The organism is Halomonas sp. MCCC 1A13316, from assembly GCF_014931605.1.
Taxonomy (GTDB): Bacteria; Pseudomonadota; Gammaproteobacteria; order Pseudomonadales; family Halomonadaceae; genus Halomonas.
This window is the reverse complement of record NZ_CP053382.1, coordinates 1414997-1472667: the sequence shown is the minus strand read 5'-3', so window position 1 is coordinate 1472667 and position 57671 is coordinate 1414997. Positions and strand designations below refer to the sequence as shown.

Annotated in this window: 49 protein-coding genes and 2 tRNA genes (2 of these 51 running past the window's edge); 18 read left to right on the top strand and 33 right to left on the bottom strand. The window is 63.6% G+C overall.

Annotated features, from left to right (window positions below; all coding sequences use genetic code 11):
* A protein-coding gene (locus HNO52_RS06895; protein ID WP_197568430.1) for an outer membrane lipoprotein crosses the window boundary here: on the top strand, positions 1–228 show its 3' end. It extends 240 nt beyond the left edge of the window; 228 of the gene's 468 nt are visible here — the last part of the coding sequence; its start codon lies off the left edge, out of view; the stop codon is at positions 226–228.
* Between the two features lie 116 nt (positions 229–344).
* Here the strand turns inward: HNO52_RS06895 and HNO52_RS06890 are convergent, their stop codons facing one another.
* Positions 345–629: a hypothetical protein gene (locus HNO52_RS06890; protein WP_197568429.1), complete on the bottom strand. Its 285-nt coding sequence runs from the start codon at positions 627–629 to the stop codon at positions 345–347.
* A gap of 211 nt (positions 630–840) precedes the next feature.
* Here HNO52_RS06890 and HNO52_RS06885 point away from each other — a divergent pair, with 211 nt between their 5' ends.
* Positions 841–1323, top strand: coding sequence for an FKBP-type peptidyl-prolyl cis-trans isomerase (locus HNO52_RS06885; protein WP_197568428.1), 483 nt, complete (start codon positions 841–843; stop codon positions 1321–1323).
* 63 nt (positions 1324–1386) lie between these two features.
* On the opposite strand, the gene HNO52_RS06880 is transcribed toward HNO52_RS06885, so the two are convergent.
* Positions 1387–2013, bottom strand: coding sequence for a CDP-alcohol phosphatidyltransferase family protein (locus HNO52_RS06880; RefSeq protein ID WP_197568427.1), 627 nt, complete (start codon positions 2011–2013; stop codon positions 1387–1389).
* A complete protein-coding gene (locus HNO52_RS06875; RefSeq protein WP_197568426.1) occupies positions 2006–4231 on the bottom strand; it encodes a dihydrolipoyl dehydrogenase family protein in 2226 nt (741 codons plus the stop codon). Before HNO52_RS06875 ends, HNO52_RS06880 begins: the two co-directional genes overlap by 8 nt.
* Positions 4232–4342: 111 nt before the next feature.
* On the opposite strand from HNO52_RS06875, the gene msrA reads away from it, so the two are divergent.
* Positions 4343–4945, top strand: coding sequence for a peptide-methionine (S)-S-oxide reductase MsrA (gene msrA / locus HNO52_RS06870; RefSeq protein WP_197568425.1), 603 nt, complete (start codon positions 4343–4345; stop codon positions 4943–4945).
* Here the strand turns inward: msrA and HNO52_RS06865 are convergent.
* Positions 4942–6144 carry an MFS transporter gene (locus HNO52_RS06865; protein WP_197568424.1) on the bottom strand — a complete coding sequence of 401 codons (1203 nt, stop codon included), beginning with the start codon at positions 6142–6144 and terminating at the stop codon, positions 4942–4944. The two genes, msrA and HNO52_RS06865, sit on opposite strands and share 4 nt — an antisense overlap.
* 107 nt (positions 6145–6251) lie before the next feature.
* On the opposite strand from HNO52_RS06865, the gene HNO52_RS06860 reads away from it, so the two are divergent.
* Positions 6252–7139, top strand: coding sequence for a LysR family transcriptional regulator (locus HNO52_RS06860; protein ID WP_197568423.1), 888 nt, complete (start codon positions 6252–6254; stop codon positions 7137–7139).
* 72 nt (positions 7140–7211) lie between these two features.
* Here the strand turns inward: HNO52_RS06860 and HNO52_RS06855 are convergent, their stop codons facing one another.
* A complete protein-coding gene (locus HNO52_RS06855; RefSeq protein WP_442907132.1) occupies positions 7212–7703 on the bottom strand; it encodes a C40 family peptidase in 492 nt (163 codons plus the stop codon).
* A 364-nt stretch (positions 7704–8067) separates the two neighbouring features.
* On the bottom strand, positions 8068–10533 hold the full coding sequence (locus HNO52_RS06850; RefSeq protein ID WP_197568421.1) for a DUF1266 domain-containing protein: 2466 nt from the start codon (positions 10531–10533) through the stop codon (positions 8068–8070).
* Positions 10534–10738: 205 nt separating this feature from the next.
* Here HNO52_RS06850 and HNO52_RS06845 point away from each other — a divergent pair, with 205 nt between their 5' ends.
* Both HNO52_RS06845 and gabT read left to right on the top strand, forming a co-directional pair.
* On the top strand, positions 10739–12184 hold the full coding sequence (locus tag HNO52_RS06845; RefSeq protein WP_197568420.1) for an NAD-dependent succinate-semialdehyde dehydrogenase: 1446 nt from the start codon (positions 10739–10741) through the stop codon (positions 12182–12184).
* 33 nt (positions 12185–12217) lie between these two features.
* Positions 12218–13510, top strand: a complete 1293-nt coding sequence (gene gabT / locus HNO52_RS06840; RefSeq protein WP_197568419.1) for a 4-aminobutyrate--2-oxoglutarate transaminase — start codon at positions 12218–12220, stop codon at positions 13508–13510.
* A 204-nt stretch (positions 13511–13714) separates the two neighbouring features.
* Here gabT and katE read toward each other — a convergent pair whose 3' ends face one another.
* A complete protein-coding gene (gene katE / locus HNO52_RS06835; RefSeq protein WP_197568418.1) occupies positions 13715–15865 on the bottom strand; it encodes a catalase HPII in 2151 nt (716 codons plus the stop codon).
* 239 nt (positions 15866–16104) lie between these two features.
* Here katE and HNO52_RS06830 point away from each other — a divergent pair, with 239 nt between their 5' ends.
* Positions 16105–16776 (top strand): hypothetical protein, encoded by a 672-nt coding sequence (locus tag HNO52_RS06830; RefSeq protein ID WP_232090626.1) that lies wholly within the window; start codon positions 16105–16107, stop codon positions 16774–16776.
* A 67-nt stretch (positions 16777–16843) separates the two neighbouring features.
* On the opposite strand, the gene HNO52_RS06825 is transcribed toward HNO52_RS06830, so the two are convergent.
* Both HNO52_RS06825 and HNO52_RS06820 read right to left on the bottom strand, forming a co-directional pair.
* Positions 16844–17086: a GlsB/YeaQ/YmgE family stress response membrane protein gene (locus tag HNO52_RS06825; protein WP_197568417.1), complete on the bottom strand. Its 243-nt coding sequence runs from the start codon at positions 17084–17086 to the stop codon at positions 16844–16846.
* Between the two features lie 85 nt (positions 17087–17171).
* On the bottom strand, positions 17172–17726 hold the full coding sequence (locus tag HNO52_RS06820) for a DUF924 family protein (protein WP_197568416.1): 555 nt from the start codon (positions 17724–17726) through the stop codon (positions 17172–17174).
* 82 nt (positions 17727–17808) lie between these two features.
* On the opposite strand from HNO52_RS06820, the gene HNO52_RS06815 reads away from it, so the two are divergent.
* From HNO52_RS06815 to HNO52_RS06790, 6 genes are all read left to right on the top strand, one after another.
* Positions 17809–18000, top strand: coding sequence for a hypothetical protein (locus HNO52_RS06815; protein WP_197568415.1), 192 nt, complete (start codon positions 17809–17811; stop codon positions 17998–18000).
* Positions 18001–18097: 97 nt separating this feature from the next.
* Positions 18098–19099 (top strand): GlxA family transcriptional regulator, encoded by a 1002-nt coding sequence (locus tag HNO52_RS06810; protein ID WP_197568414.1) that lies wholly within the window; start codon positions 18098–18100, stop codon positions 19097–19099.
* Positions 19100–19124: 25 nt separating this feature from the next.
* On the top strand, positions 19125–20303 hold the full coding sequence (locus tag HNO52_RS06805; RefSeq protein WP_197568413.1) for an MFS transporter: 1179 nt from the start codon (positions 19125–19127) through the stop codon (positions 20301–20303).
* Positions 20304–20329: 26 nt separating this feature from the next.
* The gene (locus HNO52_RS06800; protein WP_197568412.1) at positions 20330–21721 is read left to right on the top strand and encodes a YcjX family GTP-binding protein; all 1392 of its coding nucleotides are present in this window, start codon (positions 20330–20332) and stop codon (positions 21719–21721) included.
* Entirely contained in the window at positions 21718–22764 is a 1047-nt protein-coding gene (locus HNO52_RS06795) for a YcjF family protein (RefSeq protein ID WP_197568411.1), read from the top strand. Before HNO52_RS06800 ends, HNO52_RS06795 begins: the two co-directional genes overlap by 4 nt.
* A gap of 106 nt (positions 22765–22870) precedes the next feature.
* Entirely contained in the window at positions 22871–23329 is a 459-nt protein-coding gene (locus HNO52_RS06790) for a universal stress protein (RefSeq protein ID WP_197568410.1), read from the top strand.
* A gap of 53 nt (positions 23330–23382) precedes the next feature.
* On the opposite strand, the gene HNO52_RS06785 is transcribed toward HNO52_RS06790, so the two are convergent.
* The 7 genes from HNO52_RS06785 to HNO52_RS06755 form a co-directional block, all read right to left on the bottom strand.
* Positions 23383–24504 (bottom strand): ABC transporter ATP-binding protein, encoded by a 1122-nt coding sequence (locus HNO52_RS06785; RefSeq protein ID WP_197568409.1) that lies wholly within the window; start codon positions 24502–24504, stop codon positions 23383–23385.
* A gap of 38 nt (positions 24505–24542) precedes the next feature.
* Positions 24543–25421 (bottom strand): carbohydrate ABC transporter permease, encoded by an 879-nt coding sequence (locus tag HNO52_RS06780; RefSeq protein ID WP_197568408.1) that lies wholly within the window; start codon positions 25419–25421, stop codon positions 24543–24545.
* The gene (locus HNO52_RS06775) at positions 25414–26346 is read right to left on the bottom strand and encodes a carbohydrate ABC transporter permease (RefSeq protein WP_197568407.1); all 933 of its coding nucleotides are present in this window, start codon (positions 26344–26346) and stop codon (positions 25414–25416) included. The genes HNO52_RS06780 and HNO52_RS06775 overlap by 8 nt, the downstream gene beginning before the upstream one ends.
* Before the next feature lie 81 nt (positions 26347–26427).
* On the bottom strand, positions 26428–27699 hold the full coding sequence (locus HNO52_RS06770) for an ABC transporter substrate-binding protein (RefSeq protein WP_197568406.1): 1272 nt from the start codon (positions 27697–27699) through the stop codon (positions 26428–26430).
* Positions 27700–27811: 112 nt separating this feature from the next.
* The gene (locus tag HNO52_RS06765) at positions 27812–29296 is read right to left on the bottom strand and encodes an ATP-binding protein (RefSeq protein ID WP_197569127.1); all 1485 of its coding nucleotides are present in this window, start codon (positions 29294–29296) and stop codon (positions 27812–27814) included.
* Positions 29296–30021, bottom strand: a complete 726-nt coding sequence (locus tag HNO52_RS06760) for a response regulator (RefSeq protein ID WP_197568405.1) — start codon at positions 30019–30021, stop codon at positions 29296–29298. The genes HNO52_RS06765 and HNO52_RS06760 overlap by 1 nt, the downstream gene beginning before the upstream one ends.
* 124 nt (positions 30022–30145) lie before the next feature.
* Positions 30146–30943 carry a Cof-type HAD-IIB family hydrolase gene (locus HNO52_RS06755; RefSeq protein WP_197569126.1) on the bottom strand — a complete coding sequence of 266 codons (798 nt, stop codon included), beginning with the start codon at positions 30941–30943 and terminating at the stop codon, positions 30146–30148.
* Positions 30944–31136: 193 nt separating this feature from the next.
* Between HNO52_RS06755 and HNO52_RS06750 the strand changes: the two genes are divergently transcribed.
* Positions 31137–33077 (top strand): exoribonuclease II, encoded by a 1941-nt coding sequence (locus HNO52_RS06750; RefSeq protein WP_197569125.1) that lies wholly within the window; start codon positions 31137–31139, stop codon positions 33075–33077.
* A gap of 54 nt (positions 33078–33131) precedes the next feature.
* Here the strand turns inward: HNO52_RS06750 and HNO52_RS06745 are convergent, their stop codons facing one another.
* From HNO52_RS06745 to HNO52_RS06735, 3 genes are all read right to left on the bottom strand, one after another.
* A complete protein-coding gene (locus HNO52_RS06745) occupies positions 33132–34010 on the bottom strand; it encodes an urea carboxylase-associated family protein (RefSeq protein WP_197568404.1) in 879 nt (292 codons plus the stop codon).
* An 87-nt stretch (positions 34011–34097) separates the two neighbouring features.
* Positions 34098–35411, bottom strand: coding sequence for an HlyD family type I secretion periplasmic adaptor subunit (locus HNO52_RS06740; RefSeq protein ID WP_197568403.1), 1314 nt, complete (start codon positions 35409–35411; stop codon positions 34098–34100).
* The gene (locus HNO52_RS06735; RefSeq protein ID WP_197568402.1) at positions 35408–37165 is read right to left on the bottom strand and encodes a type I secretion system permease/ATPase; all 1758 of its coding nucleotides are present in this window, start codon (positions 37163–37165) and stop codon (positions 35408–35410) included. The genes HNO52_RS06740 and HNO52_RS06735 overlap by 4 nt, the downstream gene beginning before the upstream one ends.
* Positions 37166–37557: 392 nt before the next feature.
* Here HNO52_RS06735 and HNO52_RS06730 point away from each other — a divergent pair, with 392 nt between their 5' ends.
* The gene (locus HNO52_RS06730) at positions 37558–39417 is read left to right on the top strand and encodes a cellulose binding domain-containing protein (RefSeq protein ID WP_197568401.1); all 1860 of its coding nucleotides are present in this window, start codon (positions 37558–37560) and stop codon (positions 39415–39417) included.
* A 63-nt stretch (positions 39418–39480) separates the two neighbouring features.
* Here HNO52_RS06730 and sucD read toward each other — a convergent pair whose 3' ends face one another.
* The 9 genes from sucD to sdhC all read right to left on the bottom strand — a co-directional run bounded on the left by sucD (position 39481) and on the right by sdhC (position 51103).
* Positions 39481–40353, bottom strand: a complete 873-nt coding sequence (gene sucD, locus HNO52_RS06725) for a succinate--CoA ligase subunit alpha (protein ID WP_197568400.1) — start codon at positions 40351–40353, stop codon at positions 39481–39483.
* A complete protein-coding gene (gene sucC / locus HNO52_RS06720) occupies positions 40353–41519 on the bottom strand; it encodes an ADP-forming succinate--CoA ligase subunit beta (protein ID WP_197568399.1) in 1167 nt (388 codons plus the stop codon). The genes sucD and sucC overlap by 1 nt, the downstream gene beginning before the upstream one ends.
* Before the next feature lie 155 nt (positions 41520–41674).
* A complete protein-coding gene (lpdA, locus tag HNO52_RS06715) occupies positions 41675–43114 on the bottom strand; it encodes a dihydrolipoyl dehydrogenase (protein WP_197568398.1) in 1440 nt (479 codons plus the stop codon).
* A gap of 51 nt (positions 43115–43165) precedes the next feature.
* Positions 43166–44758, bottom strand: coding sequence for a 2-oxoglutarate dehydrogenase complex dihydrolipoyllysine-residue succinyltransferase (gene odhB, locus HNO52_RS06710; protein ID WP_197568397.1), 1593 nt, complete (start codon positions 44756–44758; stop codon positions 43166–43168).
* A 42-nt stretch (positions 44759–44800) separates the two neighbouring features.
* On the bottom strand, positions 44801–47635 hold the full coding sequence (locus HNO52_RS06705) for a 2-oxoglutarate dehydrogenase E1 component (protein ID WP_197568396.1): 2835 nt from the start codon (positions 47633–47635) through the stop codon (positions 44801–44803).
* A gap of 254 nt (positions 47636–47889) precedes the next feature.
* Complete coding sequence (locus HNO52_RS06700; protein ID WP_167120260.1) at positions 47890–48594, bottom strand: succinate dehydrogenase iron-sulfur subunit; 705 nt, start codon at positions 48592–48594, stop codon at positions 47890–47892.
* A 14-nt stretch (positions 48595–48608) separates the two neighbouring features.
* Entirely contained in the window at positions 48609–50381 is a 1773-nt protein-coding gene (sdhA, locus tag HNO52_RS06695) for a succinate dehydrogenase flavoprotein subunit (RefSeq protein ID WP_197568395.1), read from the bottom strand.
* A 3-nt stretch (positions 50382–50384) separates the two neighbouring features.
* Complete coding sequence (gene sdhD / locus HNO52_RS06690; RefSeq protein WP_197568394.1) at positions 50385–50732, bottom strand: succinate dehydrogenase, hydrophobic membrane anchor protein; 348 nt, start codon at positions 50730–50732, stop codon at positions 50385–50387.
* A complete protein-coding gene (sdhC, locus tag HNO52_RS06685; RefSeq protein ID WP_197568393.1) occupies positions 50726–51103 on the bottom strand; it encodes a succinate dehydrogenase, cytochrome b556 subunit in 378 nt (125 codons plus the stop codon). The genes sdhD and sdhC overlap by 7 nt, the downstream gene beginning before the upstream one ends.
* Before the next feature lie 462 nt (positions 51104–51565).
* Between sdhC and gltA the strand changes: the two genes are divergently transcribed.
* Both gltA and HNO52_RS06675 read left to right on the top strand, forming a co-directional pair.
* A complete protein-coding gene (gene gltA / locus HNO52_RS06680; protein WP_197568392.1) occupies positions 51566–52849 on the top strand; it encodes a citrate synthase in 1284 nt (427 codons plus the stop codon).
* Positions 52850–52968: 119 nt separating this feature from the next.
* The gene (locus HNO52_RS06675) at positions 52969–53859 is read left to right on the top strand and encodes an NAD(P)-dependent oxidoreductase (protein ID WP_197568391.1); all 891 of its coding nucleotides are present in this window, start codon (positions 52969–52971) and stop codon (positions 53857–53859) included.
* A gap of 477 nt (positions 53860–54336) precedes the next feature.
* Here the strand turns inward: HNO52_RS06675 and HNO52_RS06670 are convergent.
* From HNO52_RS06670 to gltX, 3 genes are all read right to left on the bottom strand, one after another.
* Positions 54337–54412 (bottom strand) — tRNA-Glu (locus HNO52_RS06670).
* A gap of 30 nt (positions 54413–54442) precedes the next feature.
* A tRNA-Ala gene (locus HNO52_RS06665) sits at positions 54443–54518 on the bottom strand.
* A gap of 67 nt (positions 54519–54585) precedes the next feature.
* A complete protein-coding gene (gene gltX, locus HNO52_RS06660; RefSeq protein WP_197568390.1) occupies positions 54586–56067 on the bottom strand; it encodes a glutamate--tRNA ligase in 1482 nt (493 codons plus the stop codon).
* Between the two features lie 247 nt (positions 56068–56314).
* Here gltX and HNO52_RS21005 point away from each other — a divergent pair, with 247 nt between their 5' ends.
* Positions 56315–56911 (top strand): helix-turn-helix domain-containing protein, encoded by a 597-nt coding sequence (locus HNO52_RS21005; protein WP_232090623.1) that lies wholly within the window; start codon positions 56315–56317, stop codon positions 56909–56911.
* A gap of 12 nt (positions 56912–56923) precedes the next feature.
* Here HNO52_RS21005 and HNO52_RS06650 read toward each other — a convergent pair whose 3' ends face one another.
* A complete protein-coding gene (locus tag HNO52_RS06650) occupies positions 56924–57505 on the bottom strand; it encodes an LptM family lipoprotein (protein WP_197568389.1) in 582 nt (193 codons plus the stop codon).
* A gap of 71 nt (positions 57506–57576) precedes the next feature.
* On the bottom strand, positions 57577–57671 hold the end of the coding sequence (locus HNO52_RS06645; protein ID WP_197568388.1) for a TraR/DksA family transcriptional regulator. 238 nt of this gene lie beyond the right edge of the window; only the last 95 of its 333 coding nucleotides appear in the window; its start codon lies off the right edge, out of view; it ends in the stop codon at positions 57577–57579.

The window sequence follows — 57671 nt, the reverse complement described above, 5'->3', positions numbered from 1 at the left end:
GGCGGCTCCGGCCGGCAGTTGGCGACAGCCGCAGGCGTCATCGGCGGCGCCTTGGCGGGTAGTGCCGCCGAGGATACGGCCAACCGTGTACGCGCCTGGGAAATGGAGATCCGCCGTGACGATGGTCAGAACGTGGTCATCGTGCAGAAGGCCGATCGGCCCTATCAGGTCGGCCAGCGCGTGCGCATGATCGGCAGCGGCGCCAACGTCAGTGTGGCGCCTTACTGAGCCAACCTGTTGCGTTGGCCGCAGCGGCTAGCGAAGCGCGACATACGAAGGGCCGTGGCGTATGCCACGGCCCTTTGACGTATCGAGTGCCGCCTGCTCAGTCGGCACGTGCCGCTTCAGTGGAAGTTAGCCCGATCCATCGCCCAGCCGGCCACTTTCTTGATGATCAGCCCCAGGATGGCGATGACGATGGCGGTCAGCAGCATGTCGATGGGACGCACCAGTGTCGTGGCGCCCAAGATGGCAAGTGCGAGGCTCCAGACCCACCGGTTGCCGTCGTCACTCTTGATAGCACGCGGCACCACCTTGTTCAGACCGGCACTGACGGAGGATTCCCACATTCTGAGGCTGAAAAACAGGATGAGGGCGAAGGCAATCAGCCAGATCACGGTTACGGTCATGGGCTTGCTCCAGGCAAGAGGTTGGCTCGGATTGGACAATAAATGGGATCACGCTAGGGTAGCCGTGGGGCACTGGGGGCGCAACCACGCCATAAGGCGTGAATGTCGCTCAGGACCAGCCTCGATAAGCTGAAAAAACCGCATCCCCCCTGACAGCCCTGGTATCGCGCGTTACCATGGTGTCTACATGTACTCACCGAAAGGTTCATCAATGCAGATTGCGCAAAATTCCGTTGTCGCGTTCCACTACACCCTGACCAATGATACAGGTGAGGTGCTGGACAGCTCGGAAGGCCGCCAGCCGCTGACGTATCTCCACGGCGCCGGTAATATCATTCCCGGGCTGGAGAAACAGCTCGAAGGCCGCGAAGCCGGCGAGAAGCTCAATGTGGCCGTCTCTCCGGAAGAGGGTTACGGCGAGGTGCAGCCTCAACTCGTACAGGAAGTACCGCGCGATGCCTTTCAGGGCGTCGAGGCCGTCGAGCCGGGCATGCAGTTCCAGGCCCAGACCCAGGGTGGTCCGCTGATGGTCACCGTGACCCAGGTGGAAGGCGACACCGTTACCGTCGATGGCAACCACCCGCTGGCCGGCCAGAAGCTCAACTTCGACGTCGAGATCGCCGAAGTGCGCGAAGCCAGCCAGGAAGAGATCGAGCACGGCCACGTGCATGGTGAAGGCGGCGTCGAGCACTGATTCAGCACGTCATGCTCTACAGGCTTACTGAAGAGGGCAGCTCCAGGCTGCCCTTTTTGTGTTTCATGCCCTGGCATCGAGGCCACGCAACGTCCAGTAGCCTCCCCACAGGCGCGTGGTGGTGGTAATCAGGCAGGCCACGGCAAAGAGTGTCGCCAGCAGAGGGAAGTCGCTCGGCAGCAGGCAGAAGAGCACAAAGGCCAGGATGGTCTCGGTCCCTTCGGTCAAACCATGCAGATAATAGAATGCCTTCTTCTGAAACCGCGGCCGTTCGAGCCCGTGCCGGGTGGTCATAATGGCAAAGGCCAGAAACGAAGTGCCGGTACCGATGAAGGCAAACAGCAGGAAGGCTGCCGGCAGCGCATTGGCGGCCGGGTCGGACAGCGCGAAGCCCAGTACCACCGCGGCATAGAAGACGAAGTCCAGGCCGATATCGAGAAAGCCTCCCGCATCGCTCGACGTGCCAGATAACCGGGCCAGGGTACCGTCCAGGCCGTCGCCCAGGCGGTTGAGCAGGATCGCCACCAGGGCGACCGCATACCACTCCATGGCCAACAGCGGCAGGCTGAGCATGCCGATGACGAAGGCCAGCAATGTGATCTTGTCGGGACGGACTCCCCGGGACATGAGCCGCCTGGCAATGAATTCCAATGGCGCCTGTGTCAGGGGCATGGTCCAACGATCAAGCATTCTTCCTCCTCGTCTCACTCTGCGCCTCGGTCGAAGCTGCCTGGTGAGCCCCTCGGCGCCAGGCAAAGTAACGGGCCAGCCAGCCCAGCAGGCGCTCGGGCTTGTGCGCATTTTTCCAGACGCCCGCTGTTGCCTTGGCCGCCTCCGACCAGGTGGGATAAGGGTGAACGGTACCCAGCAGCTTGTTGAGGCCGATGCCGTGGGTCATCGCCAGGGTGAACTCGGCCAGCAGCTCGCCTGCGCCCTGCCCCACAACGCTCGCCCCGAGGATCCGATCCTTCCCGGGCACAGTGAGCACCTTGACGAAGCCTTCGGTCAGGCCCTCGGCAATGGCCCGGTCCAGCTCGGCAAGCTCGTAGCGCGTCACCTCGAAGTCGATACCGCGGGCCCGCGCTTCACGCTCGCTGTGTCCCACACGCGCTACTTCCGGCTCGGTGTAGGTCACGGCAGGCAGTGCCCGGTAGCTGACTCGGAAACGCTTGAACTCGCCGAATAGGGCGTTCACCGTGGCATGCCACGCCTGATGGGCACTGGCATGGGTCAACTGGAAAGGGCCAGCCACGTCGCCGCAGGCCCAGACGTTGGGCAGCACGCTCTGCAGGCTTTCGTCCACCGCCAGGGTGCCATCCGGTCGCGTTTCCACCCCCAGCGCCTCGAGGCCCATGCCGGCCACGTTGGCCTGACGACCCACTGCCACCAGCAGGCGGTCGAAGGGCAGTCGATGCGTCTCGACCTGGCCCGAGGCCAGGCAGCGCTCTACCTCCAACAAGTGGCCACCATCAGGCGCCTCGCCCGGCACGACGCGAACGGCGCGAGTGTCGAGCCAGAGCGACACCCCTTCCCTCTCGAGGCGCACTCGCAGCGCATCGGCGGCGTCGAGGTCCTCGCGGGGTAACAGCTGCGGCCCCATCTCGACCAGGCTGACGCGACTTCCCAGACGCGCGAAACTTTGCCCCAGCTCACAACCGATGGGGCCGCCACCCAGTACCACCAGCCGCCCGGGCAGGGTCGTTAGCTGCCACAGATTATCCGACGTAAGTACCTTGATGGCCTCGAGTCCGGGTAGCGGCGGTACCTTCGGCCTCGCCCCGCTGGCGATGATCACATGCCGGGTAGTAAGCACGCGTTCTCCCCCATCGCCCATTACGCGAACCCGCCACGGATCCTGCAGACAGGCCTCACCCGCAAACACTTCGACGCCGAGCCCCTCGTAGCGCTCACGACTGTCGTGCGGCTCCACTTGGTGAATGGCGCGCTGCACATGGGCCATGACCGCGGCGAAGTCGATGCGCGGCTCGCCGGCATGGATGCCATAGCGCCCGGCGCGGCGAACCTCCTCCGCCAGCCGTGCCGCTCGAATCAGCGCCTTCGACGGCACGCAGCCGGTATTCAGACAGTCGCCACCCAGCTTGGCGCGCTCCACCAGCATCACCCTGGCCTTCACCGCCGCAGCGATATAGCTCGCCACCAGACCCGCCGAGCCGCCGCCGATCACCACGATGTCATAGTCGAATCGCGATGGGCGATGAAAGCGCTGCGCCAGCCGACGGCGCTTGGCAATAGCCACCAGGGCGCGCGCCAGCCAGGGAAACAGCCCGATCAGCACGAACGAGCCGATCAGTCCGGGAGAAAGGATACCGGACAGCGATTGCAGGCTGCCGAGCTCGCGGCCGGCATTCACGTACAGTGCCGTGCCCGCCAGCATGCCCAACTGGCTGACCCAGTAGAAAGTCCACAGCCGCATGCGGGTTAGCCCCATCACCAGATTGATGACGAAGAAGGGGAACAGCGGAATCAGCCGCAGGGTGAACAGGTAGAAGGCGCCCTCACGGTGAATGCCGGCATTGATGCGTTCGAGCTGCGGCGCGAAGCGCTTCTCCAACGGGCTTCTCAACAGGGTGCGGGCGATCAGCGCGGCCAGGGTTGCCCCCAAGGTGCTGGCGAAGGAGATGATCACCAACCCCCAGCCGAGCCCGAACAGCGCGCCCCCCAGCACCGTCAGCAGCGCGGCGCCGGGCAGCGACAGCGCCGCCATGATCACGTAGAAAAGAAAGAAGCCGCCCGCTACCGTAAGGGGGTCATCGGCAAGCCAGGCCTGGAAGCGCGCCTGCTCGGCCTGCAGATTGGTCAGTGTCAGCGCCTCGTCGGCACCGCTGAGAAAATAGGCCGCCACAAGGAAGACCAGCACCAGCACGAGGATAAGACGACGACGCGTCACGGGCGACTCCCGAGTTGGAGGTACACTTTAAACAGAGGTTATACGGAACCTGTGTCGCGTAACAGCTTCCAACCTTACAGACTGCAACTCAGTGAAACGAGGAAACCCGTCATGCTCAGGATCCGAAATGTCTTGCTGTGTGGGCTGATACTGGCGTCGCCCTTCGGCATGGCCGTGGCCAGCGAGGAAACGGCCAGCGCCGTCTTTGGTGGCGGCTGCTTCTGGTGTGTCGAGGAGGCTTTCGACAAGGTGGAAGGTGTCGTCTCGACCACCTCGGGGTACAGCGGCGGCCACGTCGAGAACCCCAGCTACGAACAGGTCGTCGATGGCGGAACCGGACATGTCGAAGTAGTGCAAGTGGAGTACGATCCCGCGGCGGTCGACTACGCCACGCTGTTGCATGTGTTCTGGCGCAACGTCGACCCCTTCGCCGTCGATCGCCAGTTTTGCGACGAGGGCGAGAGTTACCGCAGCGTGATCTACACCGCCAGCGCAGAAGAGCGCGAGCTGGCCGAAGCCACACGTGACGAGCTCAGCGAGCGCTTCGACAGGGAGATCGCCACCGAGATCAGCGATTTCGAGGCGTTCTACCCCGCCGAGGGCTATCACCAGGACTACTATCGCAAGAACCCGGTGCGCTACAACTTCTACAAGTCGGCCTGCGGTCGCCAGGAGCGCCTCGAGGAGGTGTGGGGGAATGAAGCGGGGGGCTAGGGAGCCAGTGACGCCTGTCCGGCGTAGCGTTCACCGCGCCACAGCCACAGTGCAATCGAGAGAGTGGCGCCAAGCAGCAGCCAGGAACCGATGGCAACACCGAGCCAACCGCCTCGCTGCCAGAACGGCTCCAGCCAGATGCTGCCGAGGCTGGCGCCCAGATAATAGAAGACCAGGTAGAGCGCCGAGGCGCTGCCCCGTGCTCGCTGTGCCTGGCGGCTGACCCAGCTCGAGGCCATCGAGTGAGCCAGGAAGAAGCCTACCGCGTTGATGGTCAGCCCGGTGATGATCCAGGCCAGGGAATCCGCCAGCGTGACGAAGGTGCCGCACATGAGAATGAGCACGCCCAGCGCCATGCAGGCCGGTTGGCTGAGGTAGCGCGTCAGTCGGCCGGAGAGCGCTGAGCTCAGGGTACCGCCCAGGTAGGTCAGAAAGATCATGCCCAGCCAGCGTGCGCCCAACCCGAACGGCTCTTCGGCCAGGCGGAAGGTGATGTAGCTGTACTGGTTGATGAAGATCAAAAAGTTGATGCCGCCGAGCAGGTAGGCAGCCAGCAGCAGCGGATGGCGCAGGTGGCCGCCCAGGTCCGCCAGCGCACCACGCAGCTCGAAGCGACGCGGCGTAAATTGACGCGGCGGAGGCAGCAACCTCCAGAACAGCGCCACGCCGATCAGTGTTACCAGACCCACCGCCAGGAAACCGGCGCTGGCCCCACCGATCTCGCCGATGCCGCCACCGATAAGCCGACCACCAATGCCGCCCAAGGTATTGGCCCCAATGTAGAGCCCCACGGCCGCCATCAGCGCCGGGCGTTCGAACTCGTCGCCCATCCAGGCGATAGCCACCGCGGGCAGCCCGCCGAGCAGGAAGCCTTGTACCAGACGCAGCGCCAGCAGCGTCTCGAAGGTGGGGGCGTAGGCCAGCGCCAGCGAACAGAGCCCGACCAGCAACAACGTAACGCGCATGATGCCACCTCGGCCTATGGCGTCCGATAGCGGGCCGAAAACCAGCAGCGCTCCGGCAAGCGACAGGGTAGCCACCGACATGACCAGGCTGATGCCCAGCGTCGAAACGCCGTAAGCCTGACGCAGGTCGGGTAACAGCGGCTGCGGCGCATAGAGATTGATAAATACCAGGATAGAGCCGAGACAGAGCGCCAGTGTGGCACGCCACCAGGCAGGAGAACGAGCGACAATCATGGGTATACCTGCGCGGAAAAGCTGTCAGCCATGATCGGCCATGCAGTACGATAAGCCAAACAGCATAAAAAGATGATCTCCATCTACTTGGCTTATGGATATTTCACATGGCCCTGCCCTTCGATCTGCGCACCCTGCGTGTCTTCGTCACGGTGGCCGACCGGGCCGGCTTCAGTGCCGCCGCCCGCGAGCTCCATGTGGCCCAGTCCGCCGTCAGCCAGACCATCGCCAATCTCGAGCGCCATCTGGAGTTGACCCTGTTTCATCGTCACGAGAGGCGTATCGCCCTGACGCCGGAGGGCCAAGCGCTCCATGCTCACGCGCGGGAGCTGCTCGAGCGCGCCGAGGCCACCCACTTGGCCATGCGCGAGCTTCACGGACTGGTCAAAGGCGAGGTACGCATCGGCATCCCCTCGATGCTCGGTTCCTACTATTTCCCGCCACTGTTGATGGGTTTCAAGGCACAGCACCCGGGAATTCGCTTGACCGTGGTCGAGGCCGGCGCGCGGCGGCTGCAGGCCATGATTGCCGGCGGCGAGCTGGATCTCGGCGTGGTGATCAATGACGAGCAGAGTCGCCACATGGAACGGCGGCACCTGACCCGTGAAGAGATGGTGGTTTGCGTGCCGCGCTCACACTCCTTCGCGCAGCGAAGCCGCGTGAGCGCTTCGGAGTTCTTTCAGGAGCCGCTGGTGCTGTTCCAGGAGGGTTACTTCCATCGTGAATTCGTCGACGCGCTCTCGCGCCGAACCGGCCTTGCCGCCGACATCGCCTTCCAGTCGAACCTGATACCGCTGACCAAGGCCATCGTCCGCCAAGGCTTCGGCATTACCACCTTCCTGCGCCGAGTGGTGGACGAGCCGGAACTGGTCGGCGTCTCCTTCGATACCCCGGCCTGGCTCGACCTGTCGCTGGCCTGGGTCCAGGGCGCCTATCTGTCGCGAGCGGAGAGCGCCTTCGTGGAGTATGCCATCGCGCATCGTGACGTCTTGTGAGAATCAAGCGCCGGCTTTCGTGCGGAAGCCTGTCTGGGCTCTGGCAGCCTGTCCGGTCGGGCCGGCTTGGCCTCAGCCTTCGGGGTTGACGACTCGCTGCGCCAGGGTCGTCGGCTCCAGGGTCCGGCGGGCCTGCCAGTAGTGGCGCTGCCAATAGATGTTGTCGAGCTCGGAGAGCATCACGCCCTGGGAGGTAGAGGCGTGAAGAAAATAACCGTCGCCGACATAGATGCCGACATGGTCGTAGCGACCCGGCGGGCGGAAGAAAACCAGATCGCCCACCTGCAGCTCGTCGCGGGAGATCGGCGTGCCCTGCTGGACCTGCTCGCTGGTGGAGCGCGGTAGTTCGAGACGGAAGGTCTCACTGAATACGTTCTGCACCAGCGCCGAGCAGTCGATCCCGCCTCGGCCGGTACCGCCGAGCCGATAGGGCGTCCCGGCCCAGCGCTCGTGCTGAGCCAACAGCGCTTCACGGACCAGCTCGGGCGGTGGATTGTGCAGGCTGTTCACGCTCAAGATGGGATTGTCCACCGGGGACATCTGCGGGCTGTAGGAAGACGACATGCCAGGCAGCTGCCGTGCAAAGTAGTCGTCCGGAGCTTCCAACGTCGAATTCGGTGATCCAGCACACCCGGACAGCGACGCCAGCGACACAACAAGCATAGCAATACGACTCGATCCCGTGGCCACCATACTTGCGAAGTCCTCATTCCCTGAGCCGCACGCATGCCCCGGTCGAGCAAACAAGCCCTACCTGACACACCCGAGAGGATCGCTGTGGCAGTGGTGCCTGGCCTTTCCTTTGCCCGTACCACTGCCAGAGCGGCCTTGCGCCGGCTCACGTTCATTTCTGCACGAAGGCCCCACATTGGGAGCCATGCCATTAAACCAGCTGACTATAAACCACCCTTCCAGACCAGGGCGAGTCCTAATGTAGCGTTTTCATGTCGCCCGGTAGCGTGTCGATATGCATAGGCGCCCAATGACGCGGTCTGGCCCCGGGGAAATCCAGGCTCGCCCAGGAGCCGGCCAGCGGCGGCGCCCCGGACAGCCATGCGACCAGTGCCTGGCGAAACCCGCCGAGGAAGCCCTCGCGCTCGGGCGTCTCGCCCATAAAGAAGGAGAACCCCGCAAAGAGGCCCCGGGCGTACTCCTCCCAACTTCCGTAATGTTCGGCTGCCAGCGCATGGGCGCGTTCCAGCATGGCGCTGAAGGCAGCGCCATCCAGCCAGCCAAGCTGACGACCGGCGATGGCAAGGTCTACCGCCTGGGCGACATCCCATGCGGTCATGTCCAACTCGTTGCAGCCATCGGTATTGTCTCGCACGCGCTGCAAGCGCAACAGATGGGTGCGATCCTCCTCACTGCACTCACCGGTTTCCAACATGGCGATTTCCGAGGCCAGTCGCTGAGCATTGAGCGTATAGGGCGCGTAGTTGATCTGGTACTCCTGCCGGTCGCCCGCTTCGAGCAGAAAATCGAGAAATTCGCTGAGCTCGGCTTGGCCATGCAGCCCATAGTGCCCGTCTATCCACTCCTTGATCGAAACTGCTTCCCGTTCGCTCTCGACATGCGGTTCGCTCCAGGCAGCATTGTTGAGCGGTCCCACCAAGGCCATGGCGGTGAAGCGCGACAGGGTCGGACGCGGGCCGGGCTCTTGCCACTGTGCCGAATGCCAATCGAGCCAATGAAACGGGCTACCCGGATCGTCCAGGTGCCAGCGGATCTCGTTGAGCAGTGGCGGATGCTCCCCTTCCGGCAACAGGCGCTCCCACTGGGTCCAGGCCTCGAGTAGACGGCGGGCATCGGGGTAGAAACGACACAGGGTGCCACGTAGTGCCTCAGCCAGCGCATTCAGCGCCTCGGCATCGAACGCCTCGCTGTCCATCGCCATCTGCAGATAGAAGGCGTACTTCTCGGCCATGTGGATGGTCGCCGCATGGCGGCTGCCCTGCTTCAGCGCCGCGAGGCTGCCCAAGTCTTCGGCCTCGGGCCGTCCGAACGGGGTGTCGGCCGCGGGCAAGGCACCATGGGCGGCATCGGCCGCCAACTGATTGAGGTGATGGGCCTGGGCCGGCAACCAGTAACGCGTCAGCGCATCCGCGCCTTCATCGGGGTGTAGCCCCAAGGTCTCGTCGAGGTAACGCAGGGCATCGGAGCGCCGCTCGACGGCGACCGGCCCGGCCGGCCCTTGGCGCATACCGAACTCCGGCTCGCGCACCGAGGCCAATGCCAGTACCCAATGGCGTGGCGAACGCCGCCAGGCCATGATGGAGTGCCGCGACGTCTCCCGCTCTTCCTCGCTCAGCAACTGTTGCAGCGGTGCCCGCCAGGGGCTGACGGGAGAGTTGAGCAGCAGGCTCCAGTCACGCTGCATGTCAGCCAGTCGATCATGTCCCTCGAACAGGCTACAGCCCCGCTGATAGGCTCGTGCCAGCGCCGACCAGTCGCTGTAGCGACGAAGTATCAGGTCGGCACCATGGGTGGCAAAATCCCGGGCTTCTGTTACGTCGAGCCAGCCGGCACAAGCACCGGCCCAGGCCAGGTCGATCAGCCGCAACCAATCCCAGGCGGCCCACTCCAGCGGTTCGCCGCGTTCAACCAGGTCAAGTAACACCCGGCCAAAATCACGCTCGGCATTGGTGAGCCCCTCGAGCCACGCTTGCCGCTCGTCATCCGGTGCCGCCAGCAAGCGAGAGGCATCCAGGTCCCAGCCCTGCCGGTGGCCATAGCCAGCCAGCCACAGCAGGCTCTGGATCAGCCCGGTGCGGTCTTCGACCTGCCAGTGGCGCCATAGCCAATCCTTCGCATCGGGACAATCCAACTCACCAGGCGGCTCTTCCACCACCGGGGAGAAAGCCGCTCTCAGACGCCAGGCACTAGCCTGCGGGGCATCTGGCCAGAGCGTGAGCGTGCGGTCCTTGCGCTGCTTGGCGACCCATTCGGTCAGGGTGTCCCAGGTAATGCCCTCGCCGTCACGCTCGAGGACCGCCAAGGCCTCGCAGGCTTCCCAGAAGCTATCGTCACCGCGTACCCAACCCTCGGCACTCTTGGCATGCCGCAGCGCCTCGAGCCAGCTTCCCAGGTTTGGGTAGAGACGTGTGATCTCATCAGTCAGGCGCACCAGCCAGCTACGCAAGCGTGGCTCGCTTAGCCAACTGGCCGACCCGGCCAGGGCGAGCAGCTCTAGTGTCGACAGCAGGCGCGCAGGATCGGCGGTGCCGGTGCCGAAGGCCTCGATCAGACGCCAGCCCAACTCTCCGCGATCGTTCACGCCCAGCGCCTGTAACCTGGCACTGGCCGCCTTAGCCTCGATCGTGTTGGGTTCAGGCTCGAAGGCCCAGTCGCACAGGACCAGTTGCTGAGCCCACCAGGCGTAAAGGGGATCGACCAAGTCTCACCTCGACGTTCAACCAGCAGAGATAAAAGTGCAGCACTGCCACACTAGGGAAATCGGCGCCTAGTGTAGCGGAAAGCGCGGCGCACGCCGATGGCTGTGGACGGCTAAAAAAACTTGACGGCCCGTTTGATGGAGTCTTGGCGAAACGTTTTAAATAATGCACACTCGACAAACAAGATAATCAACATATGGAGTTTCCATGTCACTCCCTGCCGACATCTTCACCAACAAGGCCTTCATCGACGGCCGGTGGCGCGACGCCGAGCGCCGCTTCGACGTGACCGACCCTGCCAGCGGCAAAATCCTGGCCAGCGTGCCGGACCTTACCGCGGACGATGCGCGTGATGCCGTGGCGGCGGCGGAAGCGGCCTGGCCGGCATGGCGCCGCCAGCCTGCCAAGCAGCGTGCGGCCCTGTTGCGCGCCTGGTTCGATGCCATCATGGCCCACCAGGAATCGCTGGCCCGCCTGATGACACTCGAGCAAGGCAAGCCCCTGGCGGAATCCCGCGGCGAAGTTGCCTATGGGGCATCGTTCGTCGAGTTCTATGCCGAAGAGGCCAAGCGCATGGCTGGCGAAACCTTGCCCAGCCATGGCGCCGACAAGCGCATCCTGGTCTTCCGCGAGCCGATCGGTGTGGTGGCGGCCATCACCCCATGGAACTTCCCGTTGGCGATGATCACGCGCAAGTGCGCTCCGGCACTGGCCGCCGGTTGCCCGGTGGTGATCAAGTCCGCCGAGGCCACGCCGCTGACAGCCCTGGCCCTGGCCAGGCTGGCCGAGCAGGTAGGCTTCCCCAGCGGCGTGCTCAACGTGATCACGGCGAGCCGTCCCGCCGAGATCGGCGAGGTGCTGACCACCGATCCGCGGGTGCGCAAGGTCTCCTTCACCGGCTCCACGCCGGTGGGCAAGCGCCTGCTCGCGCAATGCGCCGGCACGGTCAAGAAGGCCTCCCTGGAGCTCGGTGGCAATGCGCCCTTCATCGTCTTCGACGACGCCGACCTGGACGCCGCCATCGAGGGTGCAGTGGCCTCGAAGTACCGTAATTCGGGCCAGACCTGCGTGTGTACCAACCGTCTGCTGGTGCAATCGGGCATTTACGATGCCTTCGTCGAGAAACTGGCCGCCCGGGTCGGCAAGCTCCAGGTGGGCAATGGTCTCGACGAGGGTGTGATCCAAGGGCCGCTGATCAATGCGGCTGCGGTGGAAAAGGTGCAATCCCACATTGCCGATGCCCTGGCCAAGGGCGGCAGATTGGTATGCGGCGGCGAGCCCCACGCACTCGGGGGCACCTTCTTCCAGCCCACGGTGATCGCCGACGTCACCGATGAGATGCGCGTGGCACGCGAGGAAACCTTCGGCCCGCTGGCGCCCGTATTTCGCTTCGATACCGACGAGCAGGCCATCGCCATGGCCAACGCCACCGAGTTCGGCCTGGCGGCCTACTTCTACGCTCGCGACTATCGCCGAATCTGGCATGTGATGGAGGGCCTGGAGTATGGCATGGTGGCCGTCAACGAAGGGATTCTTTCCACCGAACTTGCGCCCTTTGGTGGCGTCAAGGAGTCGGGCCTGGGCCGCGAGGGTTCACACCACGGCCTGGATGAATTTACTGAACTAAAATACGTCTGTGTCGGCGGCCTTTGATCGCCCGCAACGTTCTCGCATGAGGGAGGCTAGATGAATAACGCACAGCTTAACGAACTCAAGCAACGCTACGTCGCCAATGGCGCCGCCAGCCCCGCCACCCAGTTTGCCGATCGCGCCGAGAACGCGCTGATCTGGGACGCTGACGGCAACCGCATCATCGACTTTGCCGGCGGCATCGGCGTGCTCAATATCGGCCATCGCCATCCCAAGGTGGTCGAAGCGGTGAAGGCGCAGCTCGACAAGGTAATGCATACCTGCCAGACCGTGATGCCCTACGAGGGCTACGTGAAGGTCGCCGAGCGCCTGAGCCAGGTTACCCCCGTACGTGGTCACGCCAAGGTGATGCTGGCCAACTCGGGCGCCGAGGCACTCGAGAACGCAGTGAAGATCGCCCGCGCCGCCACCGGCAAGAACAACGTGATCTGCTTCGATGGCGGCTACCATGGCCGTACCTTCATGACCATGGCCATGAACGGCAAGGTCGCGCCCTACGCGACCGACTTCGGCACCATGCCGGGCAACGTCTTCCGCGCCCCTTACCCCGTGCCCTACCACGGCGTCAGCGAAGACGAGGCGCTGCGCGGCCTGAAGATGGCGATCAAGACCGACGCCAACCCCCGCGACACTGCCGCCATCGTACTCGAGCCGGTCCTCGGCGAGGGTGGCTTCTACCCCGCTCCGACCAGCTTCCTCAAGGCGATTCGCGAGATCTGCGACGAGCACGGCATGCTGATGATCGTCGACGAAGTGCAGTCGGGTTTCGGTCGCACCGGGAAGCTGTTCGCCATAGAACACAGTGGCGTCGAGCCGGACATCATCACCATGGCCAAGAGCATGGCCGACGGCATGCCGATCTCCGCCGTGGTGGGGACCGACCGGGTAATGGATGCTTCGGGTGCCAACTCGCTGGGCGGCACCTATACCGGCAACCCGCTCTCCTGCGCCGCGACACTGGCCGTACTCGACGTGTTCGAGGAGGAGAAAATTCTCGAGAAAAGCCTGGCACTCGGCGACAAGCTGGCCAAGCGCTTCGGCCAATGGCAAAGCGACTTCGACTGCGTCGACAATGCTCGCAACATGGGCTCCATGGCCGCCATCGACCTGGTATCAGACAAGGCCAAGCACACGCCTGACGCCGACCTGGCCGCCGCGCTGTGCAAGAAGGCCCGCGAGAAGGGATTGATCCTGCTCTCCTGCGGCCTCTACGGCAACACCATCCGCTTCCTGATGCCGGTTACCATCGAGGACGAGATCCTCGAGGAAGGCCTGGATATCGTCGAGGCCGCGCTCAAGGAACTGGTCGGTAGCCAGGCTACCGCCTGACATTCCTTGCAGCGACACACGCCCGCCGGCAGTCGATGCCGGCGGGCGTTCTCGTTAGCATCATATTCAGCGCTGGAAGTGTTGAACAAATCGCCGAGCGAGATGAAGCACAAGGCGCACGGAGCACAGGAACCGGAGCATATGGGGTATATGTGAGGATTCCGAGCACCGCGCAACGCAGTGATTCGCTCGCGCAGGCATTTGTCAGGCCGGCATATCGTTGGCCTTCGGGTCTCTCGCCCACACCCGATGCTGCCCCATCGCATCCCGTAGCGGGGCAAACACATCGTCCACCGCGGCGCCTGTCAGCACGCCCTCTTCGCCGGTAGGCACGTCCGCTGCGTCCAGCAGCAACTTGCCCTCACCCACAGCGGCGATCGCCTTGAGATGCTTGTAAGCCTCCTGCACGTAGTAACGGCCCTGTCCCGACTGGGCCAGCGCTTCCACGCTGTCAGTGCCGCCGGGCACCACTACCGCGTCCACCGCCACCGAGGGCATGCCGTTGAGCATGGCGTCGGGCGTCACGCTCTTTCCACCCGCGGCCTTGACCGGTGCCATGCTCGGCGCGATCACCAGGCCCTGTGCACCTTCGGCCTCGAGCTTCTTCTTGAGCGCCTCGATCTGGTCGCCATCGACGCCGTCGGCCGCCAGGATCGCCACCTTGCGATACTGGATGTTGCCCGGCAGGCGTGCCATCAGGCTCAGTGCCGGCGACTCCAGCTGTGAAATCCGGCCCAGCTCCTCGGGAGCTGCCGGCTTCTCCGTCGGCGCTTCGATGCCGTGATTCTCACCGACCCGGCGCGCTAGCTCGAGGTCGATGTTGGGCAGAATCTCCTTGATCATGCGCTCGCGGATCCACGGCCGCTGCACCTTGGAGAGCTCGAAGGTATAGGCGGCGATGATGTGCTCCTTCTCCACATCGGTCTGGCTGTTCCAGAACAGCGTGGCTTGGGAGTAGTGGTCGCCGAACGAGGGGCTGCGGGCACGAATCTTGTGCGCATCGATACGCTCGTAGTGGGACTCGAAGCCACCGTTCTCGGGCGCTGCCGGTGTCTCGCTGGGCCAGCCGCCGTCGATCGAGTTGGGCTCGTAGGAGGCTTGACCCTTGTTGATGGTTTGGCGATGCATGGCATCGCGCTGGTTGTTGTGGAACGGGCACACCGGCTGGTTGATGGGAAGTTCGTTGAAGTTGGGCCCGCCCAGGCGCAGCATCTGTGTATCGAGATAAGAGAACAGTCGTCCCTGCAGCAGTGGATCGTTGGTAAAATCGATACCCGGCACCACGTGGGCCGGATTGAAGGCGACCTGCTCGGTTTCGGCGAAATAGTTGTCCGGATTACGGTTGAGTACCATCTTGCCGATGGGCGTGACCGGCACCTGCTCCTCGGGAATGATCTTGGTGGGGTCGAGAAGGTCGAAGTCAAACTTGTGCTCGTCCTCCTCCTCGACGACCTGGATGCCGAATTCGTACTCGAGGAAGTCGCCGTTCTCGATATCTTCCCACATCATGCGCCGATTGAAGTCGGGATCACGGCCCCATAGCTTCTGCGCCTCGTCCCAGATCAGCGAGCAGGTACCCGCCAGCGGCTTCCAGTGGAATTTCACGAAGCGCGACCTGCCCTGTTTATCGATCAGGCGGAAGGTGTGCACGCCGAAGCCTTCCATGTTGCGGTAATGGCGCGGGAAGGCCCGATCGGACATGGTCCACAGCACCATGTGGGTCGACTCCGGCATCAGCGAGACGAAATCCCAGAAGGTGTCGTGGGCCGACTGGCCCTGGGGAATCTCGTTGTGCGGTTCGGGCTTCACCGCATGAACGAAGTCGGGAAACTTGATCGCATCCTGGATGAAGAACACCGGCATGTCGTTGCCGACCAGATCCCAATTTCCCTCGTCGGTATAGAACTTGGTGGCGAAGCCGCGTACGTCACGCACGGTGTCGTTGGAGCCGCGCGAACCCTGAACCGTGGAGAAGCGCACGAAGACCGGCGTCTTCTTACCGTGGTCCTGAAACAGGCTTGCCTTGGAGTACTGGGCGGCATTGTCGTAGGGCTGGAAGTAGCCGTGGGCCGCGGCCCCGCGGGCATGTACGATACGCTCTGGAATGCGCTCGTTGTCGAAGTGGTTGAGCTTCTCGCGAAAGACGAAATCCTCGAGTAGCGTCGGCCCTCGCTCTCCCGCCTTCAGCGAGTTGTGGTTGTCGGCAATGCGCGTGCCGTGATTGGTGCGCAAGTCGTGGCCCGTGGCATCGCTACGGTACTTCTCAAGATTCTCCGACTTGCTTTGCTCGTTGGTCTTGAAGTCGGTGTCGTTGGGCGCACCGCTGTTGGGCGTGGTGTGGGGGTTGTTCGCCATGCTCTTACTCCTGTAGCCGTATGGATCCATCCTTCCTTGCGTACTCAGCAAGCCGCCTTGACCCGGCGCTCTTGATTCTTGGGCTTCGATTGACAAGGTAGTTCCGCCCCCAACGGCCGCCAATCGCGCCAGGCTATGGCAACAAAAGAAAACTTCAATCGGTTCAAGCTGCCGACATACTGGCTAACTCAACGAGGCGGCGCACCACCGCGAACGATGGCAAACCGAGGAGTAAGTCGATGAAAAGGATGACGGCCACCGGCATGATCGCCACCCTGTGCTTGCTGGGCACGACTCAGGTGTATGCTCAAGACAACCGTATGACCCTGGGTGCCGTTGCCGGTACCACCGGCGCGGGCGCCGACCTCGCGTGGCGCTTCAGCGAACGTCTTGGCGTCTCAGCCCGCTATACCGGCGGACTGGACTGGAGCAACGACTACAGCACCAAGGACGTCAACTATGACGGCGACGTTAACCTGTCGGCAAGCAAGTTGACGTTGGACTATTATCCCTTCACCAGCGCTTTCTTCCTCAGCGCCGGCCTCATGCTGCCGGATATCGATGCCGACGTCGTGGGCCACCCGCGTAACGCGACCTACCAGGGCTACCCGACCGATGCGCTCGGCACCTTGCATGGCAAGGCGACCCTGGTCGATGGCGTGCAGCCGTATGCCGGCCTCGGCTGGCGTCAGGCGCATCGCAGCGGTTTAGGGGTCTTCGCCGAAGTCGGAATCATCCCCACCGACCCCGAGGTTTCCTTGAGAACCTCGAGCGGTGTCGAAAACCTGGACACCCCCCTGTCGGCCCAGCTGCGCTGGGAGATCCGCCAGGAGGAGCAGCGGCTCGAGGACGAAGCCAATGAGTGGCCCGTTTACCCGGTCGCCGTAGTGGGAGTCAGCTACACGTTCTGAAATCGTTCGGGCACAAACGAATCGGCCCGGGCAATTTCCCGGGCCGATTCATCCTATGCCACTCAGCCTAGGTTTTTCGGATCTTGGCAATCACCCACAGCAGTACCACCGCGCCGACAGTCGCCGTGACCAGCGAGCCGATGAATCCGCCGGCCTGCAGCCCTAGCAGGCGAAACAGGAAGCCCCCGATCACGGCTCCCACAATGCCTACGCCGATGTTGGGCAGAATACCGAAGCCGCCGCCGCGCATGATGTTGCCGGCGATCCAGCCCGCCAGTCCACCAATGATCAGCCAGGCAATAAGTCCCATGTCGTCTCTCCTTTCCCTTTGGTCGTTCCTGCCCCTTTGGGGAGCCTCGATGATGCCTAAGCGCGGCTTCCCTGCAAAGGGTAGCTTAAAATGACGAGCCAGGCTGTTTCAGGAAAGCCTGTTCCTCGTCACTCGACTCACGGCCGAGAATGGCATTGCGGTGCGGATAGCGACCAAAGCGCAGCAGGATGTCATGGTGCAGGTGTTCGAAGCGCAGGTTGTCCTCCAGCCCGGGCTGATCGAACAGACGCAGCGCCTCGCCGTGCACCGCGAGCGACTCGCTGTGCATGTAAGGCATGTAGAGAAAGCTGCGCCAGTGAACTTCGAGTTCTTGATCATGCCCCTTGGCCACGGCCTCCTGAGCCAGCACCAGCGCCATGGGATCCTGGGCGAAGGCGCGCGCGTCATCACGAAAGAGGTTACGCGAGAACTGGTCGAGCACCAGGATCTCGGCCAGCCGTCCCCGTGGCGTATCGCGCCACTGCCACAGTTCGCCTGCGGCTGCGGCATGGTGCAGTGTGGTGAAGCGCTCGCGGACCTTCCCATCGAGCTCTTCATCCTTGCGAAACCACTGGGCGGGCTCGAGTTCTTCGAACCAGAAGGCAATCACCGCGTCGCGGCCGGGCAACCTCTCGCTCATGTCGTGTCCTCGTCGTCTACGCTGCAGATATCATGCCCTCGAGACTCGGATTTTTCACCCTCCACGCGCCACGGGAGCCGCCATGACGCCAGTGCTCGGCATGTTCACCTTCGTCTTCAACATCATCGGTCTGGTGACCTGCCTGGCCGGCCTGACCCTGGCCCAGCGACGGGGGAGACGTAAGCAGCAGCGTTGGCCAGGCTATGCCCTGGCCGGACTGGGCTTCTTCATTGCCACGATCCCCATCTGGGGACAGTGGTTGGTGGCGGCATGACACGGCGGTGATATGTCCGTATCGGTGGGGTATTCGTCATTGCAGACATCCCACGATCGGCGGAGACTGACAATGCCTTGCTTCACAGGGAACCACCATGTCGCGCACCGTCGCCCTACTTGCCTATCCCGACTGCCAGCTGCTGGACGTCAGCGGACCGTGGCAGGTCTTTGCCTCGGCCAACGATGTGAGCGGTCTATCGCTTTACCGCATGCATCTGGTCGCCGATGCGCCGGGCAGCGTGACGACCAATGGCGGCCTGGCTCTGCAGGCCGACATTGCCTGGCGTGACCTCGACACGCTCGGCCCCGTGGATACGCTGCTCGTCGCTGGTGGTCGCGGCGTAACCGCCCAGAGCCGACGGCCCGATCTGCTTTACGCCCTGAGCGAGCGGTCCTGTCAGGTACTTCGATTGGGCTCGATCTGCACTGGCGCCTTCCTGCTCGCCGCGGCCGGCCTGCTCGACGGGCGCCAGGCCACCACTCACTGGCGACACTGCGCCCGGTTGGCCAGCGATTATCCCGCGATCCAGGTGGTTCCCGATGCTCTCTACGTCGAGTCGGCGGGACGCTTCACCAGCGCCGGGGTCACCGCCGGCATAGACTTGGCCTTGTCACTGCTCGAGGCCGACCATGGCAGCGTCCTGGCCGGTCAGGTCGCCCGCGAACTGGTGCTGTTCCTGCGCCGTCCCGGCGGGCAGTCGCAGTTCAGTGAAGTGCTGGCCAGCCAGCATCGCACCAGCGGTGCACTGCGACGCTTGATCGACCGTCTCCACGCCGACCCCGCCGCCCCCCATCAGATGGAAGAGCTGGCCGAGTCGCTTGGGGTCACCCCGCGCCACCTGTCACGCCTGTTCCGTCAGCAGCTCGACACCTCACCCGGCACCTACCTGACCCGCTTGCGCCTGGAACAGGCTCGCCTGGCGCTGGTGGCCAGCGAGCAACCACCGCCGCTGGAGCCGCTGGCACGACAATGGCGCCTGGGTAGTGCGGAACAGCTACGGCGGTTGTTTCAACGCCACTACGGGGTTTCTCCCAGCCTGTACTACCAGCGCTTCGGTCCTGCAGGCCGAACTTCACCCTTATCTCTTACTCCGTAATGGATGTATTGCCCAGGAGGCTGCCATGCCGTTCAACGTGACTCTGCTGTCGCTGTGCCAGGCGCTACTGGTGAGTGGCAATATCCTGCTCATCGCGGTCTCGCCGTTGATCGGCGCCCGCCTCGCCCCCGACCCCGCCTGGTCCACGGCACCGGTCGCCACTCAGTGGCTGGGGCTGATGTGTGCGACCATTCCCGCCTCGCTGATCATGGCGCGGCTGGGGCGCAAGCGAGGCTTCCTGTTGGGCAACCTGCTGGGGCTCGTTGGGGTGGCCGTCGCCGCACAGGCTCTGGTGGCCGAGGCCTTCTTTCTCTTCATGCTGGGCACCTGGCTGATCGGCATCGGCATCGGCTTCGGTCAGCTCTATCGTTTTGCCGCCGTGGAAGCCGCCCCGATGGCGCTGCGCGATCGCGCCATCGGCCTGGTCATGGGTGGCGGCGTCCTGGCCGCATTCTTCGGCCCATGGCTGGCCCGTATCAGCCGTGAAGCGGCCACCACGCCTTTTCTCGGCAGCTTCCTCGGCCTGGGAGCGCTCTATCTTGTGGCCCTGCTCGTGCTGCTGGCAACCCGGCTACCGCCCCCCGAGAAAACGCATGGCGACGGCCAGCCACGCCCGCTCGGCGAAATCGTGCGCCAGCCGGTGTTCCTGGTGGCGGTGCTCTCGGCGCTGATCGGCTACGGCGTGATGAACCTGGCGATGACCGCCACTCCGCTGGCCATGTCAGGCGCCGGCCATCACTTCGATCACGTCGCTACCACGATCCAGTGGCATGTGCTTGCAATGTTCTTGCCCTCGTTCGCCACCGGCCACCTGACGACGCGCTTCGGTGCACCACGCATGATCACGGCGGGCTGCCTGCTGCTGGCGGCGAGCGGCATGGCCGCCCAGGTCGAGGCCGGCGTGACGGGATTTCACTTCGCCTTGGTCCTGCTCGGGCTGGGCTGGAATTTCACCTTCCTGCCGGCCACCGGCCTGCTCACCGAGGCCTATCGGCCGGTGGAGAAGGCGCGCACCCAGGCCGCCAATGAATTCCTGGTCTTCTCCACCGTGGCCGTCACCGCACTGCTGGCGGGGCCGCTGGTCAACCTGCTCGGCTGGACGCTGCTCAATGCCCTGCTGGTGCCGCTGGCACTGGCACCGATGGCACTGCTGGCCTGGCAGCGCCTTGCCAGACGCCGCCAAGACCCTCACATTAGCGGCTGACACTGCTGTGAAGGGATTCCTCGCCAATGCGCCAGTCGCTCACTCGGGAGCTGACCAACCTGATCGAACGCGGCCGCGACCGCCAGCTGCGCCTGGCGGTCACCGGGCTCTCGCGCTCGGGCAAGACCGCCTTTCTCACCTCGCTGGTGAACCAGCTGCGCCACGCCGGGCTCGAAGCGCGGCTCGACCTGATGCCGGCCGCCCGCGAAGGGCGCCTGCTGGGTGCCCGCCGGGTCAGCCAGCCCGACCTCGGGGTGCCACGCTTCCCCTATGACCAGGCCATGGCGGCGCTCGACGACGAGCTGCCGCGCTGGCCCGAACCGACCCGCGGCATCAGCGAGCTGCGCCTGTCGATCCGTTATCGCCCAGCGCGGCGCGGCCTGTTGCGCAGCGAAACCGCCGAGCTCAGCCTCGACCTGTTCGACTACCCCGGCGAGTGGCTGCTCGATCTCCCACTGCTGGGCCATGACTACCCGGGCTGGAGCCATGCCATGCTGGCCGGCGCCGGCCAGCAGCGCCGCGCCCTGCTCGCCGAGTGGGAGCGTGCCGCGGCCAGGCTCGACCCCGCCGCCGAGGCCAACGAAGCCGAGCTGGCCGACATCGCCGCGCTCTACGCGCGCAGCCTGCAGGCGGCACGCGAGGCGGGCTTCGCCAATCTGCAGCCGGGTCGCTTCCTGCTACCGGGAGATCTCGAAGGCGCCCCGGTTCTGCAGTTTTTCCCGCTCCCGGCGCTGGCGGATATCGACGACGCAGTGCTGGCCAAGCTGCCGCCGGAGAGTGTCTACGCCACCCTGGCGGCACGCTTTCGTCATTATCAACAGCGTATCGTGAAGCCCTTCTACCGCGACCACTTCCGCCGTTTCGACCGGCAGATCGTACTGGTCGACGTGCTCGGCGCCCTCAATGCCGGCCCGGAGCGCTTCGAGGATCTTTCCCGCGCGCTGACCACGCTGATGCAGAGCTTCGACTACGGCAAGCGAAGCCTGCTCTCGCGGCTGTTCGCACCGCGCATCGACCGCCTGGCGATCGCCGCGACCAAGGCCGACCACGTCACCCCTGAGCAGCACGCCAATTTGTCCGCCCTGCTCGAGGCCCTGCTCGCCGAACCGCTGCAGGACCTGCGCTACGCCAACGTGCCGGTGAAGGCGCTGTCGCTGGCGGCGATCCGCGCCACCGAGGCGCATGAAGTCAATCACAAGGGCGAAAGGACACCGGCCCTGCGCGGCACGACGCTGGAGGGCGAGGAGGTGCTGGTGTTCCCCGGCGAGGTGCCGGCGAAGCTGCCCGAGACCGAATTCTGGGCCCGCCAAGGGTTCGACTTCCACGCCTTCCGCCCCGCCCCACGTGAAGACGGTGCGCTTCCCCACATTCGCCTCGACGCCGCACTGGACTGGCTGATCGGAGACAAGCTGCAATGAGCGACCATCGTCATGAGCCACAGGGCGACGACCCGCGGCCAGCCCGCCGCTTCACTCTCGACGAGCCGGCAACGCCAGGACTGGAGTCGCCGCGCCCGCGTCTGGATTTCGACAGCCAACTGCCCACACGCCCCGTGGAAGAGGCCGCGCTCAGCCGCACCGAGCGCGACCTGGAGGCAAGTCTCGGCCGCCCGCGCAAGCGCCGCTGGGGCCTGCTGACCCTGCTGGGTGGCGGCATTGCGCTGGGCATGGCCGAACTGGCCCTGAACTTGCCCGATGCGCTGCTCGGCGGCGACTGGCTCAGCGGCGGCTGGCACCTGCTGGGACTGGGTGCCATCGCCTTGGGTGCCGGGGCACTGCTGCGCGAGGCCTGGCGCCTGCGTCGCCTGAAGCGCCACGATGCCCTGCGCAGCCGACTGGCCGAGCTATCCCAGGCCGACGCCAGGCAGGCACTCGAGCTGGCCCGGGTACTCAAGCGCCAGCTCGGACTCGATGACGACCATCCCCACTGGCAGGCTTTTCTCGCCGCCCGCGAACCGCACCACGCCGGTGCAGAAATCCAGCAGTTGCTGGCTCATCACCTATTGGCACCGCGCGATCGCCAGGCCCGCCGCCTTATCTCCCGCATGGCCGGCGAAACGGCCGTCATGGTGGCAGTCAGCCCGCTGACGCTGGTCGACATGTTCCTGGTGGCGTGGCGCAGCCTGGCGATGATCGATCGCATCTGCCGTCTCTACGGGCTGGAACTGGGCTATGCCAGCCGTCTGCGCCTGCTGCGCAACGTGCTCTACAACATGGCTTTTGCCGGTGCCACCGAGATGGCCGGCGATGCCGGTATGGAGCTACTGTCGTTGAACCTGGCCGGCCGCCTCTCGGCGCGCGCCGGTCAGGGCATGGGCGTAGGTCTGCTGAGTGCCCGCCTCGGCCTGCGCACCCTGCGCCTGACCCGCCCGCTGGTATTCGGCGAAGGCGAGGCGCCACGCATGGCCGACCTGCGCAGCGAGCTCTGGCAGCAGCTGCGACGGCTGGAGGAAACCAAGTGAGGAAAGGCCGATCTGCAGAGTCCTTGACCGGGGTCATGACGTCCTGAATACGAAGGTCTAGGCTCGTGGGAACCGATCCGCCCCACTACGAAACAAGGATAGCGCCATGTACAAGTCCATCCTGGTCCCCGTCGACGGCTCCGAAGGAGCCAAGAAAGCCCTCGAAGTCGCCTGTCAGCTGGCCAGCCAGGGTGATGCCACCCTGCATATCCTGCACATACCCGAGGAACTCACTCACGAAACGACGCTGGTGTGGGGCATCGGCGCCATTGCCATCGAAGCATCGCGCCAGGAGCGTCAGGAGCCCCGGATGCGCCAGGACGTCGGCAAGCAGATCGTCGACAGGGCGGACAAAGCCGCACGCGCCAAGGGCGTGACCCGGGTCGAGACGATCATCGGCCAGGGCGACCCCGCTCGCACCATCGTCAACGAAGCCAAGCGCCGCGGCGTCGAGGCCATCGTCATGGGCAGCCGCGGCTTGAGCGATCTGCGCGGGCTGGTGGTGGGCAGCGTGTCGCACAAGGTCAGCCATGTGGCCGAGTGCACGGTCATTACTGTCCGCTGAAGGAAGGACCGACAGGCCGCCGATCATCGGCTGGCGGCGGCCTATCCGTGGGTTCAGGCCAAGCGCTTCTCCGTCTCGCTGTCGAACAGCACCGCGCGGGCCATGTCGATACGCAGCGCCAGGCGCTCCCCCGTTTTCACGACACACTTGGGCCCGACCCGGACCGTCGCCTCCCCTTCACCCAGTTGAAGCTGCAGCAGGATGTCGGCGCCAGTGGGCTCGACCACGGTGATGCGCGGCGTGAGCAGCACGCCTTCGGCGAACTCGCCAAGTCGCGCATCATCCTCGGCAAAGTGCTCGGGACGCAGCCCCAGGATCACCGGCTTGCCCACTCGCTCGGCCATGACCTTGGTGGTCCGTTCGCGCGGCCAGGGCAACCGCAGAGACGGTTCGTCCGGCGTGTCGATGCACACCAGGTACTCGCCGCCGTCCTCCTCCAGCGTGGCGGCAATGAAATTCATCGATGGCGAGCCCATGAAGCCGGCCACGAAGATATCCACCGGGTTGTTGTAGACCTCGTCGGGCGAGCCGAGCTGGAGAATGCGGCCGTCGCGCATCACCGCGATGCAGTCGGCCAGCGTCATGGCCTCGATCTGGTCGTGGGTGACGTAGACGATGGTCGTCCCGAGGCGCTGGTGCAGCTTCTTGATCTCGGTGCGCATGTCGACGCGCAGCTTGGCGTCGAGGTTGGAGAGCGGCTCGTCGAACAGGTAGACCTTGGGCTCGCGGGCCAACGCCCGGCCCATCGCCACGCGCTGGCGCTGGCCGCCCGAGAGCTGCGACGGCTTGCGCTCGAGCAGGTGCGAGATCTGCAGCAGGTCGGCGACCCGCTCGACGGCGGCCTCGCGCTCGGCCTTGGGCACCTTGCGCATCTCCAGACCGAAGCTGATGTTCTGGCGCACCGTCATGCTCGGATAGAGCGCATAGGACTGAAACACCATGGCGATGTCGCGCTCCGCCGGGGTCTGCCAGGTGACTTCCTCGCCGGCGATACGGATCTCGCCGGAGGTGACCGGCTCGAGGCCGGCGATAGCGTTCATCAGCGTCGACTTGCCGCATCCCGAAGGACCTACCAGTATCAGGAACTCTCCCGAATCGATCGCCAGGCTCACGTCCTTGAGCACCTGCTCGCTGCCGAAGTCCTTGCAAACATTGTTGATTTCAAGCGCTGCCATGTCGAAAACCTCTTGATTGTTCTGTTGCTCAGAGGGCCTCAGCCTTTGACCGAGCCTGCCGTGAGCCCACGCACGAAATACTTTCCAGCCAGCACGTAGACGACCAACGTGGGCAGTGCGGCAATCATCGCCGCCGCCATGTCGACGTTGTATTCGCGTGCACCGGTAGACGTATTGACCAGGTTGTTGAGCGCCACCGTGACCGGCTGGGTGTCGTGGGCTGAAAACGCCACGCCGAACAGGAAGTCGTTCCAGATCTGGGTGAACTGCCAGATCACCGACACCACGATAATCGGCGCCGAGACCGGCAGCAGGATGCGCCAGAAAATTCGGAAGAAGCCGGCACCATCGAGCTTGGCCGCCGAGATCAGTTCGGTGGGCACCGCCACGTAGAAGTTGCGGAAGAAAAGCGTGGTAAAGGCGATGCCGAAGATCACGTGGACCATGATCAGCCCCGCACGGGAGCTCGACAGGCCCAGCCAGCCCAACGTCTGCGCCATCGGCAGCAGCACCACCTGGAAGGGAATGAAGCAGCCGAACAGCATCAGCGCGAAGAGCAGCTCCGAACTCTTGAAGCGCCACTTGGTCAGGGCATAGCCGTTGAGCGCACCAATGGTGGTGGAAATAAGCACGGCCGGCACCACGATGGCGATTGAATTGAAAAAGTAGACACCCACGCCCTCGCAGCGCATGCCGGTGCAGGCCTCGCCCCAGGCTTTGGCCCAAGGCGCCAGCGTAGGAGCCTGCGGCAGCGAGAGCAGCGTACCGGGAGTGATCTCGGCCAGCGGCTTCACCGAGGTGATCACCATCACGGCCAACGGCAGCAGGTAGAACAGGGCCGCCACAATCAGAACGGCATAGAGCGAGAGACGGGTTATGCGAGCGCCGAACGTACGGCGGCGAATCACGTTATCCATGGCGACGGCTCCTCAGCTCGGAGTAGAGATAGGGAATCAGGATCGCCAATACGCCGCCCAGCATCAGCATGGCGCTGGCTGAGCCCAGGCCGATCTGCGCCCGGGTGAAGGCGTGCGCGTACATGAAGGTAGCGGGGAGATCTGAAGCGTAGCCGGGTCCGCCATTGGTGAGCGCCACCACCAAGTCGAAGCTCTTGATGGCGATATGCGAGAGAATCATCACGGCGCTGAACACCACCGGCCGTAGGCAAGGAATCACCACTCGCCAGTAGATTCGCGGCAGGCTGGCACCGTCGAGCTGGGCCGCCTTGAGAATGCTGTCGTCGATGCCCCGCAGCCCCGCCAGGAACAGCGCCATGACAAAGCCGGAGGCCTGCCACACCGCGGCGATCACCAGCGTGTAGACGGCCATGTCGGGGTCTATGATCCAATCGAAGCGGAAGTTCTCGAACCCCCAGCCGCGTACCATCGCCTGGATGCCAAGGCCGGGGTTGAGCAGCCACTTCCACACCACGCCGGTAACGATGAACGAGAGTGCCATGGGATAGAGATAGAGGGTACGCAGCGCCCCTTCCTGGCGGATACGCTGATCGAGCAGGATCGCCAGCAGCAGCCCCAGCACCAGACAGATGGCGACGAACAGGCCACCGAACACCACCAGGTTTGTCGAGGCCACCCACCAGCGGTCGTTGGCCATCAGCCGGGCATACTGGGCGAAGCCGACGAACTCGTAGCTGGGCAGCATGCGCGAGCTGGTCAACGAGAGAATGAAGGTCCACAGCATGAAGCCGTAGACGAAGAACAGCGAGATGGCGATGGACGGCGCCAGCACCAGCTTGGGCAGCCATGCCTGGAGCAGGCCGGACGAACTGCGTCGGGCACCAGGACCGGCGGCCGGCTGCGCCACGGAACTTGAGAGGGACATAAGGGGAATCCTCGGACGTAAACGGCGTGCTACCAGGGACGGACCTGCTTGGACAGGCCCGCCCCACGTTTCGACTGCAGGTTACAGCGCAGCCTGAGCGGCATTCACCATGCGCCGGGCAGCTTCTTCGGCAGCCATGTCACGCGAGTTGAAGAAGTTAGTCACTACATCGAAGATGGCGCCCTGCACGTCGGCACGCACGGCCATACCATGGGCCATGCTGGGCACCAGGCCACCCGCTTCCGCGGTGCGCTGGAAGTCCTCGAGGGACTGTTGAGCGCACTGGTCGAACTCGCTCATGTCGAGATCGGGACGAGCGGGAATCGAGCCCTTGGCCAGGTTAAAGGTCTCCTGGAAAGTCGGTTCCAGTACCAGGCGCGCCAAGGCATGCTGGGCCTCACGCTCCTCGCCTTCGACACGGAACATGGCCAAGCTGTCGATATTGAAAGTGAAGGCATCCTGCGTTCCGGGGGCAGCGGCGCAGAGGTAGTCCTCACCGGCGGTGAGCCCGGCGGCGGTAAACTCGCCCTTGGCCCAGTCGCCCATCAGTTGCATGCCGGCATCGCCGTTGATCACCATGGAGGTGGCGATGTTCCAGTCGCGACCCGGCATGCCATCATCCATCAGTTCGCGAAGACGCTTGAAAGTCTCGAGCGCTTCGACCATCTGGTCGCTGCCCAGTGCCTCCTCGTCAAGATCGACCAGTGCCTGCTGATAGAACTCGGTGCCACCGGTGGCCAGCAGCACGCTCTCGAAGATGGTGGCATCCTGCCAAGCTTGGCCACCGTGGGCCAGGGGTATGTAACCTGCCTCACGAATCGCCTCACCGGCGGCGAATAGCTCATCCAGCGTGGTCGGCATCTCGACGCCGGCCTCATCGAGCACATCCGGATTGGCCCACAGCCAGTTGACCCGATGCACATTGACCGGTACCGCAACGTACTCGCCGTCATACTTCATCACATCGGAAACCACTGTCGGCAACAAGTCATCCCAACTCTCCGACGTGGCAACCTCTTCGAGGCTGCCGAGCAGGCCGAGCTCGCCCCACTCCTGAATCTCGGGCCCCTTGATCTGGGCCGCCGAGGGCGGGTTCCCGGACATGGCGCGGGACTTGAGTACGGTCATGGCGGTCTCGCCACCGCCACCGGCCACGGCGAAATCCTCCCAGCCGTAGCCTTCGGCTTCCATCAATTCCTTGAGCACGTTGGCGGCCTGGGCCTCGCCACCGGAGGTCCACCAGTGCAGCACCTCCACCTCGGCAGCCTGGGCGCTTGAGAGCGTCAACGAAGCCGTCGTGGCGGTGGCCAGGGCGAGAGCCGTTTTCTTGAACGAGGTCTTGAACGTATACATCGGCATGCTCCTGCTGTTGTTATTGGCTCCGGCGTCGACCGGAGTGTCAGTAACATTAACCGAGAGCTACCTCATACAGGGTTTCTTAGTCCTGCAAAGTATTGAGACAGTATTACAAAGCTGTAACGTTTCTCGGCCGCGGCAGGAAGAGCGTGACCTCGAGCCCACCCTCCGCATGATTGGCGAGCAGGATGTCACCGCCCATGGCCCGGGCGATATGGCGAGCAATGCCGAGCCCAAGGCCGCTGCCCCCGGTGTTGCGGCTGCGTGAGGGTTCGAGGCGAATGAAGGGAGAAAAGACTCGCCCGAGCTGGGCCTCGGGAATGCCCGGCCCATGGTCGCGGATGTGGATCGAGAGCTGCTGCGGAGAATCGTCCAGCGTCACCTCGGCGCGCTTGCCATAGAAGACGGCATTCTCCACCAGATTCGCCAGGCAGCGCTTGAACGCCAGCGGTTTCACCGCCAGCGGCTCGGCGTCCCCCGAGAGGCTCACCTGACCTCCCTGCAGCGTCAGCTCTTCCGCCAGTTCGTTCAGCACCGCTCGGGGGTCGACCGCTTCTACCGCCTCGTGCAGGTCGAAGCCCTTGACCGAAGCCAGCGCACCCTTGACCAGCAGGTCGAGCTCGTCGAGCGAGGCGCAGAAGCGCTCGCGCTGCTGCGGATCGTCAAGCATCTCGGCGCGCAGCCGCATGCGAGTGATGGGTGTCTTGAGATCATGGGAAATGGCCGAAAAGAGCCTTTCACGCTCATCGACCTGCTCGCAGATGCGCTCCTGCATGCGATTGAATGCCACCGCGGTGGCCGCCACCTCGCGCGGCCCCGTCTCGCGCAGCGGCGGCGCATCGAGGTCGTCGCCCAGCTGTCGCGCCGCCCTGGCCAACCTGGCGAGCGGTCGGGTGACGCTGCGGATGCCGAGCAGCGACAGGCCGATCACGGTCAGCAGGACCATGAACCCCGCCAGCAGGCGCTCGCCCGAAATCCAGCGATTCTCGTTGAACAGGTCAGGTACCGGCAGCAGAGTCGCCACATAGAGCCAGGTCTCGGGGCCGAGCTCCATCTGCACTACCAGGATCGGCGGCGATAGCGGCTCCATCAACAGGCTGTGCTGGCCCCAGCGCGGCGGCAGGTCGTGCAGCAGCACCTCGTTGTTGTAGACGCGCAGGGTCTCGGGGCGGGAGAACTCCACCAGCACGTCGTCGATGCCCAGTTCGCGGGTCAGAATATTGCTGAAGTTGTCGACCACCAGCGCCTTCTCCGGCCCCGAACCGATGTCTTCCACCGGTATGCGCCGCTCGTTGACGCTGACGAAGAAGCGTGTCCCGCCCATGTTACGCAGCTGGTCGAGCACGATATGGCGGTACTCATAGGGCAGCGAGCGGAAGAAGCGCATGGTCGAGGCCACGCTGTAGGCTACGTTGCGCGACAGCTCGTCCAACTGTTCGAGCTGGCTCGAGCGCACCTGGGAGGTCCAGATGGTATAGCTGGCAAGCTGGGCCGAGAGTACGCCGACGATCATGATCAGCACGAAGCGTCCGCGCAGGGTGCGCGGCAGGACCCCCACCAGGCGGCGACGCCAGCGTTCCCAACGCGCTGCCATCACGTCAAGGCTTCGATCTTGGCGGTGAAGACGTAGCCGGCGCCACGCACGGTGCGGATCAGTTGATGGTACTGCGCATCCTCACCGAGACGCTGGCGAAGGCGGCAGACGTGCACGTCGATGGAGCGATCCAGCGGCGGCGCCGGGCGGCCCCGGGTCAACTCGTACAGGGCCTCGCGCGTGAGCACCCGCTCGGGATGCTCGAGGAAGACCTGGAGCAGATGGAAATCGGCACCCGAAAGCGGGATGTGCTCGCCCTTCTCGTCGATCAGCTCGCGAGTCATGCGATCCAGCCGCCAGGCGCCGAAGGCGACCAGCCGCGCCCGGGCCGGGTCGGCCGCGGCACCACCGCCACGCACACGACGCAGCACCGCCTTGATGCGGGCCAGAAGTTCACGCGGATTGAACGGCTTGCCCAGGTAGTCGTCGGCGCCGAGCTCGAGGCCGAGGATGCGATCGGTCTCGTCGGCGCTGGCGGTGAGCATGATGATCGGCACCTGGCTGTCGCGACGAATGTCGCGGCAGATGGTGAAGCCATCGTCGCCGGGCAGCATGATGTCGACGATGAGCAGGTCGGGAGTTTCGCTCGACAGCAGCCGATGCAATGCCTCGGCGTCCTCGGCAGCCAGGGCGCGGTAGCCGTGGCGGCTCAGGTAGTCGACCAGCAATTCGCGAATTTCGGGGTCGTCGTCGACCACGATCAGGGTGGCGGGCGTTGTCGTCATCGTTGTCCGATGGTAAGGGGCGTCGCCTTGGCGCCGCCGTGAGTCGTTGTCGTTATTCGGCCCTTGATGATGGGCAAGCGGGTACGACGCGACAAGGGGGGCTAGACCATCGTCGCACCCCGGCCTAGAGAGAAAACCTCTCCTGCAGATGTCTGGCCACGGCAGTTTCGGCGTGGTGTCCGATGCGGCGTGCTACGGGCACCCTTTCAGCCAGCTCCGGATGCGCATTGGCCATGACGTGGGCTTCGCCAGCGAGGGCGAGCATCTCGGTGTCGTTGAGGTTGTCGCCGAAGGCCAGGCAGCGCTCGCTGTCGATCCCGAGCACGGCGAGCAGCGCCTCGAGCGCCGTGCCCTTGTTCACTCCGCCGGCCATGATCTCGAGCGAATTGACGGTGGAGTAGGTGACGTGCAGGCGCTCGCCGTGGCGCCCGCGCACCGCGGTCTCGAGGCCTGTCAGTCGCTCGGGATCGCCGATGTAGAGCACCTTGCCGACGCCTTCGCCATCGAGGCTCGCCGGCTCGACCACGCGATAGCCGAAGCCGGTGTGGGCATGGTAGGCGAGCAGCCTCGGCGCGGGGGCATCGATCAGCCACTCGTCCTCGAGGTAGAGATTGAGGCGCACGCTGTCGTGACGCTCCAGTGCGATCAGCTCACGCGCCAGCTCGGCCTCGAGATGACGCGACGCCAGCAGCTCGCCGTCGGGGCCGTGCAGGTAGGCGCCATTGGTGCTGATCACATGGATCGGCACGCCCAGCCGCTCGCGGAAGGCCAGCATGTCGAGGAAGTGGCGCCCCGAGGCGAAGGCCAACTGGTGGCCCCGTTCGGCCAGCAGGCGCAGGGTCTCGACGGTTTCCGGGTGCAGATCGTGATTGGCGTCCAGCAGGGTACCGTCGAGGTCGGATACGATCAGGTGCGGTGTCATGGGCGTCCATTGCATCGGGTACCCGGTAGAGGCTAACGCAGCAGGCAAGGATTGCCCAGCCGGACAACACCTGCACTTACGCTGAGTCAGGCCCAGCCAAGCAGCTGATTTGCCATGGTCGCCACGGCAACGTTTGGCGCCGGGGCCATGAATCCGTATAGTGGCCCTCCTACCCCGCCACACGTTCGTGATCATGCTGCAGAACAACCCGCTGCTCGCCCAGCTCAAGCAACAGATTCGTGATGTCACGCCCCGCGCCGAGGGTGTGATCAAGGCCACCGACAAGGGCTTCGGTTTTCTCGAAACCGATGACGGCCAGTCCTATTTCGTGCCGCCTCCGGCCATGAAGCAGGTGCTGCATGGCGATCGCGTCCAGGCCGTAATCCACGAGAATGGCGACAAGACCTCGGTCGAACCGGACGCACTCGTCGAAGCGGGCCTCAGCCGCTTCATTGCCCGGGTGCAGAAGCGCGAGGGACGTCTGGCGGTGGTGCCCGACCACCCTTCGATCAAGAACGCGCTCAAGGCACGCATCAAGAACAGCCTCGACGAGGCCAGCATCGGCGACGCCGACTGGGTCGTGGCGCGATTGGTGCGTCACCCGCTCAAGCCCGAAGATCGCGCTTTCTTCACCCAGATCGACGAACTGGTAGCCAAGGCCGACGATCCCGCCGTGCCGTGGCGTGTGACCCTGGCCCGCCACGCCCTCGAGCAGGAGTGTCCCGAGGCTGGTGATGACTGGCCGTTGCGCGACGAGGGGCTCGAACGCCAAGACCTGACCGCCGAGCCGTTCTTTACCATCGACAGCGAGAAAACCCGCGACATGGACGATGCGCTGCGCATCGAGCCACGCGAGGAAGGCGGCTGGCGCCTGACGGTGGCCATTGCGGACCCCACCGCCTACGTCGAAGAGGGCCATGCCGCCGACCTGGAAGCGCGCACCCGCGCCTTCACCGTTTACCTGCCGGGTCAGAACGTCACCATGCTGCCCGAGCAGCTTGCTGACGACCTGTGCTCGCTGCGCGAAGGCGAGGAGCGCCCGGTGCTGGCTTGCACCCTGGAAGTGGAGGCCGATGGCAGCCTGGGCGACTACCGCTTCTTCGCCGCCAGCGTGCGCTCCCAGGCCAAGCTGGTCTACGACCGGGTGTCGGACTGGCTGGAAGGCCAGGGCGAATGGACGCCGGCCGAGGAGATCGCCGGCCAGCTCCAGGCACTGCGCGACATGACCAAGGCGCGTGCGGCCTGGCGAGCCGAGCATGCACTGGTGTTCAAGGATCGCCCCGACTACGTCTTCGATCTCGACCCGGCGGGCAATGTGCTCGATGTCCGCATCGAGGAGCGGCGCATCGCCAACCGCATGATCGAAGAGTCGATGATCGCCGCCAACGCCTGCTGCGCCCACCTGCTCGCCGAGCATGTCGGCCACGGCATCTTCAACGTGCACCGCGCGTTCGATCCGGAGAAGGCCGAGGCCGCCCACGAATTCCTCACCGCTCAGCAGGTCGAAGTCGAACTCGAGGCGCTCTCCGAGCTGCCGCGCTACAAGGAGCTCAAGCGCGCACTTGAGAGCCGTGATGACGCCTGGCTCGATGCACGCCTGCGTCGCTTCCAGGGCTTCACCAGCATGTCCGCCCGCCCCGGCCCGCACTTCGGCCTGGGCCTGGCCGCCTACGCCACCTGGACCTCGCCGATTCGCAAGTACGGCGACATGGTCAATCATCGGCTGGTCAAGCGCGTGCTCAAGGGCGAGCAAGCCCCGGCCGAAGCCACCCAGGCGCTGACAGAGCAGCTCACCGAACGGCGCCGCCTCAATCGCATGGCCGAGCGCGACGTCAAGGACTGGCTCTACGTGCGCTACCTGACGCCCGCTGCCAAGGCGCAGCAAGCTTTCGAAGCCGAAGTCTTCGGCATCAGCCGCGGCGGCATGCGCGTACGCCTCACTGCCAACGGGGCCACCGCCTTCGTCCCGGCGCCGATGCTGCACAGCGATCGCGACAAGGTGGTCATCGACGACAAGGAAGGCCGCATCCAGATCGAGGGCGAAGAGCGCTACAAGCTGGGAGATGTGATTCTTGTCGAATTGGTCGAGGCGCGCGAGGAGACCCGCTCGCTGGTGGCACGCCCAAGCGAATGAACCCGGCTGCTCCACTCTCGCTTCGCCCCGCCCCCCATGGGCGGGGCGAAGTCGTTATAGGGAACGTTCGTTCAAGCGCCGCCGCTTCTCGGCGTCCCAGTCGATAGCAGGCGCCTGCAAGCCGTGGCCGCCAGCATAGGGTGACGGCTCGGGCGGCCGCCAACCTTCCAGCAATGCCTCGTCCAGGCGAAAGACCTCCACGCCGATGGGGTGGCAGGTCAGCAGCGGATCGCTGGCGTCGGGGCCCCAAAGGTCCACCGAAAGATCCCCTCCCGGGCAGCACGACAAAGCGCAGAGCAGGTCGATCTCGGCGAACAGCTCGAGATAATCGCCCTCCCGTGCCGGGCACGCCTTCATGAAGTACTGGTCGTCGTCGTTCAGACCAGTGCACTGGAAGACGTTGAGCACGTCATGCACGTCGAACTCGGTGAGGCCGAAGCTGCGCACGGCACGCACCAGGTTGGAGTGGCAGTGGTGATCGAAATCTTCGCCGGTAAGCAGGCGATTGACATAGGGGTCGCAGCGAGTGCCCAGCAGGTCGTGTACGCGCCCGCCCTGCTCGTCGACACCATAGCCCGACAGGGTGTCATCGATGATCGTCGCCATGGGGCGCAGGTAGGGCAGCGTCGACCACAGACGGTCGAAGGTGGAGACATGGGCACGTTGCAGCTGACGGGTGCGCGAGGCCCAGAAGCGCTCGCGGGGATTGTGCAGGTGCCAGAGGTTGAAGTCGCCGACCTGGGGCCCCTCCAGGGTGGATAGCCGCATCACATGGCCCGCCGGCACTTCCCACGCTCGACCATCGCGGATCGGCACGACCAGCGAATCGACCCGCTCGCGGGCATCCGGGTCGGTCAAGCGAACGTAGAAATCCCGATCGACGTCGAGGATCGAGCCTCGGGTCGCCTGGTAAGCGGCGGGAACCTGGGTCATGGGAACCTCCTTCGAGAACGTGCCCTTCAGCGTAACCCATGGCGCCCTACCCGCTCATCACGTCCCTCAACGCTCGATGCGGCGCACCTAGTCGCGCATGGCCCTGGCCAACACATCGCCAATCGGCTTGATCAGGTAACTGGCGAAGGTACGCTCGCCGGTATGGATCATGACCTCGGCCGGCATGCCTGCCAGCAGGCGCATGTCGGAGGTCATCTCTTCCCGCCCCTCCTCGGTGACTCGCACCCGAGCCCGATAGAAGTCGCGTCCAGTGCTCTCTTCCTCGAAGCTGTCGGCCGAGACATGGATCACCTCCCCGGCAACGGCATGGGTGAGCCCCTGGTTGAAGGCACTGAAGCGAACCTCGGCCGACTGTCCGACGTATAGGCTATCGACGTCACTGACCGGCACGCGCGCCTCGACCACGAAGCCCTCGTCGCTGGGTACGATATCCAGGACCGGATCGCCCGCGCCGATCACCGCTCCCAGCGTATGCAGCTGCAGGCCGACCACGGTTCCCGCCACCGGCGCGGTCACCGTGGTACGGCGCACCTCGTCGGATAGCGCCGTGATCCGCTCCTCGGCATCGGTGATCTGCTCCTGCACTTTGCGCAACTGTTCGCCGGCCTCCGCCTGGAATTCCTGGCGGCGGATCTGCTTTTGCAGCTCGTTCTCGCTGATCTGCGCCGCGATACGGGCAATCACGGATTGCTGCTGGGCGGTTTCCCCTTCGAGTTCGAGGATGTCGCGCTCCAGCTCGCGCAGACGTTGTCGATCGCCGTGACCACGTTCGAACAGGCTACGCAGATCGTCAGCCTCCTCGCGCAGCGAGGCGATCTGCTGCCGGTTGTACTCCACCAGGGACCTCAAGCCCTCGCGCTGCTCCTCATACTGGCGAGTCTGCTGATCGAGTGTTTCGAGATTGCTTTGCAATGACTGCCGCCGCGAGAAGAACAGCCCATGCTGCACCGCCAACACCTCGTTGACACGCTGGGAATCGCTCTCCAGCAGTTCCTGAGGAAACTCCAGGTTCGTCTCCTCGGCGAGTTCGGCGGTCAGGCGTATCTCGCTGGCTCGGTTGATCAGGTACTGCGCTCTCGCCAGTTGGAGCTGAGATGCCGCCCGGGTATTGTCGAGCACCATCAACACATCGCCGGCCTCGACGTGATCGCCGTCGGCCACGCGGATCTCCCTGACGATACCCCCCTCATAGTGCTGTACCGTCTTCTTGAACGATGCGACCGAGACTTTGCCCGGGGCCACGACGGCAATCGCCAGGTTGGCGGCCAGCGCCCAGCCACCGAAGCCACCGAAGGTGACCAGCAGTATGAGCAGGCCCAGGCGACGGTAGCGACGCCCGTCGATGGGCAGTGTCGTTGGCGTGATATGTTCGCTGTTCATGACAAACCACCTCCTTCGGTCAGCTCTGCGTGCGATGCTCGGGCTCGTGAAGACTTGCCGGGCACCGCCTGGCTGGACCTCGGCCCTGCGATCCGCGCCAGCACCTCGTCGCGTGCCCCCAGCAAACGCAGCCGGCCGTCGTTCAGCACCAGCAGCTTGTCGACATCGGCCAGCACGCTGCGCCGATGGCTGATCACGAACAGCGTCGTCCCCTCCGCCTTGAGCTGACGCAGCGCCTCGGCCAACGCCCGCTCACCAGCATCGTCGAGATTGGCGTTGGGTTCGTCGAGCACGACGAGCACGGGTCTGCCGTACAGCGCTCGCGCCAATCCGATACGCTGTCGCTGCCCGCGCGAGAGCGCACCGCTGGCGACACCGATAGGTGTCTCGTAGCCTTCTGACATACGCAGGATCATCTCGTGCACGCCCGCCTTCTTCGCCGCCGTTACTACTTTCGTGTCGTCCACCTCGCCGAAGCGTGCAATGTTCTGACTGATCGTGCCATCGAAAAGCTCGATGTCCTGGGGCAGATAACCGATGTGCGGCCCCAGTTCGTCACGGTTCCAGTGCCTCAGATCGGCACCGTCGAGCCGAACCGCCCCCGACTCCGGCAACCAGACGCCCAGCAGGGCGCGTGCCAGCGTAGTCTTGCCTGCAGCACTCGGCCCGATGATGCCGACGTGCTCACCGCGTACAATGTGAAAGTCGAGTTCGCGCAACACCGGTTTTACCGCTCCCGGTGGCGTAAGTGTCAGGGCTTCGACCGCGATCTCCCCCTTCGGCGCGGGCAGCGACAAGCGCCGCGTCTCCACCGCCACGTCGCGACACAACGCGTCGAGCCGATGATAGGCGTCCCGGCAGCCCACGAAGCTCTTCCAACTGCCGATCATCTGGTCGATGGGTGCCAGCGCCCGTCCCATGATGATCGAAGCGGCTATCATCATGCCCGGCGTTATGCTTGCGTCCAGTACCAGCAGTGCGCCCAGCCCCAGGATCAACGACTGCGCCAGGATGCGTAGTCCCTTTGACAGGTTGCTCAAACTGCTGCTGCGATCGCTGGCCTGGGACTGCTTGGTCAGTGCCGCCACGTGCCGTGCTTCCCAGCGTTGCATGATCGCCGGCAGCATGCCCATAGCGTGCAGAACCTCGGCATTACGCAGGTTGCTGCCGACCTGTGCCTGGGCCTGGATGTGCTCGTGCCCGGCTTCGGCCAGCAGGCGCTTGGAGGCCTTCTCGTTGGCGACCGCCAGCCCCAGCAGCAACAATCCGGCGATGGTCGCGAAAACCCCGAACCATACGTTGAACACGAACAGGATGATCAAATAGATGGGCACCCAGGGCGCATCGAAGAAGGCGAAAAGACCATTGCCAGAAATGAACTGGCGTACCGACCTGAGATCGTCGAGGGGTTGGCCGCTGCCCTCGCCCGGAGAAGCCAGGCCACGGCGGAACATGGCGCGATACAGGCGCACGCTCACCAAGGTATCGAGGTGGTTACCCACCCTCACCAATAGCCGTGAGCGCACCAATTCCAGCCCGACCATGACTGTCAGAAGAAAAATCGCCACCAGGGTCAGCATGAGCAGGGTCTCTTTGCTGCCACTGGTGATGACCCGATCATAGACCTGCAGCATATACAATGCCGGCGTCAGCATTAGCAGGTTGATGAACAGGCTGAAGCCTGCCACCCATAGCAGAGCGGGCCGACAACGCCTTAGCGCGTACTGGAAGTCGCTTTGTGTTCTCGAAGTCATGGTGCTCTCTGAATTGACATGAGCGGGCAATGCAGTCCTTACCGCAGCTTGCGCAACGGCACAGTAACAAACCGTTGCCGGGCACTTGGCTACCTTATTAATATTTTTGTGTATTAATGAAAGGAAAAGTAAGTCGTAACAAACCCGAACTCTACCTAGGAATAAAAATACGCATAGTTTCAATTAAATAACGGAACCGGCCACCTCAATCCCTCGAGTAAATGTAAAAACCTCCCGCACTTACATTCCTTCATCGCCCTGGCGCCCTTGTTACTTGCTCCCAGCCCGATAGCATGCGCAGCGAAGCGGGAGATAACCGATGCCGCTGCAGATCGCATGGCCCCTGGTAGCGATGCCACGGGGCCGAGAATGACGCATCAGGAGGAACCAACATGCCGACCATCGATGTCGCCCGTGGCACATCGGCCCGAGAACTCCAGGAGCTGATCGACACCGCCCCGAGCGAGTCGACCCTGCTCCTGGAGTCGGGCGACTACCGATTCGACCAGGCCCTGCGTATCAACCGCTCCGATATCACTCTCAAGGGAGCAGGCACCGACTCCACCACGCTGACATTCACCGATGCCGCCCTCGATGACAACGATCGCTTCGGTATCGGGGTCGAAGGCGACATGCGTGGCGAGACGCTCGGTACACTCGCCACCGATCTTGGCGAAGGCGAGCGGAACGTGCGGCTCGGCGACGGCCATGGCTTGGAGCACGGCGACACGGTGCGGATCTGGCAAGACAACGACAGCGCCTTCTTCGACGAGATCGGCGACACCTCATGGCGCAAGCAGAAGCATGCCGAATTGCGCACCAGCATGGCCAAGGTCGAGGCCGTGAGCGGTGATACCATCACACTCGACCGTGGCGCGCACTTCGATTTCGCTGGGGGGAAGGCCAAGCTGGAGCGGCTCGTGCCCGTCGACGACGTGTCCCTCGAGGGCTTCACCGTCGGCTACGAGCTGGGCACCCCCGACGCTTCGGCGTTCTCGAATACCCAAGGCGATCTGACCGGCTACCAGGCCATACGCCTGGATGGCGCCACCGATGCCCACCTGCAGGATGTAGCGGTCGAAAACGGCCCCTCGACGGCTTTTCATTTTGCCCGCTCGCTGGAGCTCGAGGCCGATTCACTGCGTGCCGAGGGAGCCTTCAACAAGGGCAGCGGCGGCAACGGCTACGGCTTCGAGCTGAAGGAGAGCTATGACGGCAGCTTCAACCATCTCGAAGACAGCGGCATGCGCCATGGCGTGTTGTTCTCTTCCTGGCGCTCATCCGTCGGCAACGAGATCGAAGTCGACTTCACCGACCGCGACATCAACTTTCACGGCGGTCGCGACCATGACAACCAAGTCCGCGTCGCCCAATCGGTTCGCAATCCCGAAGCCGATGAACTCTCACCGGCGCTATGGGTCAATGCCGGCGGCGAGAGTTTCGGTGCCATCACCGACGCGGATGCCAACGAGGTGCGCTTCGACTACGTGCAGGGCTCGCGGCGCAGCGATGTGCTACAAGGCAGTGACGACGGTGTCTACCTCAACGGCGGGCTGGGCCATGATGGGTTGTTCGGCGGCGCCGGCCACGACGTGCTGGAAGGCGGCCCCGGCGACGACTGGTATGACGGCGACGATCTACTGAGTGGAGGTGCTGGCATCGACACGGTGCGCTATGCCGGCCCGATCGATGCCTACCGGATCGATTTCGACGGCGCCAGCATTGCAGTACACAGCGACAAGGGAGCAACCGATACGCTCGAGGAAGTAGAGCTCGTCAGCTTCGGTGATGGTACCGTACTGCATACGGCATCACGCGGTACTTTCCAGGCCGCCGCGCTCGACGCTCCCGAACCCGATGACATACTCGGCAGCAACGCCATCCCCACCGGCCTGGTGGACGCTGGCACCGAGCTGCTGGTCTCGGGGAGCACGACGCAGCGCTGGGATGACGGCTACGTCGCCGAGATCTTCGTCGAGAATATGACCGATACCCCCCTTGCGGCACCCGAGCTGCGCCTGGAAACCGATGACACCATCGACACCCTGTGGAACGGCGAACTCAGACGCGATGGCGATGCCTACCTCGTTCGCGATGACAGTGCCGGCGAACTCGACCCCGGCGAGGCATGGCGATTCGCCTACCGCGCCTATGGCGACGAGCCCACGCCCGATGCCGTTACCGGCACGGATGGCCAGGACGTTGCGCTGCTCGGCATGCACGATGGCAGCGACCTTGGCCTGCTCGGCTGAAGTGAAGGACATGTAAAAAGGCGCCCCGAAGGGCGCCCTCTTGTCTGACGGATCGTCGACGGCTTACCAGCCGGTGACGTCCTTCAGTGCATCGCCGATCTCGGCCAGGGAGCGGACGGTGCGCACGCCGGCGTCTTCCAGCGCGGCGAACTTCTCGTCTGCCGTGCCCTTGCCACCCGAGATGATGGCACCGGCGTGGCCCATGCGCTTGCCCGGAGGCGCGGTGACACCGGCGATGTAGGACACAACCGGCTTGGTCACGTTGGCCTTGATGAAGGCCGCGGCCTCTTCTTCGGCGGTACCGCCGATCTCGCCGATCATGACGATCGCCTCGGTCTTCGGGTCCTTCTCGAACATCTCGAGGATGTCGATGAAGTTGGAGCCCGGGATCGGATCGCCGCCGATGCCCACGCAGGTGGACTGGCCGAAGCCGTGGTCGGTGGTCTGCTTGACCGCTTCGTAGGTCAGGGTGCCGGAGCGCGACACGATGCCCACACGGCCCGGCTGGTGGATATGCCCCGGCATAATGCCGATCTTGCTCTCGCCCGGGGTGATCACGCCGGGGCAGTTCGGGCCGATCAGGCGCACGCCCAGCTCGTCGCACTTCACCTTGACGTCGAGCATGTCCAGCGTCGGGATGCCCTCGGTGATGCACACGATCAGCTTGATGCCGGCGTTGGCGGCTTCGAGGATCGAGTCCTTGCAGAAGGCGGCCGGGACGTAGATCACGCTGGCCTCGGCACCGGTCTTCTCGACCGCTTCCTTGACGGTGTTGAACACCGGCAGGCCCAGGTGCTCCTGACCGCCCTTGCCCGGGGTCACGCCCCCGACCATCTGGGTGCCGTAGGCGATCGCCTGCTCGGAGTGGAAGGTCCCCTGCCCGCCGGTGAAGCCTTGGCAGATGACCTTGGTGTTCTTGTCGATCAGGATGCTCATTACTTGCCCTCCGCTGCCTTGACGACCTGCTGAGCCGCATCGGTCAGGCTGGTAGCAGCGATGATGTTCAGACCGCTGGAGGCCAGCTTCTCGGCACCCAGCTCGGCGTTGTTACCTTCGAGACGTACCACGACCGGCACGTTGACGCCGACTTGCTCGACGGCACCGATGATACCCTCGGCGATCATGTCGCAGCGCACGATACCGCCGAAGATGTTGACCAGCACGGCCTTGACGGAATCGTCGGAGAGAATCAGCTTGAAGGCTTCCGCCACACGCTCCTTGGTCGCACCGCCGCCCACGTCGAGGAAGTTGGCCGGCTGGCCGCCGTTGAGCTTGATGATGTCCATGGTGCCCATGGCCAGGCCAGCGCCGTTGACCATGCAGCCAATGTTGCCTTCCAGGGCCACGTAGTTCAGTTCCCACGCCGCCGCTTCGGCTTCGCGCTCGTCTTCCTGGGAGGGGTCACGCATCGCCTGCAGGTCCGGATGACGGTACAGGGCGTTGCTGTCCAGGTTGAGCTTGGCGTCGAGGCAGTGGAGGTTGCCTTCGTCGGTGATCACCAGCGGGTTGATCTCGAGCAGCGCCAGGTCCTTCTCGTGGAACAGGCGCGACAGACCCAGGAAGATCTTGGTGAACTGCTTGACCTGGTCGCCCTTCAGGCCCAGGGCGAAGGCCAGCTCGCGCGCCTGGTACGGCTGCGCGCCGACCAGCGGATCGATCTCGGCCTTGAGGATCTTCTCGGGAGTTTCCTCGGCGACCTTCTCGATCTCGACCCCGCCCTCGGTGGAAGCCATGAACACCACGCGACGGGTGGCACGATCGACCACCGCGCCCAGGTAGAGCTCATTGGCGATGTCGGTGCAGTTCTCGACCAGGATCTTGGCAACCGGCTGACCGTTCTCGTCGGTCTGGTAGGTCACCAAGTTCTTGCCCAGCCACTGCTCGGCGAAGGCCTTGGCTTCTTCTGGGCTCTTGATCAGCTTGACGCCGCCGGCCTTGCCGCGGCCACCAGCGTGAACCTGGGCCTTGACCACCCACATTTCGCCGCCGATCTTCTTGCAGGCTTCCGCCGCTTCCTCGGGGGTGTCGACTGCGAAGCCCTTGGATACCGGCAGACCATAATCAGCAAACAGCTGCTTGCCTTGATACTCGTGAAGGTTCATCGATTCATGCCATTGGTTGCATGTGACTCGAATGGCAACCGCGAAACCCCGCGTATGGCGGTGAGTATCGGGTTACCCCCGTTCGCGCCCGGTACATGGCCGGGCACGACGCGCCATCTGCGGATGGCGCTTGTTGTCCCTCTTGGCTATCTCGCCTACTTGCGCTTCTTGCGGTTGGCCATGTGAATCGCGTGTCCATCCACCGCCAGTGCCGCCTCGTGGATCGCTTCGGCGGTGCTGGGGTGCGCGTAGCAGGTCAGCGCCAGGTCCTCGGCGCTGGAGCCGAACTCCATGGCGATCACGCCCTGGGCGATCAATTCGCCGGCATGCTGGCTGACGATGTGCATGCCCAGGATGCGGTCGGTCTCGGCGTCGGCAATGATCTTGGCCATACCCTCAGGGGCATTGTTGGCCAGCGCCCGGCCATTGGCCGCGAACGGGAAGCTGCCGGTCTTGACCTCGATGCCCTTGGCCTTGGCCTCCTGCTCGGTCATGCCGACCCAGGCCACTTCCGGTGAGGTGTAGATCACGCTGGGGATGGCGTCGTAGTTCATCTCGGCCTTGTGGCCGGCGATGATGTCGGCGACCATCACGCCCTCTTCCGAGGCCTTGTGGGCCAGCATCGGACCGCGCACGCAGTCACCGATGGCGTAGATGCCCGGCACGCTGGTGCGGCACTGATCGTCAACGTGGATGAACCCACGCTCGTCCAGGCCCACGCCGACGGCCTCGTCGACCACGCCCTTGGTGTAGGGGCGGCGGCCGACGCAGACGATCAGCTTGTCGAAGGTCACCTCCTGGTCGCCATCGTTGTCGCTGTACTTGACCACCACCTCGTTGCCCTTGACCTCGGAGCCGGTTACGCGCGCGTTAAGCTTGATGTCCAGGCCCTGCTTCTTGAGCAGCTTCTGGGTCTCCTTGGCTACGTCCTTATCCACCATCGGCAGGAAGGCATCCATGGCCTCGAGCACGACGGTCTCGGCGCCCAGGCGACTCCATACGCTGCCCAGCTCGAGCCCGATCACGCCGGCGCCGATTACGCCAAGGCGCTTCGGCACTTCAGTGAATTCCAGCGCACCGGTGGAGGTGACGACGATATCCTCGTGCAGCGGGGTCGGCGGAATCTCTACCGGTACCGAGCCGGCAGCTATGACGATGTTGTCGGCTTCATAGGTCGCCGTCTCGCCGTCATGGCCGGTGACTTCGACCTTCTTGGTGCCGACCACCTTGCCGGTACCGTCGATTGCGGTGACGCCGTTGGCCTTGAACAGCGCGCTGATACCGCCCACGTTCTTGGCGATGACGGAGTTCTTGAACTCCAGCATCTTGGCGACGTTGGCCTTGGGTGCTTCGAGATCGATGCCGATCTCGGCGAAGTGATCGCGTGCTTCGACGAACTTGTGGGACGTCTCGAGCAGCGCCTTGGAGGGGATGCAGCCCACGTTCAGGCAGGTACCGCCATGCACGGTCTTGCCTTCCTTGTTGACCCACTTCTCGACGCAGGCAGTCTTCAGCCCCAACTGGGCGGCACGGATGGCGGCCACGTAGCCCCCGGGGCCCGCACCGATGACGATCACATCAAATTTATCGGCCATGTGGTTTTCCTGTTGATCGGTTCGCGTTTGAGTCCGTTGATTCGGGCGCCATCAGATATCCAGCAACAGGCGCGCCGGATCCTCGAGCAGCTCCTTGATGGTGACCAGGAACTGCACCGCATCCTTGCCGTCGATCATACGGTGATCGTATGACAGGGCCAGGTACATCATCGGGCGGATCTCGACCTTGCCGTTGACGGCCATGGGACGCTCCTGGATCTTGTGCATGCCCAGGATGGCGGTCTGCGGCGGGTTGATGATCGGCGTCGACATCAGCGAGCCGAAGATGCCGCCGTTGGTGATGGTGAAGGTACCGCCCTGCATCTCGTCAATGCCGAGCTTGCCGTCACGCGCACGCTTGCCGAAGTCGACGATGCCCTTCTCAACGTCGGCGATCTTCATGCTGTCGGTATCGCGCAGCACCGGTACCACCAGGCCACGGTCGGTGGAAACCGCCACGCCGATGTCCTGGTAGCCGTGGTAGACGATATCGGTGCCGTCGATGGAGGCGTTGACGTCAGGGAAACGCTTGAGTGCCTCGGCGGCCGCCTTGACGAAGAAGCCCATGAAGCCGAGCTTGACGTCGTGGGCCTTGAGAAAGGTGTCCTTGTACTGCGCGCGCAGCTCCATCACCGCACCCATGTCCACCTCGTTGTAGGTGGTGAGCATGGCGGCAGTCTGCTGGGCCTGGACCAGGCGCTTGGCGATAGTCTGGCGCAGGCGGCTCATCGGCACGCGCTTCTCGGGACGCTCGCCCTCGACGACCGGCGCGGCAGCCGCGGCCTGCTTGGGTGCGGCGGCCGGAGCAGCGGCGCTCTTCTTGGCCGAACCGGCCTGAACGGCGCGCTGCACGTCCTCCTTGAGGATGCGACCGCCCTTGCCGGTGCCTTCGATCCTGCTGACGTCAAGGTCATGCTCGGCAACCATCTTGCGTGCCGCCGGCGCCAGGATCTTGTCGCCGATCTTCTCGTCGCCGGAGCCGTCGTCAGCGGAAGCCGCCGGCGTTTCATCTGCCGCAGTAGCGGCGGCACCGCCCGCCCCTTCGGTGAAAATTGCCAGTACGGCTTCGGATTCGACCTGGCTGCCCTCTTCCGCCTTGATCTCGGCGATGGCGCCATCGGCCGGCGCCACCACCTCGAGCACCACCTTGTCGGTCTCGATATCGGCCAGCACTTCGTCGCGCTTCACCGCCTCGCCGACCTGCTTGTGCCAGGTGGCCACGGTGCCTTCCTGGATCGATTCGGGGAAGGTCGGTGCCTTCACCTCATGAGACTTGCCGCCAGCGGCAGGCGCCGCCTTGGTCTCGCTCTTGGCTTCGCTCTTCGGCTCGGCCTTGGCGTCGGCCTTCTCGCTGTTTTTTTCACTCTTCTGCTCGCCGCCCGTGTCACCGCCACCGCTCTTGGCGGCGCCTTCACCGATCCTGCCCAGCACCTGCTCGGACTGCACGGTGTCGCCCTCTTCCGCCAGCACCTCGGAGAGGGTGCCGGCTTCGGGCGCCACCACCTCGAGCACCACCTTGTCCGTTTCGATCTCGACGATCAGCTCATCGCGCTCGACGCTGTCCCCCGGCTTCTTGTGCCAGGCCGCCACGCTGCCTTCGGCAACGGATTCCGGAAAGGTGGGCGCTTTGATCTCGGTAGCCATGTCGTTTCCCTTGTATGTTCTCTCTCGTCCCGGTGGGTCGCCTCAAAGATTGAAGGCGTCTTCCACCAGCTGGCGCTGCTGTTCGGTATGCACGGACATGTAGCCCGCCGCGGGTGCCGCCGATGCCGGGCGACCGGCGAACTTGAGCTCGCCGCCCAGGCCGGCCTTGAGCATGTCGGCCACGGCCCGCATGTGGTGCTGGCTCGAATACCAGGCGCCCTGATTGAGCGGCTCCTCCTGACACCACACCACGCTTTCGAGGTTGGCGTAGTCCTTGAGCGCCTCGAAGAGCTCTTCCTTGGGAAAGGGGTAGAGCTGTTCGATGCGCACGATGGCGGTGTCTTCGCGCTCGTTCTCGGCGCGCCAGGCCGCCAGGTCGTAGTAAACCTTGCCGGCACACATGACGACGCGCTTAACCTCCTGGGCCTCAAGGTTGCCCTGATCCGCCAGCACCATGTTGAAATGGCCGTTGGCCAGGTCGTCGAGGCTGGAGGTCGCTTCCTTGTGACGCAGCAGGCTCTTGGGCGACATCACCACCAAGGGCTTTCTCAGCGGGCGGATCACCTGGCGCCGCAGCAGATGGAAGATCTGCGCCGGCGTGGTGGGCACGCAGACCTGCATGTTGTGCTCGGCGCACATTTGTAGGAAACGCTCGAGACGAGCAGACGAGTGCTCCGGCCCCTGCCCTTCGTAACCGTGCGGCAGCAGCATGGTCAGGCCGCACAATCGGCCCCACTTGGTCTCGCCCGACGAGATGAACTGGTCGACAACCACCTGGGCGCCGTTGAAGAAGTCGCCGAACTGCGCCTCCCAGATCACCAGATCGTTGGGAGCGGTGGTGGAGTAACCGTATTCGTACGCCAGCACCGCCTCCTCGGAGAGGAAGGAGTCGTGGATGGTGAAGCGCGGCTGTCCGTCGGACATGTGCTGCAGCGGAACGTAGGTGGTGCCATCCTTCTGGTTGTGCACTACCGCATGGCGGTGAGAGAAGGTGCCGCGACCCACGTCCTGGCCGGTGATGCGTACCGGATGGCCCTCGTCGAGCAGGGTGGCGTAGGCGAGGGTTTCGGCGAAGCCCCAGTTAAGACCCAGGCCACCGGCCTGCATCTTGCGGCGGTCCTCGTAGATCTTGGCCACCTGGCGCTGGACCTCAATGCCGTCCGGAATTTCGCACATGCGCGCGGCGAGCCGCTGCAGGCGCTTCATCTCGACGCTGGTGTCGGCGTAGCCGCTCCACTCATGGCCGAGGTAGGGCTTCCAGTCGACGAACAGCGAGGTGTTGGGCTCCTGCACCAGGGCGTTGGCCACGTGATTGCCGGCCATCAGGTCCTCGCGATAGGTCTCGATCATCGCCTTGGCCTCGTCCTCCGTGACCACGCCCTGCTCTACCAGGCGCTGGACATAGAGGGTACGCGAGGAAGGATGATCCTTGATCTTGCGGTACATCAGCGGCTGAGTGCCGGACGGCTCGTCGGCCTCGTTGTGGCCGCGGCGACGATAGCAGACCAGGTCGATGACCACGTCCTTCTTGAACTGCTGGCGATAGTCCAGTGCCACCTGAGTCGCGTGCAGCACGGCATCTGGATCGTCGCCGTTGACGTGAATGATCGGCGCCTGGACCATTTTGGCGATATCGGTGCAGTACTCGGTGGAGCGCGTGTCCTGCGGGTGCGAGGTGGTGAAACCGACCTGATTGTTGATGACGATGTGCACCGTACCGCCGGTCTTGTAGGCGCGGGTCTGGGACATCTGGAATGTCTCCATGACCACACCCTGGCCGGCGAAGGCCGCATCGCCATGCACGTTGATCGGCAAGACCTTGGTGCCTTCGAGATCGTCGCGGCGATCCTGGCGGGCGCGTACCGAGCCCTCGACCACCGGCGATACGATCTCCAGGTGGGAGGGGTTGAAGGCCAGCGCCAGGTGGACCTCACCGCCCGGTGTCATGACGTTAGAGCTGAAACCCTGATGGTACTTGACGTCGCCCGAGCCGCGCTCGATCAGCTTCTTGCCGTCGAACTCGTCGATCAGTTCGGAAGGGTTCTTGCCAAGGATGTTGACCAGCAGGTTGAGGCGGCCACGGTGGGCCATGCCGATGACCATCTCCTTGATGCCGTAGCCACCACCACGCTGGATCAGCTCGTCCATCATGGGGATGAACGACTCACCACCCTCGAGGCCGAAACGCTTGGTGCCCGGGTACTTGGAAGCCAGATAGTTTTCCAGGCCCTCCGCGGCGCTCAGACGCTCCAGCAGATGCTTGCGCACGTCGCTACTGTATTTCGGCGCCGAGCGCACCGATTCGAAGCGCTGCTGCAGCCAACGCTTCTCCTCGGTGTCGACGATGTGCATGATCTCGCAGCCGATCGAACGGCAGTAGGTCTGCTCCAGCGCCTCGACGATCTTGCGCAGCGGTGCCTTGTCGATCCCCAGAAAGAAAGAGCCGGTCTGGAATTCGGTATCCAGATCGGCTGGTGAAAGCTGGTGGAACGAGAGGTCGAGGTCGGGAATGGGAGCTTGGCTGCGCAGCTTGAGCGGGTCGATGTCGGCTTTCTGATGACCCCGGAAGCGGTAGGCGTTGATCAACTGCAACACCTTGACCTGCTTCTTGCTCTCGCCACTGTCGGCGGCGGCGGCAGCGGTGGTCGTCCGACGCGCACGGGCCAACTGCTGGAACTGATCGCGCACGGGGCTGAGGGGGACATCGTGGGAGACGCTGCCATCGACGCTCGGCAGCTGATCGAAGTAGGTTCGCCATTCTTCGGGCACGGAACCTGGGTCGGCGAGGTATTGCTCGTAGAGCGCTTCCACATAGTGAACGTTGCTGCCGCTCACGTGGGAGCTGTTCCACATCAACTCCATTATGCCTTGTTGCATCTCTCGGTCACCCTACACTGATGGGGTGTTGTCGGCGCCGTTGCGGGCCAGCCGCGACGGCTTGGCTGGTGCCCCTGCCGGTGGGGGCATCTTCTCTTCCCGGCGGTTCCGGCCGCGAAGCCGGAATCCTTGCGATTCATGCTCAAGAGCCGGTACCTGTGGCACCGGCTCTCTTGCTGTTGTCAGCGAGCCGACCGCGACATGACGTCGCGGTCGCACTGCGGCCAGTATGATAGCAAGCTACGCGCCACGATTTAAGTGGCATTCGCCAGCAGCATGTCGCGAATCTTGCCGATCGCCCGCGTCGGGTTGAGACCCTTCGGGCATACCGCGACGCAGTTCATGATGCCGCGGCAGCGGAACACGCTGAACGGATCCTCCAACTCGGCCAGGCGTTCGCGAGTCGCAGTGTCACGCGAATCCGCCAGGAAGCGGTAGGACTGCAGCAGGCCGGCCGGGCCGACGAACTTGTCCGGGTTCCACCAGAACGACGGGCAGGAGGTTGAACAGCAGGCGCACAGGATGCACTCGTAGAGCCCATCGAGCTTGTCGCGATCTTCCGGCGACTGCAGGCGCTCGATGGCCGGGGCCGGCTCATCGTTCTGCAGGTACGGCTGAATGCGCTCGTACTGCTTGTAGAACAGGCCCATGTCGACCACCAGGTCGCGCACCACCGGCAGGCCCGGCAGCGGGCGCAGCACCAGCTTGTTGTCCTTGACCACGTCGGATATCGAAGTGATGCAGGCCAGGCCGTTCTTGCCGTTCATGTTCATGCCGTCGGAACCGCATACGCCCTCGCGGCAGCTGCGACGGAAGGCCAGGGTGGTGTCCTCGGCCTTGAGCATCTCCAGCACGTTCAGGACCATCAGGTCGCGGCCCTGGGTGTCGAGCTGGTACTCCTGCATGTAGGGCGCGGAGTCGGTTTCCGGGTTGTAGCGGTAGATGGATACCTGAAGCATCTCGTGACTCCCCCTTAGTAAGTACGGATTTTCGGCTCGAAGGTGTCGACGGTCTTCGGCTTGAAGTTGACGTCGCGCTTGCCGACCCGCTTCTCGGCCGGGAAGTACATGGAGTGCTTCAGCCAGTTGGTGTCGTCACGATCCGGATAGTCGTAGCGGGAATGCGCGCCACGGCTCTCCTTGCGCTCCAACGCCGCGATGGCGGTAGCCTCGGCCACTTCCATCAGGTTGTCGAGCTCGAGCGCCTCGACCCGTGCGGTATTGAAGGCGCCGGACTTGTCGACAAGATGCGCCTCGGCAATGCGGCCACGCAGGTCGGCCAGTTTCTTGACGCCCTCCTGCATGTGATCCTCCTGACGGAACACGCCGAAGGAGTTCTGCATGATGCTCTGCAGCTCGGTCTTGAGGGCCGCCACGGACTCGCCGCCGGAGGACTCGTTCCAGCGGGTCATGCGCTTCATGGCCGCATCGATGTCGCTCTCGGAAGCATCAAGATAGTCGATACCCTCGTTGAGCGCGCCCTCGATGAACATGCCGGCCGCGCGGCCGAATACCACCAGGTCGAGCAGCGAGTTGCCGCCCAGCCGGTTGGCGCCGTGCACCGAGACACAGGCCGCCTCGCCGCAGGCGAACAGGCCGTTGACGATGTGGTCGTTGCCGTCGGCGTCCTGCATGATCGCCTGGCCATGCACGTTGGTCGGAATCCCGCCCATCATGTAGTGGCAGGTCGGGACCACGGGGATCGGCGCATTGGTCGGATCGACGTGGGCAAAGATCTTGGACAGCTCGCTGATGCCCGGCAGGCGCTTGTTGAGCACCTCATCGCCCAGGTGGTCGAGCTTGAGGAAGACGTGATCGCCATTCTCGCCGCAGCCACGGCCCTCGAGAATCTCCATGACCATGGAGCGCGCCACCACGTCGCGGCCGGCAAGGTCCTTGGCGTTGGGCGCATAGCGCTCCATGAAACGCTCGCCGTCCTTGTTGACCAGGTAGCCACCCTCGCCGCGGCAGCCTTCGGTGACCAGCACGCCGGCGCCGTAGATGCCGGTGGGATGGAACTGCCACATCTCCATGTCCTGCATCGGGAAGCCGGCGCGCAGCGCCATGCCGATGCCGTCACCGGTGTTGATCAAGGCGTTGGTGGTGGAGGCGTAGATCCGCCCGGCACCGCCGGTGGCCATGACGGTGGCCTTGGACTTGACGTGCACCACTTCGCCGGTCTCGATGCACATGGCGATGCAACCCACCACGTCGCCGTTGGCGTTCTTGACCAGATCGACCGCGAACCACTCGTTGAGGAAGGTCGTGTTGTTCTTCAGGTTGTTCTGGTAAAGCGTGTGCAACAGGGCATGACCGGTACGGTCAGCCGCGGCACAGGTGCGGGCCGCCTGGCCGCCTTCGCCGAAGTTCTTGGACTGACCGCCGAACGGACGCTGGTAGATCCGGCCGTTGTCGAAGCGCGAGAATGGCAGGCCCATGTGCTCGAGTTCGAAGACCGCCTTGGGACCTTCGGAGCACATGTACTCGGCCGCGTCCTGATCGGTGATGTAGTCACCGCCCTTGACGGTGTCGTACATATGCCAGCGCCAGTCGTCATTGGGGTCGGCCGAAGCGATGGCACAGGTGATCCCGCCCTGGGCGGAAACAGTGTGCGAGCGAGTCGGAAAGACCTTGGACAGCACGGCGGTCTTCTTGCCGGACTTGGCCAGTTCGAGCGCGGCACGCAGGCCGGAACCGCCACCGCCGATGATGATGGCATCGTAGGTCAAGGTACGCATGTTAGACATGGATCAGGCTCCCCACAGAACTTGAATGCCCCAGACCAGGAACACGAAAATGGCCAGGATGATGACGATCTGGGCGCCGATACGCAGGCTGGTCGACTTGAGGTAGTCGGTGGTTACCGTCCACAGGCCGATCCAGGCGTGCGCGGCAAGCGAGATAAAGGCCAGCAGAGAGAAGATGCGCATCCAGGTCTGGGCAAACAAGTTGCTCCAGGTGGCGTAGTCGAGCCCGGGGTTGAACAGCAGGTACGCGACGATGAATACCGTATAGAGCGCCAGGATGACAGCCGATACACGCTGAATCAGCCAGTCGGAGAGGCCGCTACGACCCAGATTGGTGATGTTGGTTACCATACCCAGACTCCCGCCAGAATGATCAGGACGGCACTGAGGACCACGGTGGCCTGTGCCTTCTTGACGCCACCTTCAAGGGTCACGCCGAAATCGGCATCCATCAGCAGGTGCTTGATGCCAGCCACGAAATGGAATGCCAGTGCCGACAGCAGACCCCAGGCGATCAGCTTCGCCAGGAAGTTATGTGCCAGCGCGTCCTTGACGGCTGCGAATCCTTCCGGCGACGACAGCGACTTGTCGAGCGCCCAGAAGGCAAAGATGAGGCCAACGAACAAGATGACGCCGGTAATGCGGTGGGCGATCGACGTCAAGGCGGGAAGCGGGAAATGTATGGTGGTGAGGTCTAGGTTGACGGGTCGTTTGCTATTCACGGCTCTATACACACTCTCTTGGCTCGCTCTACAACCGATGGGACCAGGCTCGAGCGGGCGGTGGTTTGAGGTAGGGGGCTCGCCGCTGCCGGGACGGGCATGACAACGAGTACCTGCCAGTCGCGCGGTGTGGATTATAGGGACATGTACCCCCAGTGACAAATGTGCACCGCCTTCACTCGACCATGGTACAAGCCTGCCGACACGCGATTGACGGCCATCCCAGGAGGGCATCGTCAGGAAGCCCGCAGCCGGCTAGGCTTCTTAGTGATGCAAAGCACCATTTCTTATCCAGATACTATACAATATAGACTCTTCCGCACAACGAGACGGTCGCTTTGGCCCAATTGACAATCACGGGAACGCTTCTATAGTGGGCGAACCTTTTTCGCGGGCCAGCGGTTCAACAGGGTTTGCGAAAGAATGAGTTAACGTACGATTCGACTTCGAGAGGAGGCCAGAATGGCTGACAGGAAAGCGACACTGACGGTAGACGGCCTGGACAAGACGATCGAGCTGCCGGTCTACTCAGGCACCCTGGGCCCTGACGTGGTCGATGTTCGTGGTCTCGGCGCCGATGGCCTGTTCACCTACGACCCCGGCTTCATGGCAACCTCCTCGTGCCAGTCGGCCATCACTTATATCGATGGCGCCAAGGGCGTACTGCTGCATCGCGGCTACCCGATCGACCAGTTGGCCAAAGAGTCCAACTTCGTCGAGCTGTGCTATACGCTGCTGTTCGGCGAACTCCCCACCGATGAGCAGTATGCCGACTTCGAGTCGCGGGTCCGTAACCACACCATGGTTCACGACCAGATCAACAACTTCTTCAAGGGCTTCCGTCGCGACGCCCACCCGATGTCGATCCTGTGCGGCGTGGTCGGTGGCCTGGCGGCCTTCTACCATGACCACATGGACATCACCCAGGAACACGACCGCGAGATCAGCGCCATCCGCCTGATCGCCAAGATGCCGACCCTTGCGGCAATGTCCTACAAGTACAACGTCGGCCAGCCCTTCAACTATCCGCGCAACGACCTGAGCTATGCAGAGAACTTCCTCTACATGATGTTCAGCAATCCGTGCGAGCAGTACAAGGTCAACCCGGTCTATGCCAAGGCCATGGATCGCATCTTCATGCTCCACGCCGATCACGAGCAGAACGCCTCCACCTCCACGGTGCGCCTGGCCGGCTCTACCGGCGCCAACCCGTTCGCCTGCATCAGCGCCGGCATCGCCGCACTTTGGGGCCCGGCCCACGGCGGCGCCAACGAAGCGGTGCTGAAGATGCTCGACGAGATCGGCGACGATTCCGAAGAGAACATCCAGCGCTTCATCGACAAGGCCAAGGACAAGGATGATCCGTTCAAGCTGATGGGCTTCGGACACCGCGTGTATCGCAACTTCGACCCGCGTGCCAAGGTGATGAAGGAGACCTGCGACGAGGTGCTGGCCGAACTGGGCATCGACGACCCGCAGCTCAAGATCGCCAAGCGCCTGGAGCAGATTGCCCTGGAAGACGAGTACTTCGTGGAGCGCAAGCTCTACCCCAATGTCGACTTCTACTCCGGCATCATTCTCAAGGCGATGGGCATTCCGACCAACATGTTCACGGTGATCTTTGCCGTGTCGCGCACCATCGGCTGGATCTCCCACTGGCATGAGATGCTGAGCGACGACTACAAGATCGGTCGCCCGCGCCAGCTCTATATCGGCCATACCCAGCGCGACTATCCTGCCAAATAAGCGGCAGGATGCGGCCCCGGCCGCAGCGTAGTGGAAAGCCGCCTTCGGGCGGCTTTCTGCGTAGTGGCCCTGCGTTAACGCGCCAGTTTCCAGCAACAATCAACAGAGAGGGAAACGCAATGCAAGAACAGATCTCCACCGTCGCCTTCATCGGCCTGGGCGTGATGGGCTACCCCATGGCCGGCCATCTGGCTCGTGCCGGGCTCGAGGTGCGTGTCTACAACCGTACCGAGGCCAAGGCCAAGGCCTGGACCGGGGAACATGGCGGCAGCCACCACGCCACACCCGCCGAGGCCGCTCAAGGAGCCGACCTGGTACTGGTCTGCGTAGGCAATGACGATGATGTCAGGCAGGTCACCGTGGGCGAACAGGGCGCACTTTCCGGCATGAGCACAGGCAGCCTGCTGGTCGACCACACCACCGCCTCGGCCGACCTTGCCGAGCAGCTCGACGCAGCCTGCCGCGAGCGCGGCATCGGCTTCATCGACGCGCCGGTCTCTGGCGGCCAGCAAGGCGCCGAGAACGGCATGCTGACGATCATGTGCGGTGGCGAGCAACCCGACTATGCTCGTGCCGAGCCCATACTGGCTCATTACGCCCGGGCCGTCAGTCTGATGGGACCCGCCGGTAGCGGTCAGTTGACCAAGATGGTAAATCAGATCTGTATCGCAGGGCTGGTACAGGGCCTGGCCGAGGGCCTGCATTTCGCCGAACAGGCGGGGCTCGATCAGCAACGCGTAGTCGACGTGATTTCCAAGGGCGCCGCCGGCTCCTGGCAGATGGAGAATCGCCACGCGACCATGATCGGTGACGAATACGATCACGGCTTTGCCGTCGACTGGATGCGCAAGGACCTGGGAATCTGTCTTGAGCAAGCGCGCCGTCTCCAGGCTCGCCTGCCCGTCACGGCACTGGTCGACCAGTTCTATGGCGATGTTCAGGTAATGGGCGGCGGACGCTGGGACACCTCCTCCCTGTTGCGTCGCCTGCGCGCACTCGGCCAGGGCTGACACCCTCAAAGCCTCCTTAGGTGGGTCTATCCGCGACGCACCTAAGGAGAAAGTACCAGAAAAGTGGCAAGCCTATCTTGACAGCACACGCTTTACACGGAGCGAATCGAGCTTTTTCAACGGCCCGAATGTTTTCCACACATTCTGTGGATAACCCTGTTCACAACCGCAAGAAAACATCATCGGATCGGCATGAGAAGGGGCTTGCCCTTAGATTGGCTATTTTTTGACCAATTTTAAGTAGCTGATATTTAACGCTTTTTGCAGCTGCACACTCGTTTGGCGCCTTTGCGGCCAATTACACACAGGAGAGCAGCCAAGACACTGAGCAAGTGGACAAGTCAAGCCCAAAAGGCTGAAAAAACGGCAGCTTCAATGGACTTTTCACGCAAGGAAACATGTCGTAACGCACTCATACACAGAGCGCCGGAAGCGTCTGAGACAAGATGAATCGACGGGGATAATTGCAGGAGGAAGTGGCGTCCCATAGGGGGTTCGAACCCCTGTTCCCGCCGTGAAAGGGCGGTGTCCTGGACCACTAGACGAATGGGACGCAAAGTCTTCAGATACCGCAAGACACGTATGGTGGAGCCTAGCGGGATCGAACCGCTGACCTCGACACTGCCAGTGTCGCGCTCTCCCAGCTGAGCTAAGGCCCCACATGTGCCTTGAAGACGGGGCGTATGTTACTGATTCGCCCCGCCCATGTCAAGTCAATCAGACCGATCAAGCCAGGTCGCGGTACTCTTTCTCGAAGCGCTTGGCCTGCTTCTTGGAAACCCCGCCCAACACTTCGATGGCATTTCGCAGCCGCGCCCGAGTCACGTCGGAACCCAGGATTGCCATGGCGTCCATGACCGAAGTACTTGCCGTAGTGCCGGTGATGGCGATGAACACGGGCGCCAGGAAATCCTTCATCTTGAGTTCGAAATGGCCGGCCAGTGCCTTGATCTCGTCGAGCAGCACCTCCTTGCGCCATGCCGGCACCGTCTCGAAGCGCCAGGTCAGGAACTGCAGCAACTTGAGAAGCTCTTCACGCTCTACCTTGACGCCCTCGAAATCCACTTCACGAACCGCAGGCACGCCGCTGAAGAAGTGCCCTGCAAGCGGCGCCACCTGAGACAGGGTCTCCACCCGGGTACGTACCTGCGGCAGGATCTGACCCACGTACTCCTCGTTGAACGCCCACTCCATCAGCGCCCGGAGGAAGGCCTTGTCATCCAGGTCCTCGCGAATATAGAGCCCGTTCAGCCAGGTCAACTTCTCCAGATCGAAGATCGGCCCGCCCAGCGACACTCGCTGGACATCGAAATGCGCCATCATCTCGTCGAGGCTGAACTTCTCGCGCTCATCGGGCATCGACCAACCCATGCGCCCCAGGTAGTTGATGACCGCCTGCGGCAGGAACCCCATACGCCGGTAGTAGTTGATGGAAGTGGGGTTCTTGCGCTTGGAGAGCTTCGACTTGTCAGGGTTGCGTAGCAACGGCATATGACACAGCGCCGGCATCTGCCAACCGAAGTATTCATACAGCAGCTGATGCTTGGGCGCCGAGTTGATCCACTCCTCGCCACGCAGCACGTGAGTGATGCCCATCAGATGATCATCGACCACATTGGCCAGATGGTAGGTCGGCATACCGTCCGACTTGAGCAGGACCTGAGCATCCACCTGCGCCCAGTCGACCTCGATGGGGCCACGCAGCATGTCATCAATCACGCAGGAGCCACTGGAAGGCACCTTCATGCGCACCACATACGGCCAGCCCTCCCGCTCTCGACGCGCCGCCTCGTCTTCCGGTAACGCCAGGTCCGAGGGCTTGAGCGCAAGATGCATGCCGCTGGCCTTGCGCGCCTCTCTCAACTCGTCCAACTCTTTGCTGGTGCGGTAGCACTTGAAGGCATGACCGTCTTCGATCAGCTGGCGGGCGTGTTCGGCATAAATGTCGCCGCGCTCGCTCTGACGATAGGGGCCATGGGGGCCGCCAACGTCAGGGCCCTCGTCCCAGCTAAGCCCAAGCCAGCGCAGCGAGTCCAAGATCATCTGCTCGGACTCCTGCGTGGAACGCACCCGGTCCGTGTCTTCGATTCGCAGGATGAATTGCCCGCCATGCTGCTTCGCAAAGCAGAGATTGAACAACGCAATGTAGGCAGTTCCAACGTGCGGGTCGCCGGTGGGTGACGGCGCAATGCGAGTACGTACAGTCATGTCGTCCCTTATCCAGTCGGGGTATGCGTATGGCGGCATTATACGCACCTGAATCGACACAGGTAGCCGCGCCAGCACTCCGACGGTGATGGCCGTCACAGGCTTGCACGGATAGAATGATTCTTATTGGCGCAAAGGCACCCAGACGGTAGAGTCAATTTATCGTTTACGTGCTAAATTTGCACAGTTAACACAGATCATTGACTATCTTCATACTTTAGTACCTACAGTCGCCAGGTTAAATGAAATGGATTCATTAGGTCAAAGAATCAATCGCTTACGGTTAAAGGCAGACCTGAACAAGGCTGCACTGGCAAGAAAGGTCGGGGTTTCGGATGTCACGATCTCGTATTGGGAATCGGGTGCCATCAAGCAGATCGGTCATGAAAGGTTGGTAGCGCTGGCGGATGCCCTTGGCTGTACGCTGGCTCAACTGCTCGAAGGCGAGGCTCGGTTGAGGCCCACGCCACTCTACCTTCGCGGCCAGCCTCCCGTGCCATGGTTGGACCCCAATGCCAACCACTTCACGTTGTCCGATGAAATTCTGGCAGGTGTCGGCTGGCAAGGTGAGTGCTATCTCGTCACCCCGGCGCCAGGAGAGCGGTTCGACTACCTCGATAGCGGTGATCTTGCCGCCTTCGGCCCCACCGAGAACTGCGACCGGCCTGGCCGCTATCTGATTGAAGGGGCGGGAGGGTTGTATATCGGACAACTCGAGTACGGCAATAACGGTGAGTTGTTGTTCAGCAGCGTCAGCGACGCCACGTCCATACCGATCCCGCTGGAGACGACCGAGAGGGTTGTGGGAAGGCTATTGGCTCGCTGGCGCAAGGATAGCGCCTGAAGTCGCCCCCCTTCACTCGACTTCCAACACTTCTACCTGATCGGTGGCCCGGCGCGGCTCACTGCCGATCAGGTAGCGCCGCGAGTACCTTGCCACCTGCCCCAGGCCATGCTGCGAGCTCCGTACCAGCTCACCCTCGAGGTGCTCGCCCTGCTTACCGATTCGCTCCTGCACGGAAGCCGGCTGAATGGTGGCTTCTACCAGGTCGATGGTGATGGTGTACCCCCCATCCGGCAGGCCGCTGCCCGACCCGAACGGCCCCGCGGCGAATCGTCCATCGGAAACCGTTGTACGCGCCTGCCAGCGCAAGCCGCTCAGCTCACGCTCCACGACGAGCAAGAGGCGCGTCTCGTCAGGTAGGTTGGTTTCACCCTCGACCATGAGTCGACGATCGCCACGCAGGCTAGCAGAGGCATGAATCTCGACCGTTAACGGGTCCACTTCGGTCGGCGCCTCGGCTGGCTCGCTGGTAACGTCGTTCGGCTGTTCCTGTTGCGGCTCCTCTTTCGCTGCCGAGTCGCTGTCATCGCCACCACAGCCCGACAGCCACAGCACTGCCAACAGCCCCGTGCAGGATCGACGCCATGCCTTCATGCCTTACTCCTGACCGTAAATGGCTTGCTTAGATTAGCACTCCAACGATCAGCAAGTCCTGCCCATGGCGATTAAGGTTCTCCTTCCTGCCCGGCACAGTCGAGACAAAGCGTAGCGTAGGGAATCGCCTCGAGCCTTCGGGGGTCGATCGGCTCACCGCAACGCT

Bases quoted from the DNA above. Each gene is read 5' to 3' on its own strand.
- HNO52_RS06730 (WP_197568401.1), top strand. From the start codon at position 37,558: ATGCCGACCATCGATGTCGCCCGTGGCACATCGGCCCGAGAACTCCAG.
- HNO52_RS06805 (WP_197568413.1), top strand. From the start codon at position 19,125: ATGCCGTTCAACGTGACTCTGCTGTCGCTGTGCCAGGCGCTACTGGTG.
- HNO52_RS06790 (WP_197568410.1), top strand. From the start codon at position 22,871: ATGTACAAGTCCATCCTGGTCCCCGTCGACGGCTCCGAAGGAGCCAAG.
- HNO52_RS06705 (WP_197568396.1), bottom strand. From the start codon at position 47,635: ATGCAACAAGGCATAATGGAGTTGATGTGGAACAGCTCCCACGTGAGC.
- HNO52_RS06885 (WP_197568428.1), top strand. From the start codon at position 841: ATGCAGATTGCGCAAAATTCCGTTGTCGCGTTCCACTACACCCTGACC.
- HNO52_RS06650 (WP_197568389.1), bottom strand. From the start codon at position 57,505: ATGAAGGCATGGCGTCGATCCTGCACGGGGCTGTTGGCAGTGCTGTGG.
- sdhA (WP_197568395.1), bottom strand. From the start codon at position 50,381: ATGTCTAACATGCGTACCTTGACCTACGATGCCATCATCATCGGCGGT.
- HNO52_RS06820 (WP_197568416.1), bottom strand. From the start codon at position 17,726: ATGAGCGAGAGGTTGCCCGGCCGCGACGCGGTGATTGCCTTCTGGTTC.
- HNO52_RS06765 (WP_197569127.1), bottom strand. From the start codon at position 29,296: ATGGCAGCGCGTTGGGAACGCTGGCGTCGCCGCCTGGTGGGGGTCCTG.
- HNO52_RS06855 (WP_442907132.1), bottom strand. From the start codon at position 7,703: ATGTCGTCTTCCTACAGCCCGCAGATGTCCCCGGTGGACAATCCCATC.
- HNO52_RS06745 (WP_197568404.1), bottom strand. From the start codon at position 34,010: ATGACCCAGGTTCCCGCCGCTTACCAGGCGACCCGAGGCTCGATCCTC.
- odhB (WP_197568397.1), bottom strand. From the start codon at position 44,758: ATGGCTACCGAGATCAAAGCGCCCACCTTTCCGGAATCCGTTGCCGAA.
- HNO52_RS06780 (WP_197568408.1), bottom strand. From the start codon at position 25,421: ATGGATAACGTGATTCGCCGCCGTACGTTCGGCGCTCGCATAACCCGT.
- gltX (WP_197568390.1), bottom strand. From the start codon at position 56,067: ATGACTGTACGTACTCGCATTGCGCCGTCACCCACCGGCGACCCGCAC.
- HNO52_RS06815 (WP_197568415.1), top strand. From the start codon at position 17,809: ATGACGCCAGTGCTCGGCATGTTCACCTTCGTCTTCAACATCATCGGT.
- HNO52_RS06675 (WP_197568391.1), top strand. From the start codon at position 52,969: ATGCAAGAACAGATCTCCACCGTCGCCTTCATCGGCCTGGGCGTGATG.
- HNO52_RS06825 (WP_197568417.1), bottom strand. From the start codon at position 17,086: ATGGGACTTATTGCCTGGCTGATCATTGGTGGACTGGCGGGCTGGATC.
- gltA (WP_197568392.1), top strand. From the start codon at position 51,566: ATGGCTGACAGGAAAGCGACACTGACGGTAGACGGCCTGGACAAGACG.
- HNO52_RS06880 (WP_197568427.1), bottom strand. From the start codon at position 2,013: ATGCTTGATCGTTGGACCATGCCCCTGACACAGGCGCCATTGGAATTC.
- HNO52_RS06865 (WP_197568424.1), bottom strand. From the start codon at position 6,144: ATGATTGTCGCTCGTTCTCCTGCCTGGTGGCGTGCCACACTGGCGCTC.
- HNO52_RS06845 (WP_197568420.1), top strand. From the start codon at position 10,739: ATGTCACTCCCTGCCGACATCTTCACCAACAAGGCCTTCATCGACGGC.
- sdhD (WP_197568394.1), bottom strand. From the start codon at position 50,732: ATGGTAACCAACATCACCAATCTGGGTCGTAGCGGCCTCTCCGACTGG.
- HNO52_RS06795 (WP_197568411.1), top strand. From the start codon at position 21,718: ATGAGCGACCATCGTCATGAGCCACAGGGCGACGACCCGCGGCCAGCC.
- HNO52_RS06775 (WP_197568407.1), bottom strand. From the start codon at position 26,346: ATGTCCCTCTCAAGTTCCGTGGCGCAGCCGGCCGCCGGTCCTGGTGCC.
- HNO52_RS06700 (WP_167120260.1), bottom strand. From the start codon at position 48,594: ATGCTTCAGGTATCCATCTACCGCTACAACCCGGAAACCGACTCCGCG.
- lpdA (WP_197568398.1), bottom strand. From the start codon at position 43,114: ATGGCCGATAAATTTGATGTGATCGTCATCGGTGCGGGCCCCGGGGGC.
- sucD (WP_197568400.1), bottom strand. From the start codon at position 40,353: ATGAGCATCCTGATCGACAAGAACACCAAGGTCATCTGCCAAGGCTTC.
- HNO52_RS06785 (WP_197568409.1), bottom strand. From the start codon at position 24,504: ATGGCAGCGCTTGAAATCAACAATGTTTGCAAGGACTTCGGCAGCGAG.
- HNO52_RS06750 (WP_197569125.1), top strand. From the start codon at position 31,137: ATGCTGCAGAACAACCCGCTGCTCGCCCAGCTCAAGCAACAGATTCGT.
- gabT (WP_197568419.1), top strand. From the start codon at position 12,218: ATGAATAACGCACAGCTTAACGAACTCAAGCAACGCTACGTCGCCAAT.
- HNO52_RS06860 (WP_197568423.1), top strand. From the start codon at position 6,252: ATGGCCCTGCCCTTCGATCTGCGCACCCTGCGTGTCTTCGTCACGGTG.
- katE (WP_197568418.1), bottom strand. From the start codon at position 15,865: ATGGCGAACAACCCCCACACCACGCCCAACAGCGGTGCGCCCAACGAC.
- HNO52_RS06890 (WP_197568429.1), bottom strand. From the start codon at position 629: ATGACCGTAACCGTGATCTGGCTGATTGCCTTCGCCCTCATCCTGTTT.
- HNO52_RS06735 (WP_197568402.1), bottom strand. From the start codon at position 37,165: ATGACTTCGAGAACACAAAGCGACTTCCAGTACGCGCTAAGGCGTTGT.
- HNO52_RS06760 (WP_197568405.1), bottom strand. From the start codon at position 30,021: ATGACGACAACGCCCGCCACCCTGATCGTGGTCGACGACGACCCCGAA.
- HNO52_RS21005 (WP_232090623.1), top strand. From the start codon at position 56,315: ATGGATTCATTAGGTCAAAGAATCAATCGCTTACGGTTAAAGGCAGAC.
- HNO52_RS06740 (WP_197568403.1), bottom strand. From the start codon at position 35,411: ATGAACAGCGAACATATCACGCCAACGACACTGCCCATCGACGGGCGT.
- msrA (WP_197568425.1), top strand. From the start codon at position 4,343: ATGCTCAGGATCCGAAATGTCTTGCTGTGTGGGCTGATACTGGCGTCG.
- HNO52_RS06830 (WP_232090626.1), top strand. From the start codon at position 16,105: ATGAAAAGGATGACGGCCACCGGCATGATCGCCACCCTGTGCTTGCTG.
- HNO52_RS06770 (WP_197568406.1), bottom strand. From the start codon at position 27,699: ATGTATACGTTCAAGACCTCGTTCAAGAAAACGGCTCTCGCCCTGGCC.
- sucC (WP_197568399.1), bottom strand. From the start codon at position 41,519: ATGAACCTTCACGAGTATCAAGGCAAGCAGCTGTTTGCTGATTATGGT.
- HNO52_RS06755 (WP_197569126.1), bottom strand. From the start codon at position 30,943: ATGACACCGCACCTGATCGTATCCGACCTCGACGGTACCCTGCTGGAC.
- HNO52_RS06810 (WP_197568414.1), top strand. From the start codon at position 18,098: ATGTCGCGCACCGTCGCCCTACTTGCCTATCCCGACTGCCAGCTGCTG.
- HNO52_RS06800 (WP_197568412.1), top strand. From the start codon at position 20,330: ATGCGCCAGTCGCTCACTCGGGAGCTGACCAACCTGATCGAACGCGGC.